The sequence below is a fragment of the Actinomadura decatromicini genome (assembly GCF_008121305.1).
In the GTDB taxonomy this organism is placed as follows: Bacteria; Actinomycetota; Actinomycetes; order Streptosporangiales; family Streptosporangiaceae; genus Spirillospora; species Spirillospora syzygii.
In genome coordinates this window covers 1-57,671 of sequence record NZ_VSRQ01000006.1, presented here as the reverse complement: position 1 = coordinate 57,671, position 57,671 = coordinate 1, and the positions used below count along the sequence as shown (strand labels likewise).

Here is a 57,671-nt window from a genome sequence, read left to right as displayed (position 1 = left end):
CCGAGGTCCTCGGCCTGGAACGAATCGGCGTCGACGACGGATTCTTCGACCTCGGCGGCGACTCCATCATCGCGATCCAACTCGTCTCCCGCGCCCGCCAATCCGGCTTGGTCATCACCCCACGCGACGTCTTCCAACACCAAACCGTCGAAGAACTCGCCGCAACAGCCAAACCCATCGGCGAAGCGAACACGGTCGAACCGGAACCGCCAGGCGCGGGCATAGGCAGGATCCCGGCCACGCCCATCATGCGCTGGTTCCAGAACCTGCACGGCCCGACGACGGGTTACAGCCAGCGGATACTCCTCCAAGTCCCGCCCGACCTCGGCGTGGAGAAACTGACGGCGGCGCTCCAGACCGTCCTTGACCACCACGACATGCTCCGCCTCCGCGCCACCGACGACGCCGAATTCGAGGTACTGGAACCCGGCGCGATCGACGCCTCCGCACTCGTCCGCCGCGTCGACGTGGCCGCGCTCGACACCACGGCACTCCGCGCCGTCCTCGCCGACGAGGCGGAGCGGGCCCGCCGCCGACTCGCCCCGGCCGCCGGAACAATGGCGCAGCTCGTCTGGTTCGACGCGGGCCCGCACAGCTCGGGACGCCTGCTCCTCACCGTCCACCACCTCGCCGTGGACGCCGTGACCTGGCGCGTCATCGTCCCGGACCTCGTCACGGCTTGGGCCAGGGGAGGGCTCGACCCCGTCTCGACCTCCTACCGGCGGTGGGCGCAGCGCCTCGCCGCCGCAGCCTCGGACCCGGCCAGGACGGCGGAGCTGCCGTTCTGGGAGGACGTCCTCGCCACCCCGGACCCGCTCCTCGGCGCGCGCTCTCTGAACCCGGCCGCCGACACGTTCGGAACGGCCCGCCACCTCACCCTCGATCTGCCCGCCGACATCACGGAACCGCTCCTCACCGACGTCCCGGCCGCGTTCCACGGGCGCGTCAACGACGTGCTCCTCACCGGCCTCGCCCTCGCCGTCGCCGAATGGCGCCGCGACCGCGGGATCACCGACGACACGGCCGTCCTCATCGACCTGGAAGGGCACGGCAGGGAGGAGATCGTCCCGGGCGTCGACCTGTCCCGCACGGCGGGCTGGTTCACGTCGATCTTCCCGGTGCGGCTGGACGCCGGACGGGTCGATCCCGCCGACGTCCGCGACGGCGGGCAGGCCGTCGGCACCGCGCTCAAACGGGTCAAGGAACAGCTCCGCGAGATCCCGGACAACGGCATCGGCCACGGCGTCCTCCGCCACCTCGCCCACGCCGCGTCCCTCGCCGCCGAGCACCCGCAGATCGCGTTCAACTACCTCGGCCGCGCCGCCGCGCCCGAGGCCGCCGACTGGGCGCCCGCCGACCGGGCCGACGCCGACGCGCTCGGCCCCGGCCAGGACGGAGCGCTCGCCCTCGTCCACGCGATCGAGGTCAACGCGCACACCCGCGACCTCCCGGACGGCCCCGAACTGTCCGCGACCTGGACGTGGGCGGGCGCCCTCTTCGACGACGCGGCGGTCGGCGACCTCGCCGGACGCTGGTTCGCCGCCCTCCGCGGCCTCGTCGCGCACGTCGTCGACGGCGGCGCCTCCGGCGGCCCGGTCGGCGGGTTCACGCCGTCCGACCTGCCCCTCGTGGACGTCGGCCAGGACGAGATCGACGAGCTCGCCGCCGAGCTCGACGGCGAAGGGGAGCCGGAGTGAGCGCGTCGCAGCTTGAGGACATCCTGCCGCTGTCCCCGTTGCAGCAGGGCCTGTTCTTCCACGCGCTGTACGACTCGGGCCGCGACGTCTACACCGCGCAGATCGTGTTCGACCTGCGCGGCCCCCTCGACGCGGAAGCGCTGCGCGCCGCCGCCGCGACGCTCCTGCGCCGCCACGCCAACCTGCGCGCCGGGTTCCGGCAGCGGAAGGAGGGCTCGCCGGTCCAGGTCGTCCACCGGAGGGTCGGGCTGCCGTGGCTGGACGCCGACCTCTCAGACCTCCCGCCGGACGAGCGCGAGGCCAAGGCCCGCGAAATGGCAGACGCCGAACGCGCCCGCCCGTTCGACATGGCGAAGCCGCCGCTCCTCCGCTTCCTGCTCCTCAAGCTGGCGGACGACCTGCACCGCATGGTCTTCACCAACCACCACATCCTCCTGGACGGCTGGTCCACGCCCGTCCTCCAGACCGAACTGTTCGCCTTGTACCTGGCCAAGGGCGACGACACCGGGATGCCGCGCGTTACCCCGTACAAGACCTACCTGGCGTGGCTCGCCCAACAGGACCGTGCCGCCGCCGAGGACGCCTGGCGACGCGCCCTCGACGGCGTCCACGAACCCACCCTCATCGCACCGGCCGCACCCGAGCCCGGCACTGAACCTCCCGGACGGGTCAGGACCCGCCTCACCGAAGAACTCACCTCCGCGCTCAGCGCGCGCGCCCGCTCCCATGGCGTCACCCTCAACACGGTGTTGCAGCTCGCCTGGGGCGTCCTGGTCGGCGGCCTCACCGGTTCAGCGGACGTGGTGTTCGGCGCGGCCGTGTCCGGGCGCCCACCGGAACTGCCCGGCGTGGAGCAGATGATCGGGCTGTTCATCAACACGCTGCCGGTCCGGGTGCGGATCCGTCCGGCCGACACCGTCGCCGCCGCGCTGGCCCGGCTCCAGGACGAGCAGGCCGCGCTGCTGCCGCACCACCACCTCGGCCTGTCCGACATCCAGCGCCTCACCGGCGGCGGAACGCTGTTCGACACCATGACCGTCCTGGAGAACTACCCGTTCGACCAAGAATCGGCGGGTACCGACCTCGGCGGTCTCACCCTCCATGCCGTGGACGGTTACGACGCCTCGCACTACCCGCTGACGCTCGCCGCCGTCCCCGGCCCCCGGCTCGCCCTCCGCATCGACCACCGCGCCGACCTCCACACCGAGGACGACGCGCGCCGACTGATGCGCCGCCTCGTCCGCGTCCTGGAGGCGATCGCCCACCACCCCGCCCTGCCGCTCGGCCGCATCGACACCCTGGACGACGACGAGCGCGCCCTCGTCCTCGACGCCTGGCAGGGACCGGCCGACCACCGCCGTCCCGGCACCCTCACCGGAGGCTTCGCCGAGCAGGCCGCGAAGACCCCGCACGCCACCGCCGTCCGCGCCGCCGGGGAGTCGACCACCTACGCCGAACTGGACGCGCGGGCCAACCGCATCGCGCACCGCCTCATCGGGCTCGGCGTCGGACGCGAGACCCCGGTCGCCGTCCTCCTCGAAAGATCTACCGACACGGTGGCGGTATCGCTGGCAATTCTCAAGGCGGGCGGTGCCTACGCGCCAATTCATCACGGCCACCCGCCCGACCGGATGGCATCGGCGGTCGCGGAGATCGGCGCGCCCGTCCTCGTCACCGACACGGCGATGCGCGACCGCCTGCCCGGCCTGGACACCCACATCCTGGTCGTGGACGACGATCCGGAGACCGCCGCCCAGCCAGACACGGTCCCAGACGTCCCGTGCCATCCCGAGCAGCTCGCCTGCGTGCTGTTCACGTCAGGGTCGACGGGCATGCCGAAGGGCGTCATGCTCCGGCACCGCGACACCGTCGACCTCGCCACCGACGGACGGCTCGCTGGCGGCGCGCACGACCGCGTGCTCGTCCACTCCCCGCACGCCTTCGACGCCTCCCTCTACGAGCTGTGGACGCCCCTCCTGCGCGGCGGCACCGCCGTCGTCGCGCCGCCCGGCCCCCTCGACGGCGCGGCCCTCGAAAAGATCATCGCGGCCGAGGAGCTCACCGGCCTGTTCCTCACGACCACCCTGTTCAACCTCGTCGCGGACGAGCGCCCGCACGCCTTCGCGCGGCTCCGCGAGGTGCTGACCGGCGGGGAGGCGGGCTCGCCCGCCGCGATCCGCAAGGTCCTCGCCGCGTGCCCGGACACCGAGGTCGGCAACGCCTACGGCCCCACCGAGGCCACCACGTACACGACCATCGCCGCGCAGCGGTCGAGGCTCGCCGACCCTGACGAGACGTCAGCCGTCCTCGGCCGCCCCCTCGACGGCATGCGCGTCTACGTGCTGGACGGCGCGCTCCGGCCCGTCCCGCCGGGCACGGTCGGCGAGGCGTACCTCGCGGGCGCCGGAGTCGGGCGCGGCTACCTGCGCCGCCCCGGCACGACCGGGGAGCGCTACGTCGCCGACCCGTTCGGCGCGCCCGGAACCCGCATGTACCGGACGGGCGACCTCGTCCGGTGGCGCCCGGACGGCGCCCTCGACTACGTCGACCGAGCCGACTCCCAGGTCAAGGTCCGCGGGTTCCGGATCGAACCGGACGAGGTCGAGGCCGCCGTCGCCGCGCATCCCGCCGTGGCGAACGCCGCCGTCGTCGCCCGCGACGACGCCCCCGGCGGCAAGGCCCTCGTCGCCTACGTCATCGCCCCGTCGCTGGACGGCGTCCGCGACTTCGTCAGGGAACGGCTCCCCGAGTACATGGTCCCCGCCGCGTTCGTCAGGCTCGACACGTTCCCGGTCGGCCCGAACGGGAAGCTCGACCGCCGCGCCCTGCCCGCGCCCGACTACGGCGCCGCCGCCGGACGCGACCCCCGCACCCCCGACGAGGAGCGGCTCTGCGCGATCGTCGCGGACGTCCTCGGGCTCGACCGCGTCGGCGCCGACGCCGGCTTCTTCGACATCGGCGGCGACAGCATCACCGTGCTGAGGCTCGCCGCCCGCGCGCGGCGGGAGGGCTTCGACCTCACCCCCCGGGACGTGTTCACCCGCCAGACCGTCGAGGCGCTGGCCAGGGCCGGCGAGCAGCCCGGCGGCGACCGGCCCGGGTTCGAGGTGCTGCTCCCGATCCGCACGTCCGGGACGCGGCCGCCCGTGTTCTTCGTCCACCCGGCGGGCGGGCTGGCGTGGAGCTACCTCCAGTTCCAGCGCCACCTCGGACCGGACCAGCCGGTCTACGGGCTCCAGGCCCGCGCGTTCACCCGGCCCGAGCTGCCGGGATCGGTGGAGGAGATGGCCGCCGACTACCTGGAGCAGATCCGGAGCGTCCGGCCGTCCGGCCCCTACCACCTCGCCGGATGGTCGCTCGGGGGGCTCATCGCCTACGAGATGGCCGTCCGGCTCCAGGACGCGGGCGAGCGCGTCGGCCTGCTCGCCCTCATCGACGCCTACCACGGCCAGGACCTCGGCTCCGAGCGCCGCGACGTCCTCCCCGAACTGCTGGAGTCGATCGGCATCGACGCGACCATGCTCGACCCGGACGGCCACCCCGACCTGCCGCGGATCATGGCGGTCCTCGCCGACCGCGACGACGCCCTCGCCACCCTGGGCGAGGACGACCTCGTCAACGTCTACCGCAACTACGAGAACGGCGTCCGCCACGCCGAGCGGTACCGGCCGGGACGGTACCGCGGCGACGTCGACTTCTTCACCGCGCTGCGGGGACGCGCCCCCGGCGCCCCGAGCGGGCCGTCCAACTGGGGGCCGCTCGTCGACGGCGCGGTCTCCGACCATCCGGTCGACGCCGACCACCACCTGCTCATGGAGCCCGGCCCGGCCGCCGTGCTCGGCGCCGTCCTCGCCTCCCGCCTCGACGCACTGCACCGCGACCACCCCGGCAACCGCGACCACGGAAAGGGACGCTGATGACCAACCCCTTCGAGGACCCGGACGGCACGTACCTCGTCCTCGTCAACGCCGAGGGCCAGTACTCGCTGTGGCCGTCGTTCGCCGACGTCCCCGCCGGATGGACGGTCGCCAAGGACGCCGCCCCGCGCCAGGACTGCCTCGACCACATCGAGGAGAACTGGACGGACATGCGGCCGAACAGCCTCATCGAGGCGATGGGCGGCTGAAGGTGGCCGACCTCGCCGGGGCGGCCGACCTCGTCGTCCCGGCGGTCACCGAGTGGACGTTGGAGATGACGGACGCGGCCGACCTGCGTCCCGCGCCGCTGCCCGGCGTCGAGATGACGTTCACGCTCGCCCGGCGCCCCTCGGCGGACGTGAACCGCGCCCTGTACGCGGCGGTCGGCGCCCGCGTCTGCTGGACGGACCGCTTCCCCTGGACGCACGCCGACTGGCGCGCCTGGGTCGAGCGTCCCGAGCTGAGCACGTGGCTCGCGCTGGCCGAGGGGACGATCGCCGGGTTCTTCGAGATCGAGGCGCAGCCCGGCGGGGACACCGAGGTCCGCCTCGTCGGCCTCACGCCCCCGTTCGTCGGCCGGGGCTGCGGCGGGTACCTCGTCGAGCAGTGCGCCCGGCGGGCCTGGCGGCGCGGGACGCTGTGGGCGGCGGGGACCGGGCCCGCGTCGCGGGTGTGGCTGCGCACGAGCAGCCTCGACCACCCGAACGCGCTCGCCAACTACCGGCGCCGGGGCTTTAGGGTGGCGGCGGAGACCACCGCGCCGAAGCCCGTCCCGGACCCGCGGATCGCGCCGTGGCCGCTGCCGCGCGACCCGCGCGGCCCGGCCGCCCGGCGCGCGGAGGAGGAGTTGATCCCGTGACCTGGTTCCGCTGCCCAGAGAGCCGTCCGTGGGCCCCGCTGCGGCTGTTCTGCCTGCCGCACGCGGGCGGCTCCGCCGTGTTCTACCGGCCGTGGGCGGAGGCGGTCGGCCCGGCCGTCGAGGTGCAGGCCGTCCAGTATCCGGGGCGCGCCGACCGGCTGGGGGACGCGCTCGTCTCCGACGCGCACCAGCTGGCCCGCATGGTCGCCGGTGCGATGGCCCCGCTGACGGACCGTCCGGTCGCGCTGTTCGGGCACAGCATGGGCGCGATCCTGGCGTACGAGGTGGCGCGGCTGCTCCAGGAGAGAGGCGTCCCGCCGGTGCACCTGTTCGTGTCGGGCGCCCGTCCACCGGACGACCGCCCCGACGACCGCGTCGCGGCGCGGGACGACGACGGCGTGGTCGCTGAGATGGTGCGGCTCGGCGGCACCGACGCCGAGGCGCTGCGGGATCCGGAGTTGCGGGAGATCGTCCTGCCGTATGTCCGTAACGACTTCGGGCTCATCGAGGGCTACGCCGAGCGGCCGGGGCCGCGGCTCGGCGTCCCGGTCACCGCGATCATCGGGGACGCCGACCCGCACGTGACCGGGCCGCAGGCCGCCGGATGGGCGCGGGCCACGGACGGCCCGTTCGCGCTCCACGTCCTGCCCGGCGGCCACTTCTACCTGACGGACCGGCGGCCGGAGGTCGTCGCCGAGGTGCTCCGCACGCTCGAGGTCCCCACCGCCCCCTGACCGGGCGCGGACGAACCCAGGCGCGGACGAACACGGGCGCGGACGAACACGGGCGCGGACGAACACGGGCCGGGGACGGAACGCGGCGGGCCGCCCCGAGGGAGTCCACGAAAAGAGGCGGCCCGCCCTGTCCCGGTGTCACCAGGTCAGTAGATCGACACTCCGTACACCTGCATGGCCTCGGTGACGGGCTGGAAGTACGTCGTCCCGCCCGAGCTGCAGTTGCCGCTGCCGCCCGAGGTCATGCCGAGCGCGGTCGACCCGGCGAACAGCGAGCCGCCGCTGTCGCCCGGCTCGGCGCACACGTTGGTGCGGATCAGGCCGGTGACGCTGCCCTCCTGGTAGTTCACGGTCGCGTTCAGCTGGTTAACCGAACCGCCGTGGACCTGGGTGGTGCTGCCGCTGCGCTGCACCTGCTGGCCGACCGTGGCGTTGCCGGCGGCGGTGATGTCACGGGTGCCCTGGCCGTACAGGCTGACGGCGCCCTGCGTGTCGGCGGGCGTCGAGGTGTACTTGACGAGCCCGTAGTCGTTGCCGGGGAAGCTGCTCCCGGCGGTGGTGCCGAGCGTCCGGCCCGAAGAGTCGGTCCAGGTCGAGCCGATGTTCGTGCAGTGCCCGGCGGTGATGAAGTAGTACTCGTTTCCCTTCTTGGCGTTGAAGCCCAGCGAGCAGCGCGACCCGCCGGTCTTGATGGCCTCGCCGCCGAGCGTGAACTTGCGGAACGCTCCCGCCACGTGCTCGATGCGGAGCGCGGAGCCCTGCTTGGCCGCCGCGGCCTTGACCTTCGCGAGCTTGGCGCCGGTGACCGTGTCGTCCACGGACAGGACGACCTGGTTGCTCGCCGGGTCCACGGCCCACGCCGTGCCCGGGACGCTCGCGTCGCGCTTCAGCCCGTCCATGACCTTGGTCAGGTAGGAGCCGCTGCGGCCGACGACGGCGGGGACGGCGCCCGCCGCGCGGACGGTCCGCGCGGCCTCGGCGTCGGTGACCGTGACGACCAGCTTGCCGCCCTTCAGGTAGGAGCCCGCGGTGCGGGCGCCGAGCTGGTGGGCGAGCGCCGTCGAGACCTCGCCGGGAGCTGGCGGGGCGGCGACGGACGCGGTGCGGGTCGCGGACGCGCTGGGAGCGGTGGCGAGGGTCGCGGCCACCAGCCCGGCGGACGCCGTGGTGACGGCGGCGACGAGCACGCGCCTTTGACGTTTCTTCACTTGTGCCTCCACGGGGGGTTGGGCGCACCCGTCTGGTGCACCGGAGGTGCTCGACATGGTGTGTGAGCGGTCAAGGAACACGTAAGACGCAGAAAGTGACCAATTCAGGACGGAGGGCTTGTCACCCTGGTATTGGATCCGTGGTCAGCGTGCGGACACGCGCCGTCACCGGCCCAATGGAACGCGCCTCGCGCCCGGTGCGGACCGCCCGGGTCCAGGCCTCGGATTGGGACTCTCCAGCCCTGTCGTGGCGGGCGCTTCCGGTGGACCAATCGCCTCACCAGGCGCGATCACATCACCGGTTTCGGTCACGGGATGGTGACGGCGGCGCTCCGATGACGTGAGAATGGTCCGGTGACGCTCCTTTTGACCCGTTCTGACCTAGAGACGCTCCTCGATCCGCCCGAGTGTCTCGACGCCCTCCGCCGCGGCTTCGGCGCGGCGGAGGGCGCGCCCACCGCCCGCCGGGTGATCGGCCGGCTGCCCGGCCAGGGCACCGCGACCGCGCTCCTGCCCGGCCTGGTGGCGGGCCTCCCCGCCTACACGGTGAAGGTGAACGCCAAGTTCCCGGGCAGCCGCCCGGCGCTGCGCGGCGTCGTCTGCCTGCACGACCTCGGCACCGGCGAGCTGCTCGCCCAGCTCGACTCGGCCACGGTGACCGCGTGGCGCACCGGCCTCGCCGCCGCGCTCGGCACGCACGCGCTGGCCCGCCGGGACGCCCGCTCCGTCGCGGTGATCGGCGCGGGCGCGCAGGCCGAGCTCGTCATGCTCGGCCTCTCCGAACTGCGCGAGGTGGCCGCCCTCACCGTCTGCGACCTGGACGCGGGCCGCGCCGCCGCGTTCGCCGACCGGCACGGCGCCCGGCTCGGCATCGCCGCCGAGGTCGCGGCCGACCCGCGGGACGCCGTCCGGGACGCGGGGATCGTCGTCATGGCGACGTGGGCGCGCCGCCCGATCCTGCACGCCGCGGACGTGCCCCGCGGCACGCACCTCACCTCGCTCGGCGCCGACGAGCCCGGCAAGGCCGAACTCGGCGCCGACCTGCTGGAGGGCGCTCGGGTGGTGGTCGACGACGTGCCGCTCGCGGTCGAGATGGGCGTCCTCGCCGAGGCCGGGCTGGACGTGAAGCACGCCGCCGGAACGCTCCGCGACGTGCTCTGCGGCCAGGTGCCCGGCCGGGTCAGGGGCGACGAGATCACCGTGTACGCGCCGGTCGGCCTGCCCTGGCAGGACCTCGCGGTGAGCTGGGCCGCCTACCGGGCGGCGCGCGCCGCGGGAACCGGAACCGAGTTCGATTTCCTTGCCTGACCTTGTCGAACACGCCATTTCCGGAATATGTATGGGACCGGATACCGGGTTTCGTCCGGCCTTTGCAATGACGCCATGAATAGTGTTGACTCCACGCGGTAGGGAATCCCCCTGACTCGACGTCAAGGTGGTTCTATGAGTGATCATTTTCGTTCGGTGCGCAGTTCGGGGCGGCCGCCTCGGTACACCGCCTTACTTTCATCTTCAGAATGGCGTTCGGTAATTACTCCGCCCGGTCACGCCGCCGTGCCGGAGCCGCCGAGTCCCATTGCCAAGGAGACGAAGATGATTCGTATTCTCCTCGCGGAGCGGGCGCCCCTGCTCCGCAGCGGACTCGTGGCCTTGTTCGAGAGGGTGACCGACCTCGACGTCGTCGGCGCGGTCGGATCGGGGGAGCACGTCCTGCGGGCCGCGCGCCGGCACCGGCCCGACGTCGCGCTGATCGACGTGAGCCTGCCCGGCCTGGACGGCTTCGCCGCGACGTGCGCGCTGGGCGAGGCCGTGCCCGAATGCCGGACCGTGCTGATGGCGAGCCGCTGCCGGGCCGGCGACCTGCGCCGCGCCGTGGCCGCCCGCGCGGCCGGACTCGTGCTGAAGGACACCTCGCCGGGCGACCTCTTCGAGGCGATCCGGCGCGCCGCGGACGGCGCGCGCGTCATCGACCCCGACATGGCGTTCACCGAGCTCGGCTCCACCGAGAGCCCGCTGACCGAACGTGAGATGGAGGTGCTGGCCCTCGCGTCACGAGGAGCGACCGCGGCGCAGATCGCCGAGGACCTCGTCCTCACGATCGGCACCGTCCGCAACCACCTCTCCCGCATCAACCGGAAGATCGGCGCGCAGAACCGGGTCCAGGCCATCCGGATGGCCGAGGACGCCGGCTGGCTCTGAGCCGCCGGAGCGGCCCGAGCCGCTCGCCGGCTCCGCGCCGGAGCCGTCGGACCAGCGCCCGCTGAGGTCGCGGTAGAGGGGCGACACGGCGGGCAGGTCCGCGTGCCGTCCGAGGTGCGCGGACGTCCCGTCCAGCACGAGCACGCGGCGGGCCCGCGCGGCGGAGCTGATCCGGTGCGCGATGACGATCAGCGTGCCGGGACGGCGCGCGAACGCCTCCTCGGCCCGCGCCTCGGCGGCGGCGTCGAGCCGGTGCGCCGCCTCGTCCAGGATGACGACGGGCTGCGGCGCGAGGTAGGCGCGGCAGAGCGCGACGCGCTGCCGGTCCGCCTCGGTGAGCTCCGCCGGGTCGAGGTCCGCGTCGAGCCCGCCGAGGCCGCGGACGAACCCCGCCATACCGAGCTCGGCCACCGCCCGCGACACCCGCTCGGGCGGCGCGTCCGGCGCGTAGTAGGTCAGGTTGTCGAGCAGCGTGCCGCCGAAGACGTACGCCTCCTGCGGGATGAGGACGCGCCGCGCCGGGTCGCCCGCCGGGCGCCCCTCCACCCGCACCTCGCCCGCGTCCGGCTCGGCGAGCCCCGCGATCAGCGCGGCGAGCGTCGACTTCCCGATCCCGCTCGGACCGACGACGGCGAGGTGGTCGCCGCGCGGGACGACGAGGTCCAGGTCCTCGATCACCGGCCGCGCGCCCGCGCCGTAGGCGAACGACACCCCGCGCAGCTCGACCGCCGGGGCGTCCGCGACGTCCCCGTCCGGCTCCGCGCGGACGGGCCCGTCCGGCGCGCTCGTCTCCAGGATGCGGCCGAGCGTCACCGCCAGCCGCAGCCCGCTGCCGCCCATGCCGTGCAGGAGCGTCCGCAGCGCCGGCTGCAGCCCGTGCAGGACGTAGGCGAGCGCGCCGATCAGCGTTCCCGGCGTCGCGCCGCGCCCCATCAGCCACGGCGCCGCCGCGAGGACGAGCAGCAGCGGCGTCCAGCCGCCGACCGCGAGCGCCAGCGCGCGGACCGCGGCGAACCGGGCGACCGCCCGGCCCGCCGCCGCCTGCGCCTCCACCGCCGCGCCCAGCTCGGCGCGCAGCGCGTCCTCGCCCCCGCAGGCGACCGCGTCGCGCAGGCCGGACGCGAGCGCCGTCGTGCGCGCCGCGACGTCCTCCTCGCCGACGACGAGGTCCCGCTGCCGGACGGCCGCCGCCCCGAACACCGCGCCGAACAGCAGCAGCCCGAGCACGAGCGGCGGGACCACCAGCAGCGCGACCTCCGGCATCAGCGTCAGGAGCCCGAGCAGCGCGGCCCCGGCGGTGAACAGGAACCCGCGGGCGATGACGAGCAGCCCGCCGAACGTGTCCCGGACGATCTCCACCTGGTGCGTGAGCCGGGCGACCGCGCCGGTGTCGGGGCGTCCGCGCGCCGACCGGTACAGCGCGCCCCGCACCACCCGCCGTACGAGGTCGTCGCGGAACGGCTCCACGATCGCCGCGAGCGCCGGGTACAGGCGGCGGCTCCCGAACGCGCCCGCGAACGCCGCGACCGTCAGGACGCCGAGCCAGCCGACGGCCGTCGACGTCCGGCCGGTGCGGAACGCGTCGGTCGCCTCGGCGACGGCCCGTCCGAACAGGGCGGTGGGCACGGCCTCGACGACCGACCACGCGGCGGCCCTCGCCACGGCGCGCGGCCGGGCGCGGATCGCGTCGGCCGCCGTGCGGCGCAGCAGCCGCGCGGCGTCCCGCCTGCTCCTCATCCCATACCTCTCATCGCGCACCTCTTCATCCCGCGCCTCTCATCCCGTGCCTCCGAAGAGCGCGCGGTAGTCCGGGTCCGCCCAGAGCGCGCGGTGCGGGGCGAGGGCGCGCAGCCGTCCGTCCTCCAGCCAGGCGACGAGGTCGGCGCGGGCGGCGGTGGACGCCCGGTTCGTGACGATCAGCCGCGTGCGGTCGGCGAACCGCTCCAGCAGCGCGTCGGTGATCTGCATCTCGGTGACGGTGTCGAGGCTGGACGTCGCGTCGTCCAGCACGAGCACCCGCCCGACGTGCGCGAACGCCCGCGCGAGGCCGAGCCGCTGGAGTTCGCCGCCGGACATCGGCGCGTCCGCGAGCGGCGTGTCGTACCCGCGCGGCAGCCGCCGGACGAAGTCGTCGGCGCGCGCGGCCCGCGCCGCCTCCCGCAGCCAGCCCTCGGGCGGGCGGGTCGGGCCGAACGCGAGCGCGTCCAGCACGGTGCCGCCGAACAGCGCGGGCCGGGCGAAGGCGTAGCCGACCTCGCGGCGCAGCGCCTCCCGCGTGAGGCGGGGGAGGGGGACGCCGTCGAGGACGACCTCCCCCCGGTCCGGGTCGGCGAGCCGGCCGGCGAGCGCAGCGAGCTCCGACGCGCCGGAGCGCCCGGCGACCGCCACGGCCGCGCCGCCGGGGACCGTCAGGGTCAGCCCGGCGAGCGCCGCGCCGGCCGCGACGTCGCGGAACTCCAGCTCGCCGGGGCCGGGCGGGAGCGCGTCCGGGCCGTGCGCCGGGACGGGCAGGCCGAGGATCTCCTCGGCGCGGGCCGCCCCCGCGCGGGCCCGGCCGAGCCGCAGCAGCTCCGTCAGCACCGGCCCGAACCCGGCGGCGAGCCCCGCGTACTGGACGGCCGCGACAAGCTCGCCGGGCGTGACGCGGCCCGCCGCGAGCTCGACCCCGGCGACCGCGACGGCCGCGATCTGGAGCAGCAGTAGAGCGAGCAGGCCGCGCGCCGCGACGCCGCCCTGCACCCGCCACATCGTCTCGCCCTCGGCGCGCAGCCCGGGCAGCGGTTCCAAGACGCGCCCGCACTCGCGGTCGGCGGTGCCCGCGGCGGCGATCGTCCGGGACCCGGCGAGCGCCTCGGCGAGGCGGCCCGCGATCGTCCCCTGGACGGTGAGGTAGCGGTGCGCGGTCTGGCCGATGTCCCGGACGAACGCGCGCAGCAGCAGCGCGACCGCCGGGAACGCGACCGCGATCGCCGCCGCGATCCGCCAGTCGAGCAGGCAGAGCGCGACGAGCGCCCCGGCCGCGGGCAGCAGCCCGGCCGCGGCCTGCGGCGCGGCGGCGGGCGCGACCCCGGCCTCGGCGGCGCCGCCGACGACGCGCCCGGCCACGTCGCCCGGCGGGACGCGCAGTGCCGGGCCGACCGCGAGCAGGTGCCGCACGAGCGCGTGCCGCAGCCAGGCCGTCGCGCGCGCGGCGGCGCAGCCGGTCGCGAGCTCCGTCAGCACCTCCGCGGTCGCGGACAGGACGACGAGCGCGACGCACGGCCACACCGCGGCGGCGGCCGGGGTCCCGCCCGGCGGGGCCGCGTCGATCGCGCGGGCCACCGCGTACGGGAGCAGGACGGTCGCGGCCGCGTCCGCGAGGGCGGCCGCGCCGACGAGCGAGGTCCAGCCGCGGGCGCGGGCCGTGGCGCGCAGCAGGAGGCGGTCGGCGCCGGAGACGGCGGGGACGATGTTCATGCGGAAACCGTGTTCATGCGGGAACGGCGGTCATGGACGGGTCTCAAAAGGGGGCGGCCGTGGCCCCACGTGGGGACCACGGCCGCTAGCACGATCGTCACAGGCAGATCGTGACACTGTGGGAGCTGTGGCAGAGCAGGGACAGGCTGCTGTTGCCGCCGCCGCCGCCGTTCTCGCTCACCATCCCCTGAAGGTCGAGAAGCGCCATGTTCGTCACCTCCTTTCGGGCTGGATAGAGGTGGCCGCCGTGGGGGTTCCCACGGGGAGCTCGGTGTCCGCGCCGGGCTCGGCCCGCGCGGGGGCCTCGGACGCCGTCCGGAAGAACGGCAGGCCGGGGGGAGGCTCGTGCGGCGCCGTGCCGCGCAGGGCCGTGCCGAGCGCGAGCAGCACCCCGGCCGTGCCCGTCGCGAGGTCCATGGAGAGCCGGTACATGTGCTCGCCCGGCATCCCGAGGCCGCCGCCGTACGGGAGCGCGTGCCACGCCAGGTCGCGGACGTGGCCCGCCACCCTGGGGTCGTCGCGGTCGTGCCGGGCGAGGTAGAGGAGCATCCCGGCGCGCCCGCCGAACAGGCTCGGCTGCGCGTAGTACCGGGACATCGCCGCGGTCCGGACCTTCTCGCGGGCCAGCTCGAACTCCTCGTCCGCGCGGTGCCAGAGGTACTCGTCCAGGACGAGGCCGATCCCGACGCTGCCGCGGGCCAGGTAGGGCAGCACCCGGCTGCCCTGGTCGACGTGCAGCGCGCCGTTGTGGTCGGTGACGCAGCTCGCGAGGTCGCGGCGCAGCGCGGCGGCGGCGAGGTCGAGCAGGACGGCGTTGCCGGTCCGCTCGTACAGCCGGACGAACATCAGCGCCGCTCCGGCGCCGCCGTGCATCAGGCCGGGACGCGGGGTCGGTCCGTCCACCGCGCGGTTCGCCACGATCGTGGCGGCGCGGCCCGCGGCCTCGCGCAGCTCCGCCTTGCCGGTCACGGCGGCGAGGTCGTCCAGGGCGAGGGCGATGCCGGGCAGCCCGCCGTACAGGTCGTCGCCGAGGCGTTCCCACCGCTCGTTCAGGACGTGCGCGGCGGCGGCGAGCGCGTCGTCGCCGCGGCCGAGCCTGGCGAGCACGTAGGCCGCGCCCATGAGCCCGTCGTACAGGCCGATCCCGGTGCCGCGCCGGGGGTCGGCGGCGCGGGCGGCGAGCCAGTCCTCATGCGCGGGGAAGCGTCCAGCGCCGGTCACGTCGAGGGCGTACAGGACGCCCGCGGCGCCGTGCGCGAGCCCGAGGGACGCGCCGTTGAACTGCTCGACGTCGCCGGGGAACAGCCGGTCGGCGCGCTCCGGGGTGGCGCTCGCGAGGATCGCGCGGGACAGCTCGTCCCTGGCGCGGGTCCAGCCGGGCGGGTCGGGGTCGAACGCGGGCGCGGGCATCGCCGGCGCGCCTCGCGCGATCACCTCGACGGCCTCGTCCAGGAACTCGCGGGGGACGGGGAAGTTCGCGGCGACGAGGTCGGCGAGCTGCCGCGCCTTGCCGCGGTCGATGACGAACAGCGTGGTCAGCGGGACGAACAGGGCGATCCGCAGACAGGCGAGGCTGTACTCGTCGACCTCGGCGCCGCGCCGGTCGGGCGGGGCGAGGAACGCCGGGTTCGCGAGCGTCTGCCGGCCCCCGGCGGACGCCGGCGCCGCCGTCTCGAAGTCGATCAGCGCGGCGGTGTCGTCCGGGCGGACCATGATGTTGAACATGTGCAGGTCGTTGAACACGACGCCGCGCTCGTGGATGGCGGCGACGACCCGCTCGACGCCCGCGTGAACCCGCAGCGCCCATTCGGTGTATTCCGCCGCTTTCTGGGGATCAGGGTCCGGATCGAGCATCGGATGGCGCTCGGCGAAGAACGTGTTGAGCGTGCGCCCCTCGATGAACTCCTGGACGAGGAAACTGTGCTCGCCGAGCGTGAACCAGTCGAGCGCGGCCGGGACTCCGTCGATTCCGTCGAGCTTTCGCAGAACGTCGCGTTCGCGCTCGATGCGCTTTACCGCGTCCGCTCCGTCCGCGGCGAGGCCGGCGAAGGGGCGGCCCTCTTTAAGGACGACCTTCCGGCCCGTCCTCGTGTCGGTCGCCTGGTAAACGCCGCCGCCGTTGGAGAAATGGAGCGCCTTCTCGATACGGTACGGAAGGTCCGTCGTGGTCGTCGCCCCGCGCGCTTTGAAATGCGGTTCGAGGCAGTCCGGAAGAGTCACCCATTCGGGGACGGTGAAGACCGGCTCGCGGCGGTCCGGGACCAGTTCGCCGTCGCCGTTCGCCAGCGCGGCGACGAGCTTGCCCTGCTCGTCCAGACATCGCCGCTCCGCGAACCCGCCGTACCGCACGTGCAGCGGGCCGTCGCCGATCCGCAGGTCACTGAGGATGTAGGGGCCGGGAAGGCCGTCCAGGCGGGCGCCGAGCTCGGCCAGCACGCGCTCCAGCTCGGCCTCGTCCGCGGGGTAGATCGTGACGAGCTTCCCGCTCGCCCCGCGCGGGGCGTACTTGGCGTTCCGCATGCGGAGCGTGCCGGGGCCGCGCAGGTGCTTGAACTCGATGCCGTTGGCGACGCAGTAGTCGAAGCTCGCGTCCAGCGCCTTCTCGGCGTTCTCGGGACAGCCGGCGATGTGCACTTTCCAGCCCTGCAAAGGGGTACGGCTCTGCGGCGGGTTGTAGACCACCCACTCGTCCCCGAAAATCCGCTCCCAGCCTTCCGGCAGATCACGTTGCGTGATTTCGAAGTCGGTTTGACGGGTGCGGGGAGGTGTGTCGTAGAACACCTTATCCGCGAGGCAGTAAAGCTCGTACCCCTTGTCCACGGTCCTTTTCCCTTCCGTGTGCGCCGTTGTCGGCGCCGCACGAGGAAAAGATTCGCAGGAAAGGACGAAATGGGCTAGTCCCGGAAATAACGAATGGCTCGTGAAGATCTAATGGCTCCTGCCGTGCACTGATCACACACCGGGTACGCTCCGTGACCCTGGCGGCCTCCGCCCCAGCTAGAGGCCCATCTCGTCGAGCAGTGGAACGAGCCGCTCCTCCTCACGGTCCAGGTGTCCGAGCAGCGCGGCGGTCAGCCGGTCGACCTCGTCGAGCAGTGCGGCGGGGTCGCCGCCGTCGAGGACGCGGCGCAGCTCGTCCAGGAGTTCCGCGATGGCGGCGTGGTCGTCCCGCAGCCCGTCCAGTGCCGGGCCCAGACCGGGACGGCGGCCCTCCAGGGACGGGAACATGAGCTGGTCCTCGCCCGCGTGGTGGTGGCCGAGGCCCTGGCACAGGGTGAGGCAGTTGACCCGGAGCTGCGCGCCCACGCCTGCGCCGGCGCCCGTGGCGCCCGCGCCCGTCGCGGCCACCTCGCGGCGGATCAGCTCCAGCTCCCGCCGGAACGCGTCGTGCACCGCGACGAGCATCGCGCTCGGCGACGCGGGCCCGCCGGGCGGGCCCGCGGCGGCCTGGACCAGCGCGACGACGGGGAGCCGCCGTCCCGCCGCGGCCTCGTGGCGGGCCCACCCCGGGTCGGCCCCGGCGGCGCGGGCGAAGGCGCGGTCGCGTTCGGCGCCGGTCAGCACGACGGCGTCCGCCTCGTACGTGAACGCGTCGCTCTCGACCGTGACGCGCGGGTTGGCGACCAGATTGCGGAACCAGTCCGGGTGCTTCGGCGAGCCCCCGGCGGACGCGATGACGAGGACGCGCCCGACGCCGTCCGGCAGGTAGCCGAGCGGAGTGGTGTGCGGGGCGCCCGACCGCGCGCCGACGGTGGTCAGCAGGAGCAGCCGCCCGCCCTCGAACGGGCCGCCGACCCGCCCGCCGCCGGCGCGGAACTCCTCGATGATCTTCGCGTTGAAATCCATGTTTCTCCAATGGCTGTTTTCGGGCATGGCGAAACGACCGCGAAAAGGGCATGCGGCGACCGCCTGAGAAAGGTGGTGTGAAGGCGCGCGAAAGGCGGCGGTCATGCCGATGACGTCGCACGACGCGCGTAAAGGAGGTGCGGGAGAAAGAAGAGGGGACGGAGCGGAGAAGGGCGGGGCTCGCGCCCGCCTCGGGCTCACGTAGCGGCCGGGTGCCTCACTCGCTCTTGGCCCATGGCCGACCCGGCAGTCACGAAATAAAGGATATATGCGCCGCTGATTCGCCGCAAGATCGTCAGAGGCCGGCGCGGTGCGCGACGGCCGCCGCCTGGGTGCGGCTCGTCACGTCCAACTTCGCGAGGATGTTGGAGACGTGGACGCTCGCCGTCTTCGGGGAGATGAACAGCTTCGCCGCGATCTCCCGGTTGCCGAGGCCCTCCGCGACCAGCTTCAGCACCTCGCGCTCGCGCCCGGTCAGGGCCGCCAGCGGCCCGGACCCGGCGGGCTCGCGCGCGCGTTCCGGGCCGAGCCGCGCCCGCGTCCCGAGGTCGCGTAGCGCGCCGAGCAGCGGCTCCGCGCCGAGCCGCGTCGCGCTCCGCAGGGCGCGCCGCCACTCGACGGCGGCCGCGTCGCGGTCGCCCCGCTCGGCGAGCGCCTCGGCGAGCCGCCACCGCGACCGCGCCACCTCGTACACGAAGCCGCCGTCCGGGTCGCCGTAGGTGAACCGCTCGGTGGCCTCGCGCCACAGGTCGACGTCGTGGACGCCGTCGACCCGGCGCCGCTCCGCCTCGGCCCGCGCCAGCCACGCCTGCCCCTCCAGCCCGACCCAGGCGCGCGGCAGTCCCGCCTCGGTGAACGCGACCGCGCGCCGCGCCAGCCGGAGCAGCTCGTCCCCGGCCGCGGCGGCCCGCCGCGCCGCCGCGTCGTCGCCCGCGGCGCGGGCGCGGGCGGCGAGCTCGGCGTGCGCCCACAGCCCGGTCGCGGCGATCCGGATGACGCCGACGTCCGGGCCGGTCATCGCCCCGACGACATGCCCGACGTGCTCGATCGCCGTCTCCGGGTCGCCGCGCCACAGGGCCTGCTCGGCGGCGAGGCCCCGCGCGATGTAGGTGACGAGGAGGTCCTCGTGCCACAGCGGGGTGATCCAGCGCAGCCGCTCGTCCGCGCCGGGCTCGCCCTTCGCGACCTCGACGAACAGCGCGTACGCCGACACCTGCGCCTCGTAGGGCCGGACGACCTGCACCGCGAACTCGTCGGCGAGCCGGTCCGCCTCCGCCCAGTCGCCGGTCGTGTAGTGGATCAGGTAGCGCAGGCACCGCATGACGATGCCGTACGCGCTCCAGCCGAGCCCGTTGTCCAGCGCGAACCGCACGCCCTCGTCGGCGGCGCGGGCCGCGCCCGCGAGGTCGCCGCGGTCGAACTTCGTCCGGGCGTGGTGGAACCGGGCGCGCATCGCCGCGTCCGGGCTGTCCCCGGCCGCGTCGGCGAGGTCGCGGGCCCGCGCGAACACCTCCGCCACGTCCGAGTCGGCCTCCCGCGACTCCCGGTACAGCCCGAGCGTGACGAGCAGCCCCGCCTCCGCGCCCGGCGCCCGCGCCGCGCGGGCCTCGGCGGCGGCCCGCTCGGCGAACTCCGGCAGCTCCCCGCCCGGGTCGAGGTAGAGCAGCGACCGGGCGTAGGTGGCGAGGGCCCAGGCGCGCTCGCGGGTGGGCGGGTCGGGGTCGAGCATCGTCACCGCCTCCCGCGCGGTGTCCCGGGCCACCTTCAGCTCGTCGATCTCGCCGAGGTACGTCGCGAGGTGCTCGCGGATCGCCGAGCGGAGCGCCCGGTCCTCCGGGACGGCGGCGTCGGCCACCTCCATCAGCCGGCGCAGCCGGTGCACGGCGCGGCGCGGCCGCCCCGCACGTGCTGATTCCTGCGCGGCGGTCAGCGACAGCCGGAACCGGTCGGTGCCCGCGGCCTCCGCCGCGTCCGGGACGGCGTCCCACAGCTCCAGCGCCCGCTCGTAGTGCTCGAGGGCCTCCGCGGGCGCGCCGAGCCGCGCCGCCTCCCGGCCCGCCCGGACGGACGCGGCGAACGCCGCCGGCAGGTCGTGCGCGGCGAGGCTGTGGTGCGCGAGCTCGGCGGCGGAGCCGCGCGTCCCGGCGGGCAGCTCGGCGAGCCGGCGGGCGAAGTCGGCGTGCAGCCGGGTCCGCTCGCCGGGCAGCAGGTCGGCGTAGACGGCCTCGCGCAGCAGCGCGTGCCGGAAGGTGTAGCCCGTCCCGGACGGGACGAGCAGCTGGTGCGACACGACCTCGCGCAGCGCCTCGCCGACCGCGGCCTCGTCCAGCCCGGACACGCGGCGGACCAGCTCGTCGTCGACGCGGCGCCCGGCGACCGCCGCGACCCGCACCACCCGCTGCCCGGCGTCCGACAGCCGCTCGACGCGGGACAGCAGCAGGTCGGCGAGCCCGGACGGCAGCTCCGTCGGCCCGTCCTCGGCGGGGGACTCGAGCCCGGCCGAGTACAGCTCGCCCGCGTAGAACGGGTTGCCCTCCGAGCGGACGTGGACGCGCTCGACGATGTCCGCCGTCACGGGCGCGGACCCGCGCGACAGCTCCGCCAGGTACTCGGCGGTCTCGCCGGGCCCGAACGGGCTGACCTCGACCCCGGTCACGTTCGGCAGCCGCAGCAGCTCCGCCACGACCGGCCGCAGCGGATGCCGCCGGTGCAGGTCGTCCGACCGGTAGGTGCCGACCACGCAGACCCGCTCGCGCTGCAGGACGCGGCACAGGAACGTCAGCAGGTGCCGGGTCGAACGGTCGGCCCAGTGAAGATCCTCAAGGATGAGCAGGACGGGCCGCTCCCGCCCCAGCTCCCCGAGGAGCCCGAGCACGGCCCCGAACAGCTGCTGCTGGCCGAGCTCGGCCACCGAGCCGGGGTCGCCGCCGCTGTCCGGCAGCAGGCGGCCGAGGATCGGGCGGGCGTCGAGCGCGGTCCGGACGGCGTCGGCCCCCGCCCCGCCCGCGTGCGCGGCCGTCCAGAGCGCGTCCGCGAGCGGCAGGTACGGCATGCTCTCGCCCAGCTCGGCGCACTGCCCGACGAGGACGGCGCCGCCCCGGGCGCGGGCCTCGCGGCACAGCGCGGACACGAGGTGGGTCTTGCCGACGCCGGCGTCCCCGCTGACCAGCACGGCCCCGGCGCCGCCCGCGGCGGCCCGGTCCAGCGCGGCGGTCAGCTCCGCGAGCTCGGCCGTCCTGCCGATCAGCACCAGGGGTCCCTTCCGGTCATCTCCGAAAGTATCCCACCTGGGCGGACATGCCCGGCACGTGGAACGTGCGCGGGCCCCGGATCCGGGGATGGGGGAGGGATCCGGGGCCCGCGGGCTGGGGTCGACTGTGCTCAGATCGGTCGTGCTCGGGTCGGTCGTGCTCGGGTCGGTCGTGCTCAGCCGACGAGCGCCGGGGTGCGGTCGGTCTCGGTCTCGGCCTCGTCCTCGACGACCGGCTCCGGCTCGGGCTCCTCGTACGGCAGGACGCGCTCGTACGCGCGGAGCGTCTCGGCGGCGACCCGCTCCAGCGAGTACCGGGAGCGGGCGCGGTCGGCGGCGGCGATCGAGTAGCCGTGCAGCGTCGTCTCCTCGGCGAGCAGCTGCCGGATCGCGCGGCCGATCACGACCGGCCGCCCGGCCGGGACGTGCAGGCCGGTGATGTGGTCGAGCACCTCGTCGGTGTTGCCGCCCGCGGCGGCCGCGACGACGGGCACGCCGCACGCCATGGCCTCCAGCGGGGTCGCCGGGCACGGCTGGTGCGGGGTGAGGCAGAGCGCGAGGCTCGCCGTCCGCAGCAGCTTCGGCAGCGACTTGCGCGGCAGCCGGCCGAGGAAGATCACCCGGTCGTTGACGTGCAGTTCCTTCGCGAGCAGGATCAGCCGGTGCACGACCGGGTCGGCTTCGAGGTCCTCGCGGGCCGGGCCGCCGGCGACGGCCAGCTCGGCGTTCGGGACGTGCACGAGCGCGCGCAGCGCCGTGTCGACGCCGCCGGTCGCGAGGTCGTCGCAGACCAGCACGAGCCGCCGCCGGTCGCCGCGCGGCATCGCCGGTCCGGCCTGGGCGAACTGGTCGCCGTCCACGCCGTAGGGGACGACGGCCACGCTCGGCCGCGGCACGCCCATCCGGACGAGCGCCCCGGCCTCCTCGGCGTGCCCGGCGATGACGAGGTCGGCGTCCCGCCCGATGGCCTTCTCCAGGCGGTCGCGGTGCGGGTGGACGCGGCGTCCGGCGCGCCGCTCGGCGACGGCGACGCCGTGGTAGCTCTGCGCGAACGGGATGCCCAGCTCGCGGGCGACGGCGCAGGCGGCGAGCCCGCCGATCCAGCCGTGCGCGTGGACGATGTCGGGGCGCCCCGACCCGGACCAGCGGCGCCGCAGCCCGTCCGCGAAGTCGCGGACGTGCTCCAGCAGCTCGTCGTCGGTGAGGGGGCGGGCGGGGCCGGCGTCGAGGTTGACCAGCGCCGCGCCGGGCGCGAGCCGGACTCGGCCGCGGGCGTCGGCGGACTGGCGCCGGGAGTACACGGTCACCTGGTTCGGCTTTCCGTCGGCGGTGAGCGGACGGGTGAGCGAACGGGCCAGATCCCGGACGTGGAATGCCTGCAGGTGTTCGCCGTCGAGGTCGGAGGCGGACACAAGGGCGATGTTAAGCGAGCGGCGCATGACGGATCCTCCGGGACAACACAGGGGAAGCACGGAGGTATCTGCGTCGTAGACACCTGCTCGGCCAGTTTCATATCCGGTGGCGCCTTCCGTCAAACCTCGCGAATCGGATCTCCGTCCCCCGCGTCCCACCGGACCGGCGTCCCAGCAGGGGTGATACTGGTTCTGATGGACGCCGAAAGAGTCTGGTACGTCGCGTACGGATCGAACCTCTACCGAAGGAGGTTCCGCTGCTACCTGTCCGGGGGACGGCCGGAGGGCGGGGCCCGGCACTACACCGGCTGCCGCGATCCGCGCCCCGCCCTGGACGAGCGGCCGGTGACGGTTCCCGGCGGGATCTACTTCGGGTACACGTCCCTGGTCTGGGGCGGCGGGATGGCGTTCTACGACCCGGCCCTGCCCGGACGCGCCGCCGCCCGCGCCTACCTGCTGACCCGCCGCCAGTTCTGCGACGTCCTGTCCCAGGAGATGCGCCGCGACGTCGGGACCGACCACGACCTGTCGGAGGCGGTCGAGCAGGGGCGGCAGCGGCTCGGGCCGGGACGGTACGAGACCGTCCTGCGGGTGGGGGAGCGCGGCGGGCACCCGATGCTGACGTTCACCGCGCCCGCCCCGATCGCGCCGAACGCGCCGACCGCCCCGTACCTGACGATGCTCGGCAACGGGCTGCGGGAGGCGCACGGCTGGTCCGCCGGGCGCGCCGCCGCCTACCTGGCCGGACGCCCCGGCGCCGCGGGCGCTTGGACGGCCCCGGACGTCGCCGCCCTGCTCAGCCCGCCGGACCGGGGACGACCGGGAGGTTGACCGTCGACGGGTGCGCCGGGTCGTGCAGGATCTCCTGGTCCGCGGTCACCATCTCGGTGGCGGTGCCGATCGGCGCGCCGGTGCCCGGGTTGCGCGCCACCCGCGGGTAGGCGCCGCTCGCGACCTGGACGCGGACCCGGTGCCCCCGCCGGAACCGGTGCCCGGCGGGCCACAGCTCGATCGCGACGTGCCGGACGCCGTCCTCGCCCGGCTCCGGGGTGCCGGGGACGAGCCGCCGCATCCCCTCGCACAGGTTCAGCGACTCGCCCTCCGGCGTGACGTCGCACAGCCGGACGACGAAGTCGGTGTGCTCCCGGTTCGACCGGACGTACAGGTCGGCGGTGACCGGGCCGATGATCTCCAGGTCGTCGTCGAGGACGTCGGAGGTGTAGGTCAGCACGTCCCGCCGCCGCTCCAGCCGCCGCTGGTCCGTGGACGGGTGCGTCTCGCCGAGCAGCGTCGGCCCGCCGAGGAACGGGGTCGGATGCTCCGGGTCGTAGCGGTAGGCGTCCGGCTCGGACTCGGGCGGCGCGGCGGGGGAGAGGGCCCCGCCGGGCTGGAGATGCCAGCGCTCCTCCCGCATCCCGGGGACGGGCCAGTCGGGGAACTCGCGCCACTCGTCCGCGCCGGTGATGAACAGCCGCACGGCGAGCTCGCGCAGGTCGGACGGGTCGTCCTGCAGGTGCGCGCGGAACCACTTGACCGACTCGCCGACCGACCCGCGCATCATCCGCTGGTCGGCGTGGAACCACGGCCCGATCGTCAGGTACGGCCGCCGCCCGGCGGCGCGCAGGGCCGCGTAGTCCTTGATCTGCCAGGGCAGGAAGATGTCGTACCAGCCGCCGGTCATGTTCACCGGGGCCGTGACCTGCGAGACGGTCGGGCTGAAGTCGCGCTTGTCCCAGAACGGGGTGTCGGGGCCGTTGACGAGCAGTTCCTGGAAGAAGCGCTGCTGCTCGCCGGTCGCGAGCCGGTCCAGCTCGGCGAGCGGGCGGCCGGACAGCGTGGCCCGGCGGGCCCGGCGCGGCGACATCACCGCCGTCGTGATCCCGGACAGGGAGTTCTTCATCCGCGCGGTCAGGTCGACCCAGATGAGCGCCGACTCCAGCGCGAACGTCCCGCCGACGTGGACGGCGTCGCGGAACGTCGAGGCCGTGACCTGCATCGACAGGGCCCGCAGCTCGGGCCCGGCCTCCGCAGCGACCGCCCACTGGACGTAGCCGAGGTAGCTCGGGCCGTGCATCGCGAACGTTCCGCCGAACCACGGCTGTGATTTCAGCCACGCGACGGTGGCGAGGCCGTCCTCGCGCTCGTCCAGCGCCTCGAACACGCCGCCCGACCCGAAGCCGCCGCGGACGCTCTGCACGACCACCTGGAACCCGTACGACGCGAACCCCTGCCCGCACATCAGCCCGAACGGCCCGCGCCGCCCGTAGGGCGACCGCACGAGGACCGTCGGCGCCCGTTCGACGTCGGCCGGGGCGTAATGGTCGGCGAGGAGCGTGACGCCGTCGCCGGCGGGCACCTCCAGGTCTCGCTCGACCATGACCCGGTGGGGGCCGTTCCGCAGTCCCAGCGCCGTGGCCCCGAGCCGGCGCATCATTCCCACGCCTACCACTTGATCGATCGTAACCGCCCCGCCCGTCGACCCACGTCACCGGTGTCCGCGATGTGTCTCGCGGGGGCGGCGGCTTCACTACGATCGGGACGCGCAACACCGCAAACCAGGATTTCACGGACAGGCCGCGGGCCGTCCGGCGGAAGGGGAGACGCACGCGTCATGGACCACGTCCATCTGAGCTGGGAGCGCGTCGCCGTCGCGGCGATCGTGCTCGCGGCCGCCCTGCTGATCGCGATCGTGCTGCGCTGGCTGACCGCACGGCTGTTCCGCCGGGCCGGCGACACCCGCTGGACCTGGGACGACCTCCTCGCCCGGCTGATCCGCGACCTCGCGGTTCCCGTCTCGCTCATCCTCGGGGTGTGGATCGCGGCCTGGGTGCTGGAACTGCCGTCCCGCACGCTGGACGTGACCGCGAAGGTGCTCACCGCCGTGGCGATCCTCGCGGTGTCGCTGGCGTCGGCGCGGCTGCTCGCGGGCGGCGTCACCGCGTACGCGAAGGCCCGGCAGGGCGTCGCCGCCAACGTGACGATCTTCGCCAACATCTCGCGGGTGATCGTCCTCGGCATCGGCGTGCTCGTGATGCTGCAGAGCCTCGGGATCTCGATCTCGCCGCTGCTCGGCGCCCTCGGCGTCGGCGGCCTCGCCGTCGCGCTCGCCCTCCAGGACACCCTCGCCAACCTGTTCGCGGGGGTGCACGTCCTCGCGTCCAAGACGATCGAGCCGGGCGACTACATCAGGCTGTCGACGGGCCAGGAGGGCTACGTCGTCGACATCAACTGGCGCAACACCTCCATCCGGACGCTGTCGGACAACATCGAGGTCATCCCGAACCAGCGGTTCTCGGACACGATCCTGACCAACTTCCACCGTCCCGCCCAGGACATGTCGATCATGGTCTACGCGAAGGTCGCGTACGAGGTCGACCTGGACCGGGTGGAGGAACTGCTCACCGCGGTCGGGCACCAGGTCATGAAGGACGTGCAGGGCGGCGTGGAGGACGCGAGCGTCCTCGTCCGGTTCGACGACTTCAACGACGCGACGGTCGGCTTCCACGTGATCCTGCGGTCCACGGAGTTCGGCGACCAGTTCCTGATCAAGCACGAGTTCCTGAAGCGACTGCACCGGACGCTGCGCGAGGAGGGCATCGCGCCGCCCTACTGGCACCACCGCGTCGTCGTCGACGAAGTGGCCCGCAGGGACGAGGCAGCCCGCAGGGACGAGGCCGCCCGAAGGGACGAGACGGCCCGCAAGGACGGGCTCGCCCTCTGACCCTGGCCGTCCGTTAGGGGCGCAGGATCGGCAGCAGCACCTCGTCGACGACCGACTCCAGGAAGGCGTCGTCGATCGGGCCGCCCTCGGTGAGGCTGTGGTACACGACCACGGCGGGCCCGACGGCCGCGATCCGCCGGGTCGCGGCCTCCGGCCGGATCTCGCCGCGCTCGGCGGCCTGCCGCAGCGCCTCGAACGCCCGCTCCCGGACGGGCTGGGACAGCCGCTGGTGCACGACGTCGTGCATCAGCCCCTTCCCCTCCTCGGTCTCCTCCTTCAGGACCTTGAACGCGGCGTTGCGGCAGGTGACCAGCGTGTCGCGCAGCACGAGGAGGGTGGCGAGCAGGTCCTCGCGGACCTGCCCGGTGGACGGCGGGCCGGGCGGCTCCGGCAGCGCGTGCTTCAGCGCGTCGGCGATGAGCGCCTCCTTGGACGGCCACCGCCGGTAGAGCGCGGCCTTGCCGGTGCGGGCGGCGGCCGCGACGCCCTCCATGGTCAGCCGCCGGTAGCCGACCGCCTCCAGCTGCGCGAACACGGCGTCGAAGATCGCCGCCTCCAGGGCGCCGCCGCGCCGCCGGGTCGCGGGGGTCACGATGTGCTCCTCAAAATAGTGAACGCTAGCGTTCTCTTTTGCGCCGATCGGTGATACGTTCCGCACATAGTGTACTTCGCCGTTCCTTAAATGCCGTTCCGCTGATCCCGAAAGGTTCGCCGTGCCCGCACCCCACGGGCGGACGGCCCTGGCCAAGGACTCCCCTCCCGCGGCCGCGCCGTCCTCCCATCATCGTCCAGGCGTCGTCCTCGCCGTCCTCGTCGGCTGCCAGCTCATGATCGGGCTGGACACCTCCGTCGTCACCATCGCGCTGCCCCAGGTCCGGGACGGGCTCGGGATGACGACCGGGGGCCTCGCCTGGGTCCAGAACTCCTACATGCTCGCATTCGGCGGGCTCCTGCTCCTCGGCGGACGTGCCGGGGACGTCTTCGGCCGCCGCCGCGCGTTCACCGCCGGGGTCGCGGTGTTCACCGCCGCGTCGCTGCTCGGCGGGTTCGCGACGGCCGGCTGGTGGCTGCTCGCCGCGCGCACCGCGCAGGGCGTCGCCGCCGCCGTCGCCGCGCCGAGCGCGCTGGCCCTGATCGCCACCAGCTTCCAGGGCGCGGAGCGCGTCCGGGCGCTGAGCGTCTTCTCCGCCGTGACCGGCGCGGGCGCCGCGATCGGCATGCTCGCCGGGGGAGCGCTCACCGAGGCCGGGTCGTGGCGGTGGGTGTTCTTCGTGAACGTCCCGGCGGGCGTCGCGCTGTGGCTGGCCGCGCGCCGCGTCCTCGCCGAGACCGGGCGCCGTCCCGGCCGGTTCGACGCGGGCGGCGCCGTCACGTCCACGGCCGGGATGAGCGCGCTCGTCTACGCGCTGATCCGGGCCGGGTCGGACGGCTGGGGCGACGCCCGCGCCCTCGCCGCGTTCGGCGCGGCGGGCGTCCTGCTCGCCGCGTTCGTCGCGATCGAGTGGCGGGCGCGCGAGCCGGTCATGCCGCTCTGGCTGCTCACCGGGCGCGACCGCGCCGCGTCCTACCTGATCCAGTTGCTGGTGGTCGCGTCGATGTTCGGCGCGTTCTTCTTCCTCACCCAGTACCTCCAGCAGGCGCTCGGCTACGGGCCGCTGCGCGCGGGCGTGGCGTTCCTGCCGGTGGTCGGCCTGCAGTTCGCGACGGTCCGGCTCGTCCCGCGGATCCTGCCGCGGGTCGGCGCGCGGTGGCTCGTCGTCGCCGGGGCGCTCGCCCTCGGGCTCGCGCTGCTGTGGCTGTCCCGGCTGTCGGCCGGGGACGGGTACGCGGCCGGGCTGCTCGGCCCGTTCCTGCTGCTGGGCTTCGGCGGCGGGCTGACGATCATGCCGCTGAACGTGACGATCCTCGGCAGCGTCGGGCCGGAGCACTCGGGCGCCGCGTCCGGCGTCGCGCAGGCGATGCTCTGGACCGGCGGGTCGCTCGGGTCGGCCGCCATGGTCACCGTGTACGGGTCGGCGCACTCCGGGCACGACGTCGTGAGCGGCATGGACGCCGCCTACGCGACCGGCGCGGTCTTCGCGGCGGCGGCGGTGCTGGTCGCGCTGCTCGTGCTGCGCGTCCGGCGCTGACATCCGCGCCGGTCAGGCGGGTGGGCCGGACGGGCGGGGCGCGTAGTCGTCCACGTACTCCTGGCCGGACAGCCGCTGGATCGCCTCCATGATCTCGTCGGTGACGTCCCGCGCGGCCCGGCCGCGCGGGACGCCCGCGTCCCGGCCGCGGAAGGTCAGCGGCGCGCCGATGCGCAGCCCGATCCGGCCCGGCCGCGGGACGACCCGGCCGAGCGGCTGCACCCGGTCGGTGCCCTCGATCGCCACCGGGACGACGGGCGCCCCGGTCCGCAGCGCGAGCCGCGCGACGCCCGTCCGGCCCCGGTAGAGCCGCCCGTCCGGGGAGCGGGTGCCCTCCGGGTGGATCGCGAACACGCCGCCGCGCTCCAGCACCGCCGCCGACGTGTCGAGCGCGTCGAGCGCGGCGCGCCCGCCCGACCGGTCCACCGCGATCGCGCCGACGCCGCGGAACAGCGCCGCGATCGCCCGGCCCCGCACGCCCGGCCCGGTGAAGTACTCGTGCTTGCCGAGGAAGTGCACCCGGCGCGGCACGATCAGCGGCAGGACGAACGAGTCGAGGAACGCGAGGTGGTTCGCCGCGAGGATCACCGGTCCGACCCGCGGGACGTGCGCGAGCCCGCTCACCCGGGGCAGGAACGCGACCCGCATCGCGGGCCCCATCAGGACGTGCTTCAGCAGAGGGTAGACCAGGCGCTCGGGTTCCATGTCCGAAAGCTATGTTCCGGCGTTCCGCCGCCGCCTTTCGCGCCCGATACAAGATCGCACCCGTGGACCTTGTAGGGGGCCGCACTTGCCGCCCGGCCGGGGGCCGGGATACTAGGCCGCGGAGGCGTTCCGCTGCCGGATCACCTTGCGCACCGCCGGGGCCGCGGGCCCCGACCGCGCCGTCAGCTCCGCGATCCGCCGCCGGTGCCGCCGCCGGTCCGCGCCCGGCAGGACGGTCTTCAGCTCGCCCGCCGCCGCGAGCGCCACCGCCGCCGCGTCGTAGCTGTTCACGTGCGCCACCGGGCGCCCGCGCAGCGCCGACGACGCCCCGCCCCACAGCGACTTCACGACCCGGTGGTCGCGTACGGTGACCTCGTGCCGGGGGAACAGCCCGAGCACCCGGCGGCTGCGGACCCGGACGAACCCGTCGCGGGCCAGCTCGTCGCGGACGGCGCCGACCATGGCCCGCGCGTCCTTGCGCACCCAGTGCTGCCACGACCGGGGCCGGGACGCCGCGATCTGCGCCAGCACCCCGTACGGGTCGTCGCCCGGCGTCCCCGGGACGGGCCGCCGCCGCTCCTCGCCGAGCCTGCCGTCCAGGTACAGCTCGGTCAGCGCGGCGGCGCGCAGCACGTAGCCGAGCCGCGCGCCGCCCCTGCTCATCCGCTGCCTGCGCACGTCGTAGGCCAGCAGGAACATCCGCGCCGGCAGCGTCTCCGGAACCTTGACCATCGTCAGTCCTCGCCCCCGCCGCGCGGCGGGTCATGCTCGTCGTGCTCGTCCTCGATCTGGGGTTCGGTGTCGGCCTTGCGGGGGCGGCCGCGGCCGCGCATCCGGCCCGCCGTCCCGGGCATGCGGCCCGCGTCGGCGAGCGCCCGCCGCAGCAGGAACTCGATCTGCGCGTTGGTGCTGCGCAGCTCGTCCCCGGCCCACCGGACCAGCGCGTCGTGCACCGCCGGGTCGAGCCGCAGCAGGATCTTCTTCCGCTCAGCCACGGGTCACTGGTAGAGGCTGCCGGCGTTGACCACCGGCTGGGCGTCCCGGTCGGCGCACAGCACGACCAGCAGGTTGCTCACCATCGCCGCCTTGCGCTCCTCGTCCAGCTCGACCACGTTCTCCTCGTCCAGCCGGTCGAGGGCGAGCTGCACCATGCCGACCGCGCCCTCCACGATCCGCTGCCGCGCCGCGACCACCGCGCCCGCCTGCTGGCGGCGCAGCATCGCCTGCGCGATCTCCGGCGCGTAGGCCAGCCGGGTGATCCGCGACTCGATGATGTCGACCCCGGCGGACGCGACCCGCTGCGCCAGCTCCTCGGAGAGCTGCGCGGTGATCTCGTCGGCGTTGTCGCGCAGGGACGTGCGGTCGTGCGCGTCGTAGGGGAAGCTGCCCGCGATGTGCCGGACGGCCGCCTCCGTCTGGAACGCGACGAACTCGACGAAGTCGTCCACCTCGAACACGGCGCGGGCGGTGTCGGCGACCTGCCACACGACCACGGCCGAGATCTCGATCGGGTTGCCGTCCAGGTCGTTGACCTTGGCGAGGCCCGTCTCGTGGTTGCGGATCCGCGTGGACACCTTGCTCCGCTCGGTCAGCGGGTTCACCCAGCGCAGCCCGTCGTTGCGGACCGTCCCCTTGTACCGGCCGAGCAGTTGCAGCACCCGCGCCTCGTTCGGCGCGACCGGCGTGAGCCCGGCGAGCAGCACGAGCCCGGCGAGGCCGAGCACCACCCCGACCGCGATGCCCGCCGCGACCGCGGCGGTCCCGCCGGCCGCGAGGCCCGCGAGCACCGCGGCGGCGGCCAGCGCGAGCAGCACCAGCGCGAGCGTGAGCATCGTCCAGCCGCCGCGGTCCCCGGCGGGCCGCTCCCCGATCTTGGGCCGGGGCATGTCCACCTTCGTCGTCACGTCCATCCTGTCCCCCTCCTGTTGAGTTATCGTGAATCTAGCAAAGTGATATCACTTTTTTCAAACGAGGGGGTTCGCCCGTCCCGGCCTGGAGCGCGCCGGGACGGGCCGGGACGGTCACGGCGCCGTGACGAGGCCGGGCTCCTCCGGCTCCTGCGCCTCCGGGATGACCTTCGGCACGTTCCGCAGCGTGACCAGCGCGAACACGGCCACCAGGGCGGCGAGCCCGGCGCTGCACACGAGGGCGGCGTGCATCCCGTCCACGAAGGCGTTCCGGGCCGCGTCCGCGAGTTGTCCGCCGAGCGTCCCGGGCAGCCGCGCCGCCGTCTGGAGCGCCGCGCCGAGCGAGTCGCGGGCGGCGGACGCGGCGGGCGCGGGCGTCCCGGCGGGGACGTCGAGCACGTTCCGGTACACCGCGTTCAGGACGCTGCCGAGCACCGCCATCCCGAGCGCGCCGCCGAGCTCGGTCGCGGTCTCGGAGATCGCCGACGCGGCGCCGGAGCGGGCCTTCGGCACGGACGCGAGCACGGTGTCCGCGGTGACGGTCATCGCGAGGCCCATCCCGATCCCGGCCAGGACCATCGAGGGGAGCATCACCGTCCAGTAGGAGGGGTGGAGCCCGATGGTCAGGTAGATCGAGAACCCGGTCGCGGAGATCAGCATCCCGGCCGCGACGACCCGGGCCCGGCCCAGCGCGGAGATCAGCGGCGGGGCCAGCACCGCGCCGCCGACCATCGCCCCGGCCGCGCCGGGCAGCCCCGCGAGCCCCGCTTTCAGCGGCGACCAGCCGAGCGCGAGCTGGAAGTACAGCGAGAAGATCAGCGACTGCGCGACCAGCGTGAACATCGCGAACATGTTGGTGCCGATCGAGCCGCTGAACGCCGCGTTGCGGAACAGCCGGACGTCGATCAGCGGCTCCTCCAGCCGGGTCTGCCGGACGAAGAACGCCGCCAGCGCGACGGCGCCCGCCACGGCGGAGACGTAGATCTGCGCGTGGCCCGGCCCGTGCGCCGCGGCCTCCTTGATCGCGTACACCAGGCCGAGGACGCCCACCGCCGACAGCGGCACGCTCGCGAGGTCCAGCCGTCCCGGCACCGGGTTGCGCGACTCGACCAGCACGAACGCGCCCGCGACCAGCGCCACCGCCATGATCGGCACGTTGATCAGGAAGACCGAGCCCCACCAGAAGTGGTCCAGCAGCGCGCCGCCGATGACCGGCCCGAGCCCGACCGCGAGCCCGGCGACGCCGGAGAACGCGCCGACCGCCATCGTCCGCTCCTTGCCGTCGGTGAACGCCCGGCGGATCAGCGACAGGCACGACGGCATCAGTGTCGCGCCCGCGACGCCGAGCACCGCGCGGGCCGCGATCAGCAGTTCCGCGCTCGGCGCGTACGCGGTCACGGCGGACGCGGCGGCGAACAGCGCCGTCCCCATCAGCAGCAGCCGCTTGTGCCCGATGCGGTCGCCGATGCCGCCCATGGTGATCAGCAGCCCGGCGAGCGCGAAGCCGTAGGCGTCCGCGATCCACAGGATCTGGGTGGACGACGGGTGCAGGTCGGCGCTCAGGTGCGGCACGGCCTGGTTGAGCGCGGTGAGGTCGATGTTCGGCACCAGGGCGACCAGGAGGCAGATCGCGAAGGTGCCCCACTTGCGGGCTGAGGTGTTCATGCGGCAAATGTCGCGGGCGGCGCTGACCGTCCACGCACCGTCCGCTGACGACCCGCCCGCACGACCGTCAGCGCCCCGCCGACCCGCACCGCCAGGCGGCCAGGCGGTCAGGCGGTCAGGCGGGGAGCGGTCAGGCGGGGGAGCGGTCGGGCGGTTCAGGCGGTCGGGCAGTTCAGGTGGGGAGGCCGTCGGCGCGGGCCAGGGTGAGCGCTTCGCCGAGCGGGAGGGCGGCGCCGCGGCCGAACTCCGCGTCCCAGACGTCGTCCGGGAGAGCGTCCCTGACCTGCGATGACACGGGCGCGACCGCGGGGTCGGCGGGGAGCCGCCCGCCGTTCGCGGCGGCCGCGGTGCCGAGCAGCAGCGCGGCCCGGGGCGCGTCGCCCTCGGCGAGCGCCACGGCCGCCAGCCCGGCCGCCGCGAACGCGCGGTGCCGGAAGACCGGATGGTCGAACGCCGTGTCCAGCGACTCGTGCAGCAGCTCGCGCGCCCGCCCCGCGTCGCCCTCGGCGAGCGCGACCCAGCCGAGCCCGGTCAGCGCCGTCCCGCGGACCGCGACGGCGATGAACCGCTCGGACGCGTACCCGGTCAGCGCCGTCTCGTACAGCCGCCGCGCGCCGGGCAGGTCGCCGCCGAGCCGCGCGACGTCGCCGAGCCCCTGGTACCCGCCCGCGACCTTGTCCGGCGTCCCGGCCCGCCGGGCCAGCTCGACGCCCCGCTCGAACGCGGCCCGCGCCTCGTCCAGCTCACCGCCGTGCAGGTGGACGTAGCCGCGCTGGTAGAGCAGGTCGGCGGTGTCCTCCAGCGCGCCGAGCAGCTCCATCTGCCCCAGCGCCTCGTCCAGCAGGGCGAGCGCCCGCTCCCGGTCGCCGCGCCAGTCGGCGATCTGCGCGAGCGTGTCGAGCGAGTTGGCCGCGCCCCACCGGTCGCCGCACGCGCGGAAGCCGCGCGCCGCCTCCGCGCAGGCGCGCTCCGCCCCGGCCATGTCCCCGGCGAACTGGGCGACGAAGCCGTCGCTCATCTTCACGAGGGCCCGCGACCACGGGTCGTCCCCGATCTGCTGGGCGAACACCGCGTTGTCGGTGCGCTCGGGCCCGGCCGCGAGCGCCCACATGACGATCGCCACCGGGTACCGGAGATGCCGCCGGATGCCGTGCACGACCGTCTCCGCCCGGTCCAGCCACGCCACCGCCTGCTCGCCGGACACGCCGCCCGACACGGCGTTCGTGACGCAGAGGACGTACTCCTCCTCCAGCCCCTCGGGGGGATCGGCGCCGACCTCGTCCAGCAGCGCGGCCGCCAGCGGCGCCCCCTCCACCCGGCCGCGCAGCCACCAGTACCACGACAGCGCCGCGTTCAGCTGGAGCGCGAGCACCGGGTCCCGCCGGATCGAGCGGCGCAGCGCCGCGTGCAGGTTCCCGTGGTCGGCCGCGAGCAGCGTCAGCCACTCCAGCTGCTCGCCGCTCCGCAGCAGCGGGTCGGCGCGCCCGGCCAGCGCGAGGAAGTACTCCGCGTGCGCCCGCTCGAACCGCTCCGTCTCCCCGGCCTCGGCGAGCCGCTCCGCGCAGAACGCCCGGACCGTGTCCAGCATCCGGTACCGCACGCCGTCGCTCTGCAGCAGCGACTTGTCGGCGAGGCTCGCGACCGCGTCGGCCGCGTCGTCGTCCCGGCACACCCCGGCCGCCGCCTCCAGCGTGAACCCGCCGGAGAACACGGTCAGGCGGCGGGCGAGGGTCTGCTCGGCCGCGTCCAGCAGGTCCCAGCTCCACTCGACGACGGCGCGCAGCGTCTGGTGCCGGGGCGCGGCCGTCCGGTCGCCGCGCGACAACAGCCGGAACCGGTCGTCCAGCCTGGTCGCGACGTCCCGCACCGGCAGCGACCGCAGCCGCGCCGCGGCCAGCTCGATCGCGAGCGGCAGGCCGTCCAGGGCCCGGCAGATCCGCAGCACGTCGCGGACGTTGCCCTCGTCCACCGCGAAGCCGGGGCGCACCGCCTCCGCCCGGTCGAGGAACAGCCGCACCGCCGGGTACGCCGCGACCTCCCGCGCGGGCGCGCCCTCCGGCGGCAGCTCCAGCGGCGGCAGCGGGCGCAGCGCCTCGCCGGTGATCCCGAGCGCCTCCCGGCTGGTCGCGAGGACCCGCAGGTCCGGGCAGGCGCTCAGCAGCCGGTGCGCGAGGCCCGCGACGGACGCGACGACGTGCTCGCAGTTGTCCAGGACGAGCAGCACGCGCCGCCCGTCCAGCGCCGTCCGGACCCGCTCCACGGCGTCCGGCGCCCGCCCGCCCGGCGCCGGGCGCATCCCGCCCTCGCGCAGGCCGAGCGCCCCGAGCAGCGCCTTCGGCACCTCGTCCGGCGCGACGGGCGCGAGGTCGACGAAGCACACGTCGCCGCGCTCCCGCCCGGCCGCCTCGACCGCCAGCCGCGTCTTGCCCGCGCCGCCCGGGCCGAGGAGCGTGACCAGCCGCCCGTCTGCGAGCATCTTGCCGACCCGGCGGAGCTCCTCGTCCCGCCCGACGAAGCTGGTGAGCTGCGCCGGGAGGTTGGCCCGCGGCTCCCCGTCCTCGCTTCGGTCGCCCCGGAGGATCGCGAGGTGCACGTCCGCGAGCTCCTTGGACGGGTCGGCGCCCAGCTCCTCCGCGAGGATCCGCCGCCCGTCCTCGAACACCGCGAGCGCCTCCGCCTGCCGCCCGCACCCGTGCAGCGCCCGCATCAGCAGCGCCCGCGCCCGCTCCCGCAGCGGCCGCGCGTCCACGAGGTCGCGCAGCGGCGCGACCACCGCCTCGGCGTCCCCGGTCGCGAGCCGCGCCGCGCCGTACTCCTCGACGACCGACGCCCGCTCCTCCTCCAGCCGCGCCGCCTGCGCCTCCGCGAACGGCGCGCTCACGTCCGCCAGCGCGGGCCCCCGCCACAGCCCGAGCGCCTCCGCGAGCAGCTCGGCCGCCGCGTCATGCCGCCCGGCGGCCAGCTCCCGCCGCCCGTCCCGCGCCAGCCGCTCGAACCGGAGGGCGTCGACGTCGTCCTCCCCGGCCACGATCCGGTACCCGGCCGGACGCCCCTCGACCAGCGCCGCGTCCCCGAGCCCCCGCCGCAGCCGCGACACCTGCGACTGCAGCGCGTTCGCCGCTCCGCTCGGCGGCTCCGCCCCGTACAGCCCGTCGATCAGCCGCTCGGCCGGCACGACGCGCCCCGCGTCCAGCAGCAGCATCGCGAGCAGCGCCCGCACCGTCGGCCCGCCCACACCGGCGACCGCGCCGCCGACCCGAGCCTCAACCGGCCCCAAAACCCCGAACCGCATCCCCCAATCCTCCCGCACGATCGGTCCGGCCGAGCTCGCGGGAGGCGCGCGCACGTGACCGGGATCCAGGCCGTCACCGCCTCCAGCAGGGGCCTGGCAACCGCTCACCTCTCGCCTTTCGTCAGGCTTCAAGCGGCGGTATCAGGGTTCCGAGGAATTCCTGGGTCTCAGGGTCCGTTGCGTAAAGCACCGTGCCGTGTAGCCCTCGGGTCAGAAGAACCTTATAGACGTTACGCACCAGGCGGTCGAACTCTTCGGCGGGAACGATTCGCGGTGACGTGAGACCCAGTTTCGGATCGAGGTTGCCTGCGCGTTGGGGTGAAAGCCGGCCGCGTCGAGCTACGAGATCTGGTCCGATGATGACGCCGGCCCAGTCGAACTCGAGCCCCTGAGTGGTATAGATACAGCCGATCTGGTCGAAGCCCCCGTCCTTCGTGGCCCACAGTTTACTTGGCGGAGCCTCGCCAACGCGTGAATCCGATCTCACGTTCCAGGGACGCATCCAGTTGCCGATCTCAACATCGGGAACCAGCGACTTGTCCTCGCGGGGCGCGCTCCATTTCCAGCAGAAACCGGCCGTGATCCTGGCAGACCAGCCCTCCGAGAGTCTCGTCCGCAAGTAGTTCTCCATCTGCGCCGGAGACTGTGCCAGGTAGAGCCCGAAGGACGGGTCACCTGTCCAGCGGACAGGCTGCTCTTGGGCGTCCCAGGCGCCCTCCTCGTCTCCCAACGCCAACAGCCGCCGGACCCAAAGGTCGTAGGCGGCACTTCCGCCGCAGCGCCATTGCCCGGTGAGGTTGACGTGCTGGAAGGGGATCGACAGGCTCTGTGCGTATGTCTTGATCGCATGGACGGAGCCGAGTTCTCCCGGCGTGACCGCCTGGTTCTCGTCGAGAAAGAAGACCGGAACACGGGCGGCGTTGATCATCGATTCGATCTGAGGTCTATCGCTGTTCTTGGCCGGGTCCCATCGAACTCTGGTCTTGCTCCGTGATCGGTGGGCCTCGTCCACGATCAGGACATCGAGATCGTTCTGAGGTTTCGGTGCGTAGTCCGACGTAAAGGTAAAGAGTTTTGCCTGGTCCTTTCCCTTTGCGACATATGACCGAAGAGTATGGGTGAAGGCGCTGGAGCCCGTCGCGTGGCACACCCGGCGTCCGGTGCTGAGCAGTTTCGCCATGAGTTCCAAGGCAATGGCGCTCTTGCCGCTTCCGGGCCCACCGGAGATGATGACGATGCTTTTCGAGTTCGCGCGGAAGGCGGTGTCCACAGCATGGAAGACCGCTCGATATGCCTCGATCTGCCGGTCGAGTAGAATGAAGCCGTCACGGCCCTTCAACGTCAACCGCGCCTGTTCGAGAAGGTCAGGGCGAGGTGCTATCCGGCTGTTGAGGAGCCGGTCCGCCGCCTGCGCCCCCGATGAGGGCGCGAACCGCCCCTGCAGGTAGCGCAGGAACTCGCTGCGGTCTGATTGTGTGAACAGACCGATCTTCTTTTCCTCGGCCAGCCCGACCAGCTTGTCCGCCTGATGTTTCGGCATATAGTGCAGATAGACAAGCGCCTTCACCGCGTCCGGGTGATCCTCGACGGTTTGGCAATAGGCGGCTATCTGCTTGCGGTAGCTTTCCGCCTGCAGAGCGGGATGCGCCGACGGCTTCCGATTCGGAGCCCAGACCACCTGGGTCTCATCGTCTTCGTAGAAGTCTACGTTACTCCACTGCTTTAGTTCTACAATGACGAACGCGTCGCCTCCGGTGTATGGATCGACACCCGCGATAACCACGTCAGCCTGGCTTTTGGGCTAGTGCGGCATCGGGTATTCGACCAACACTTCGACTTGGTGAAGGCCGGCGTCCATGAGATCGCCGGCGAGTGCGGTCAGGCTGTTGCGCCAGGCCCGTTTCTCCGCGGCGGTCGCCGTGCGCTTGGTCTGGGCGCGCAAAGCTGTCGCGATCCGGTCGACGAACGCCTCATTCGCCGCGGAAGGGGCGCTGGCGAGTGCCTTGAACAGCGATTCGGCGGATGACCGGTAGGCGGGCTGTGGCGGCGCCGTCATGAATGACCCCAGGTGACGAGAGGAGATGCGGGGCGACAAATGTCGTAATGTGCCGATATTATCGGACAACCTTAATGGGGGCAAATGGGACTGTGTGTGCGAAGGTGCAGGTCAGCCCTTTGAGGACGCGGCGTTGATCGGCCGGCCCTGGCCACCGGCGATCGTTGGTTGGGATGGCGTCCTGGGGCGGTCGGACCTCATGGGCTGTCGTTCGTCAGCGATCGCCGTCTTGCTTTAGACGTGGATCCGCGGGGCAGGGCAGGCGCGAGTAGGGAGGATCAAATCCGCTCATCGCGGCGCGGAAGGTTCAATGAGGAGCCTTCTTGGCCGTCCCCTTGAAGGTGCTGGTGTCGTAGCGGCGCTCGTTCTCGTCTATTTTTTGGTGAGCCGCCTGAAGTAGATCGATTTCGAGAAGGTCGGCTAGTCGGACGGTATATAGGAAAACATCCGCCAACTCTGCGCGGACTCGATGGGCAAGCTCTTGATCCTCCATGACCGTCGCCGACTCTTCAGGAGTAAGCCACTGAAACTCCGATATGAGCTCACCTGCCTCGCCGACAAGGGCCATTGCGAGGTTTTTTGGCGTATGGAACTGTTCCCAGTCTCGTTCGGCGGCGAACGTCCGAAGCCGCTCTGCGAGATGATCGATGTTCGTCATCGGTGCAGGGTACAACCGCATTCGGTCGTACTTCTTGGCAGAGAGGCCGGCGGGGCAGCCGAGTGGCCGGCTCAGTTGACCTGTGACAGCCGCGTCGTCAGGCCTTGCGTGCTCGTCAACCTCACCGGATGCAGATACGCCGAGGTGCGTGGATGTGAATTCGGTCGACCCGCAGAAGCTGTCGGGTGTCATGATTTCGGGTGGTGGCATGGCCGATTGTGTGAATCGGATCAACCGGAGGTGGGCGCTAGGGTGAGATCGTTCGCGTCGGCGGAGGGAGTGCTGTGTCGAGCGATGCGACGGTGACCGCGGCCGATATCGCCCGGCTGGCCGCGGTGGGGCGGGCCGCGGTGAGCAATTGGCGTCGCCGCCATGACGACTTTCCCCAGCCCGTCGGCGGGACGGCGGCCAGTCCGACGTTCTCGCTCGCCGAGGTCGAGGAGTGGCTCCGCGGTCAGGGCAAGCTGTCTGACTCGCCCGTCCGTGAGCGCGTCTGGCAGACGCTCCGGCAGGCGGCCGCCGGGGACGTCGAGCTTGCCGACGTGCTGACTTTCGCGGGCGCGTTCCTGCTCCATCTCCGCGCGCACCCCGAATTCGAGGTGGCGGACGTCCCAGACGGGCAGCTTGAGCGCTCTCTGCGCGAACATCTTGATGAGGTGCCGCCGTCCGCGGTGCCCATCGCGCGCGCTCTCTCGCCGCTCGTGGACGAGCTAGGTGTCGCCGACACGTTCGACTTCCTCCGCACCCGTTATCTGGAGCACCACAGCCGTCGCGTCTACCTCACCCCTGAGCCAGTGATACGGCTGATGCTCGAACTCGGGGGACCGGCCAGGACCGTCCTGGATCCCGCGTGCGGCACCGGTGCGTACCTCAACCTGGCGAACGATCTGTTCAAGGACGTGGAGCTGCTTCTCGGTCAGGAGATCGACGAGACGACCGCGCGTATGTCCGCCATCCAGTTGGCGTTGCGCGGTGCCCCGGCCGAGGTCCGCCCAGGCGACTCGCTCCTGGACGACGCGTTCCCTGGGCAGACGGTCGATCTGGTGGCGACCAACCCGCCCTTCAACGACCGGGGTTGGGGCTACGAGCAGTTGACCGGCGACCCGCGCTGGGAGTACGGGCTGCCTCCGCGCATGGAGTCGGAATTGGCGTGGCTTCAACATGGGCTCGCCCACACACGCCCTGGCGGGACGGTCGTCATCCTCATGCCTCCGGCCGTTGCGAACCGCCGTTCCGGACGTCGTGTCCGTGCAGAACTTCTTCGCCGTGGCGCCTTGCGTGCCGTCATAGGACTGCCGCCCGGTGCGGTGCCGAACATGGCCGTCGCGCTGACCGTGTGGGTTCTTCGGCGTCCGTCCTCTGGAGACCAGCCCGCGGACGACGTGCTGATGGTCGACACGTCGTCCGACCCGGAGAACTTCGGGAAAATCGCGCTCGACGCGTACCGCCGCTACCTCAAGGGAAAGGACGACCGGACGGATTCCAGCGTCGTCGTCCGCATCATCGACCTATTGGACGACGAGGTTGACCTCACACCCGCCCGCTACCTTCCCCAACGGACAATGCCCGCGACGGAGGGCTCGTTCGACGCCGCCCGCGAACTCCTGCAGAAGAAGGCCACGGAACTGCCCCAGACCATCGCGGAACTGTCCTCGCTCAAGCGCGCCCCTATGCGCACTGACCTTCCCATGACGACTTTCGGTGAACTCGCCAAGGCTGGTGTGCTGCAGATACTGCGTCCCCCTCCCCGGATACGGATGGGCGGGGCGGGCACGGTTCCCATGCTGACCATCGACGACCTCGCGCAGCGTAGGGACGCCACCGGGAGGGCCGCGCCAGACGACGGCCACGTCTGGATCGAGCAGGGGGACATCGTCGTCTCCCTGGCCGCCCGCCGTCCGGCCGTGCGCGTCATGAGCGTGGACGGGCCGATCCTCGGCCCCGGACTGGCGCTCGTCCGGGTCGACCCCTCCCGGACGGATCCCGACTTCGTCGCGGGCTGGCTGCTCCTCGGCGCACAGGGCGCGCGGCTCCGCAGCTCCACCTCGTCCGCCCGGTTCGACCTCCGCCGCGCCCGCCTGCCCCGCCTCACCCTCGTCGAGCAGACCGTGCTGGGATCGGCGTTCCGCGCGCTCACCGAACTGGAGGCCGCCCTCCGCGAGACCCACGAACTGGGCGCGGACGTGCTGCGCCTCGGTCTCGAAGGGCTGGGCGCCGGAGCCCTTCGCCCGCCCGGCTGACGCGAGTACGCTGCGTCCACGGGCCGGAGGAGGTGGGAGTTGCGGCGGGGCGATCTCCTCGGGGAGCGCGAGCGGTACGAGCTCGACCAGGCGATCGGACGCGGCGGCATGGGCGAGGTCTGGCGCGCATACGACCGGTTCCTCGACCGGCGCCTCGCGGTGAAGTTCACCCGCGTCATGGACGACGCCCTTGTCGGACGTTTCGAGCAAGAGGCCCGCAGCACCGCCTGGTTCGAGCATCCCGGCGTCCCCACCGTGTACGACTTCGGAAGTCACGACGGCTGCTTCTACCTCGTGATGCAGTACGTCGAGGGCATGACGGTCGACCATGTCCTGGACGCGCAGGAACGGCTCTCCGTTTCGTGGGCCGCGCTCATAGCCGCCCAGGTGTGCGCGGTGCTGAACGTGGCGCATCGCCGTCCGCTCGTGCACCGCGACCTCAAACCGAGCAATCTGATGCTCTGCCCTGACGGCTCGGTGAAGGTGCTCGATTTCGGTGCCGCTGTGGGGCTCGGGCCAGGCGACGTGCGGCGAACGACCACCGGATTGGGCGCGCCCTACACGCCGGGCTACAGGGCGATAGAGCAGGTGTACGGAAGCCCAGGCCCGCAGAGCGATCTGTACTCCCTCGGCTGCGTCTTGTACGAGATGCTCACGGGTCGCAAGGTCTTCCTAGGCACGACGCCCTACGAGGTGATGCGCCGCCACGAGGACGAGGACCCGACCCCAGTTCGCGATCTGCGTCCCGACGTTCCCCCTGGGCTGGACGCACTCGTCCTGCACCTCCTGGCCAAGCAACCGGGCGACCGGCCAAGGAACGCCGACGAGGTATACAACCGACTCCTGGAATTCGTCTCGTTACTGGAACCCCTTCCGGGAATCATCGACACGATTGCTCCGCAACACCATTACGCCCATGCGATCAGCCGGATCAAGGTAACCGGTACGGCCCCCTTGGCTCGCCCCAAAGAACCTGCCGGACTGCCCACCATCGACGAGGTCGTCCAAGCGCGCACTGAAGCGGCCCACCTGGCCAGTGAGGGCCGTTACACGCAGGCCGCGGAGCTCCTCTCCGACCTGACCGGACCGGCTGGCCTGGCATTGGGCGACGAAGACCCCGAATACATGGGGATGCGCCTTGACCTGGCCGAGGTCCTGTTCCAGGGCGGCGACTACCGCCGGGCCGTCCACGCCTACCGTGCCGCCGCCGTGACCTTGGCCGAGTGGTACGGCCCGGACGACCCGCATGTCCTGATCTGCCGCGAGCAAGAGGCCGTCTGCCAAGCCCATCTGGGAGCCACGGCCGTCGCCCTCACCCATTTGCAGGAACTCCTGGACGACCTTTCAGGCGGCAGCCCCCACGAAGCCCTGACCCTTCGCGTCCGCGAACGGGTAGGACGTCTCAAACTCGCCGCGGGCCGGGTGGGCGAGGCACGCAAGGAACTCACCGAACTCCTGGCCGACCTGACCGCCCGCTTCGGCACTGGCCACGCCCAGATCCCCGGTCTCCGCGCGCTGCTCGACGACCTGGCCCAGGATTAGGCCACCCCGGGCAAGAACGGGCTCGGCGAGCCCGCGAACGACACGTACAAATTGTCGCGAGCCCGTGTCGAGGCCACGAAGAGCAGGCAACGCTCCTTTTGGACGTCCTGCGCGTGCGCCTTGGCGTCCTCGTCCTCCGGCGTGATCGCGTGGGACGACGGCATCGCGTTCTCGTCGGCCCCGATCACCGCGATGCACCGGAACTCCAGGCCTTTCATCTTGTGCATCGTTCCGACCTGTACACCCGGTGACTTGCTGGGCACCTGATAGGCGGTGACACCGTTTTCCTTCAACCGCTTGGCGGCTTTCCGCACCATCCACATGTACCGGGTGGCGACGCCGATCGAACCGGCCTCCACGCCGTCCTCGACCCAGGCGCGCACCTGTTCGACGAGACCGTCCAATTCGGCGTCCAGGTCCGGATACGCCTTCACCACAGGACGCCGCCCGTGCATCGGCGACCGATAGCCGTCCAATGTGTCCGCTGAATCGTCGAGCCCCTGCGCGGGAGAGCGCCCCAGCAAAGGCACCGACCAGGCCAGGATCTCTTGCGTGGTCCGATAATTGAGTCTCAGTTTGGTGCTGCGCCCGCGCACGTTGATGCCGAGGCTGGTCAGCGAGACGTGACTGTCGTAGATACGCTGATGCGGGTCCCCGACGATGAAGAGATCATCGGGCCTCTCAGGGACGAGACGCCTCAGCAACCGCCATTGCGTCGTGTGGATGTCCTGCGCCTCATCGATGATCACATGGTCGTATTCGGGTCCCGACACCAGATCGGCGGCCTCGTTGGCGAGCTGGTGGAACGTCGACCTGCCTGCGGCGGCCAGCCCGTCCACCACCTGGTGGACGGCCCGCCACACCACCGCGCGCTGCGCCTTTCCGAGCGGGACACCGCGTCCGGCGCGGGTGCACGCCAGATAGTCGCCCTCGGTCTCCAGGCCCTGCGCGAGGATGATCTGCTCCCATTCCCGCTCCAGGAACGTTCGCGAGAAGGGCGTGCCCTCCGCCGCCTCGTCCCAGAGCGGATCGAGAACGTCCGACCCGGCGATTCCGGGCTTGTGATGACGTCCGACGATCCCGTAGGACACGGCATCGACGTTCTTCACCTGAATGCGCGCCCTGATCTCGGCATCCTCCACGAGCAGGGCGAGTTGCCTCTCCAGCGCCTCCGCAAGGTTCCGCGTGAACGTCGTCAGCAGGACGCGCCCGCCTTTCGACGCGAGGAACTTCGCCCGATGAAGCGCGGTGACCGTCTTCCCCGTCCCGGCCCCGCCCGTCACCTGCGCGGGCCCCGAATAGGACGGCCGGAGCGCGACCCGCCGCTGCACCGGATGCAGGAATACCCGCCACATGTCGAACGGGTGGGCGAGGATGTCCCGCAGTTCCTCCGGGCCGTTGACGAAGACGACCTTCCCCGGCGTCCGCCGCATCGCCGTCACCAGGTCGTCGGGGTCGACCGCGGCCGGCTTCTCCTCGACCGTGAGGTATTTCGCGACCTCTTCCCATGCCTGCTGGACATTCATGCCCTGTGCCAGTGCCAGCAGCGCCATGTACTGCGGCTCCGGCAGGAATTTCTCCAAGGCCAGCAGATGCGAATCCTCGGTGAGCAGCCGGACGATCGGGATCAGCTCCCGGTCGATTCCCAGCCGCAGCAGATCCTTCTCGAAGACGTGCCCGAGCAGCCGGAAGACCGTCCCTTCCGCTGCCGTCGCCAACGCCGGGGACATCTCCTCCAGCGCCTGCTGGTCCCGGACCTCCAGCACGCCGATCGCCCGGTTCACCGAGAACTTCCTGCTCCTGGCCCACGCGATCGCGTCGTCATGCGGCATCACCGCGAGCAGGCAGTAAACGTCCCCTTTATCCGGGGCCAGCACAACACCGCGCCAGAACTGGTCGATCCTTATCGTGTGGATCCGCGGGTCCTTGGCATTGTTGAGTTTCTCCAGATGCAGCCCAGCGTGGGTATGCTCGGCGAACTTGGCGATGGCGGCGTCCACGCCCTTCCGCACCTTCGGCTCCAACTTCGCGTACTGCGGCATGAACGAATCCGCAATAGCAAGCTGAGCCACCCCGCACCACCCCTTGAATCACCGCCAGGCCCGAACATCCTAGGAGCGCCTCGTCCTGCCGATGCCGGAACACCGCCCGACAACCCCGGCCACCTCCGGACACAGCCTCTCCGCTAAGGCGCAGCGCTGCGCGCCAGGTCGCCGCGCCTGCGCCTCAGATCTCCGCGACGGATGCGGCGGACGCCTCCTGCCGCCGCGCGGCGAGCCACTTCTCGGTGTAGGCCGTGACGTCCTCGATGAACTGTTCCAGCCCCGCCCGATCGAACCCAGCTTCCGCAACGAGATACATAAGGACGAAGACCTCGGCATAAAGCACGGCCTGCACATCCTCCGGCCCCTCCGGGCTGATCGGGGGTGCGTCGATCGCGTGACGGATCAGGTTCTCCGCGACGATCGTGTCGATCAGGTACGCCGCCTCCCCGGCCTTGATCCGCAGATCGGCGACGAAACGGACGACCTCGCCCACGGTGTAGGTCGGGGAGAACCTGCGGCGCACCGCGACTGAGAAGGCGCCGTAGAGCAGCGTCATATAGCCGGCCGCAGTCTCGTCGTCCACCTGGATGACGTCTTGCAGAGGCAGCCACGCCTCGGGACCCTCCAGCAAGAAGGACCGCAACGCGAGGATGTTCTCTTCGCGAATTTCGACCACCGAATAATCCATTATTCCAGGAGTTCGTCGGCGAGCGCGCGGGCATCGAGCAGGAAGTCGTCGAGTTCGGCGTCGGTGAACTGCCGTTCGCCGACCAGTGCTGCCAGCAGGACAATCTGATGGCCGAACTTCGTGTCCGGATCGGCGTCGACCATGGACCCCTTGCCGAGCAGGTCGAGTATCATGCTTTCGGCGAGCCGCGGGTCAATGATCCCTGGCGTCTCGTCGCCCCTTTCCCTTACCCGGGCGACGAAGTCGATGACCTCTGAATCGGCTGCGACGTCACCGTCCTTGATGAAGCGTTGCTCGGCTGCCTCGATGAAGCCGGCCGCGACCAGTGCCGTGTAGCACACATTGGCTTCATCCGGATCGAGTTGGTCCATCAGCCTGAGGTGCTCTGTGCGATCACCCGCCAGTTGAGCGCGCAGTGCAGCCACCTGCTCATCAGTTATCTTCATTTCTGTTCCTCAGATATCCGCGTGCAAAACTTACGCTGTGACGCACGATTTCGGTCAAAACTATTGCGGTACCGACTGCCCCAAGCGTGGTGTCACCCATCTTGGCTGCTTGGTCGGGTGACGCTATGTGATCGTCATTGGTGCGGACGCCGCACAGTTGACCCGTCGGCTGAACGCGCTCCAGGTTCTTCTCGGCCGGTTCTGAGAACTTGTCCGCCGCTTCCTTCGCATCTTCCGCCGTGTTGAGAAATCTGCGAAGCCCCTCGCGTCCACGTGATGGCTTCTCGGGGTCGCGTTCTCGGAGGTCCCGGCCAGCGGGGTCGTCCTCGGGGTTGCGGAGGTCGGCGTGGCCGGGTTCGGGGCGGGCTCCGGCCGGGTCGAGGTCTTCGCGGGTAGGGAGGCCCGGTTGAGCTGTGTTCTCCTGTTCGCGAGGCGTGGGCTCGCCTGGCTGTTCCCGGCCGTACCGGGGTTCGACGCGCACATTGCCGCTGGTGTCGGTGTACACATTGGTGAGTACGGGATTGGCGGGGGCCTCCGGGTTCGTTTCGCTGTCCTCGTCCGGAATCTGCTCGGCGTCGTCGTCTTCGGCCTTCTTACCACGGTCATTGTCCGGGGCGTCGTTGTCGGCGGGAGCTTCTCCCGTCCCGGATGGTCGGTCGCTTGGCTCGTCGGCAGGTGATGCTTCCTGATCGAGCGTGCCTTCTTCTGGTGACTCGCCGGTGGTGGCGTCGTCTTTCTGTGGGTCGTCCTTCTCCTGGTCGGAGGATTCGAACTTGCCGGACGTTTCGCCGCCGCCGTCGGGCTGCGAGGAAGGGGGTTCGCCTTCGCCTTCGACGCCTTGCGCCGCGCCTTCCCGAGGTTGTTCGCGGGCGCGGGCGCGGCTCTCCAGACGGGACGGCTGGCCGGGCGAGCCGGGATTGTCGGGAGGAGGCGTATACGGACGCTCGGGCGAGGCGGCCTTTTCAGCGGTTTCAGTGCGGGTGTCGGTCTCGCTGGTGCGTTCCACGCCCACGCTCGAAGCCCTTTCCATCAGGGGGACGCGAACCCGCCCGCCGGGGCGCCGGCGGACCGCTCGCCGGGTGCGTTCCTGACGCGCGGGCCCGGCGTCGGGAAGCGCACCGGCCCCTATGAAATCGCCCAAGTCCGAACTATGCACGTGCGGAATCGGTTGCGTCGGGAGTCGTCCGTCCGGCTCATTCGTGAGGGTGGGCGGACGCGATGACTTCGGGTGGAGGGGAGGCTTCGACTGGCGAACGTAAGCGTGGCCGGGCGCTATTCAAGCGATGCGGCAATGTGCCGTTTGTCCGAGTTGAAGTCGCGGAGCCCTCGGTGGGCTCGCGGTGAGTGGGTGGCGGTGGGTCAGGCCCAGGTGGATGATTCGGCGTGGCGGGCGGCTAGCCATTCTTTCGCGCAGATGGCGGCGTCCTGGATGAAGTCGTCCAGGTCCGCGTCGTCGAAGTTCGCTTCGCCCACCAGGTAGAGCAGGATGAAGACCTCGGCGTACAGGACGGATTCCACGTCGTCCAGGGCCGGGTCTTCGAGCGGCGGGGTGCCTACGACGCGGCGGATCATGTCTTCGGCCGCGAGAGTGTTGATCAGTCGTGCGTCCGGCCCGGCGGTGATGCGCAGGTCGGCCACGAAACGGATGATCTCTCCGTCTGTGTAGAACGGCGTGAAACGCCGGCGGACCGCGACGCAGAACGCGCCGTAAAGCAGCGACATGTAGCCGGCGGCCGCTTCGTCCGTGTGCATCTCGCTTCGCAGCGGTTCCCAGGCGGGCGGCCCTTCCAGCAGGAATGACCGCAGCGCCGAGATGTTCTCCGCGCCGATCTCAACGGCCGAGTAGTCCATTGCTCAAGAGTTCCCTCTGCGTCGACTGGACGATCTGATGGCGGAGGGCGGCACCGTCGTCGATCCCCGCGTTCGAGCCCTCTTCCGGGGCGTGGAGGACGATTCGTTGGGCGGTTTTGGAGTTCACGGCGTCTCGGGCATCGTTCTGGTCCGCTGCGCGCCTGGGAGGGGTTGGGCGTCCCAGGGGACGGCCGTCTGTTCCTCTGCTGGTGGCATGTTCTCTTTCCGGGATTCGTCTCGACGGTTCGATCGACTGCCGAACCAGTTCCGAGGCCGCGTCGAATGCTGGGAGCCTCGCCCTGGTCGACTGATGCGCCGGGGGCCGGGATGCCGTCATGCGTGGCTTGCGGCATGCGCGGTTCCGTTGGGCGTGGTGAATGCTGAGGCGATCCGTTTCGCGCCTGGACGGTCTCGCGGGATTCGCGTGCTCCGGAGCGAGTCGAGGTTCGTGTGGCGCGTGCATGCCGAGCGTCTCGGGGGCGGTTTCCGTCCCGCTGGTGTGCTGCACGCCCACGCTCGAGCCCTTTCGCCGGGAACGCGGACCCGTCCCGCCAAGGGCGCTGCGCGGACGGACCCGCCGGACGCGGACCCGTGCCATCGGCGCCGAGTCACGTCGGGCCCTATGTAATCGCGCAAGTGAAGGATTCGCACGTTCGGATTCTGGATGCCAGAGCCCCCTGCGTACGGATCGACGGCCGGTTCATGATCCATCCGTTATATCGGGTGTCGTGGGCGAGGCCATGGGACGATCACGAGCTGAACCGGACGGTAATCAATCGATACGCCGTCCCTCTATTCGAGTGAATTGAGTGGCGGCTGTGTGACGCAGGTGGCTGGACGGGTGCTTCCGGCGGCGAGGCGGGTGCATGAATCCCGCGAAAAACTTCGTCCGGACGGGGCGGCGGCGTGAGCATTTCCCCTGGAACGGTCGCGGTCGCTCGGACTTGTCGTCGCGGCGCCGACTTGGATCGTTCTCCGGCCGCAATGCGGCGCCGATCCCCGCGCGTCGACCGCCCTTCGTGAATGCTCGGGTCACCTGACTGATCTGTATCGCGGGCTAGCGGACGGTCCGCTTGGTCATCCCGTCGGCGGCCGGGTCGATGCCCCAACTGAAGATTGTGCGCGGGTGAATGCGGATGAGGTCGGCGCCGAAGTGGGAGCCTTCCGGGGCGTCCTCGACGAGGGTCTCCGCCTGGCCGCGCACCTCGATGCCGCGCACTCGCCACGGCTGCACCGAGGCGAGGTCGTCGATGACGAGCGCGACCTGGCCGTTCCGCTGGACGTTCCGGTATTTCCGCGATTGGGCGAGGTTGAAGCCGTGGATGTCGAAAGTCCCGGTGTCGGGGTCGTAGCGGAATCCGACGGGGTTGTTCTGCGGGTCACCGTTCGGGCCGACCGTGGCCAGACGGCCCAGGCGCTGCGTGGCGATGTATTCGCGTTCGATGTCGGTGAGGCTCATCGTTCCAGCATGGGACCTCGACTTGGCTTGAGGTCAAGCACCTTGATCATTTGCGGTCGCCGCCGGGGAGGAGTGTTTACGGACGGGATTAGGGCGGAGGCAGTTAGTTCGGCGAAGTGGTGCGCGGCCAGGCCGTCGGCGTCGCCGAGCTCGACGGTGCCGGGCGGCTCAGCCTGTCGCGGGGACGAGGTCGCGGATAAAGGCTCTGAGGCGCGGGGACATCTCGTCCGGCAATGCGTCCAGCGCGTACCAGCCCGCCTCCAGGATCTCCGCCGCGTCGATTTCGAGGCGCCCGCCCACCATCAGGGCCTCGTAATACGCCTCGATCCGGTGCTGGAAACCGCTGTCGAGTCTGAGCGGAGGCCCCGTGACCGCGACTTCGAGGGACGTCTCCTCCCGCACTTCACGCACGACCCCGTCCTCGAGGTGCTCCCCGGCGTTCACGTATCCGCCGGGGAGGCCCCAGGCGCGATATGCGGGCCACATGCGGTGCCGGAGCAGCAGAATGCGTCCCTTCTCGTCCCGGACGATTCCACCCGCGTAAACCAGGAAGGTCTGGTGCCGGAGCCGGGCGAGGCGCCATTGCGCCCGCCCGCCGAGCCGCCGCCAGATCCGCGCGGCCAGCGATCCGTAGCGCCCGCGCGCGTTCCGCGGCACGCCGAACGGGATCTTCATATTGGAATGCTAGTCCGTTGCGAGGCGGCGGCCGTCCGGCGGCGCGGTGTACCTGTGGCACTGACCACATCGGCGGCGGATCGGGATCTTCGCGTGCGCTTTGGTTCGTCCCTACCTGCAAGGGGAGCCGACGGGGAGGCGACGTGACTTTGATGGACCGATCCGAGACGCAGGCCGGGACGGCGCTGGAGAAGCGGCGCAGGGCGCCCGTCCGGCTGCTGCGCAAGGTCGCCGTCGCGTTCGCCGGTTCCGCGCTGATCGTGGCGGGTGTCGCGATGCTCGTGCTGCCCGGGCCCGGAGTCGTCGCGATCCTCGCCGGTCTCGGGCTCCTCGGCACCGAGTTCCCCACGGCCCGCCGCATCAGCCACGGCGCGAACGGCTACATCCGGGCCGCTTGGCAGGCGGTCAGGAGGAGGCTCGGGCGCGCCGACTGACTCGCGCGCGGGACGGACGGCACCGGGTTGCCGCCCGGATCGTCCGCTGAACCCCGGTGAGGGGCGTCGCCGTACCGGTCAGCGGCGGCCCGTCCGTCGATGAGGTGCGTGTCGCTGCCGCATGCCATGATGGTGTGAACTCGATCAACATCAACTTTGCCGTTTGATGGATCGGACGATGACTCTGCGTTATGCTCGCGTCACGGGCGTCCCCGCGACGGGGCGCGGGCGGCGCGGCGGCGGACGTGGAGGGCGGGGTCGGAGACGGATGAGTCAGGGTTCTCGGTGTGAAGGGTGTCATGACGGACGCGCGCCTTTCGGGTCTCTGCGCGAATGGGTCGGTGAGTCGACAGATGCGGCGGAGCTGGAGGAAAGGGCGCTGGCGGGAGTGTCCGCCGCGGACGTGCGGGAATTCCTGCGGCTGAGCCCGCCCGAGATGCTGCGCGCCGTGCTGGAGACCGTCCGGCTGCGCGACGCGAAGCGGCTCCCGCCCGGCGCGGACAAGCTCATCCTGCGCACGATGCGGCAGGGGGAGTCGAAGCGGCGGGCCCCGCTGCGGTTTCTGATGGGCGGCCTCTGGCTCCACGGCCTCCGCAACTCCGACGAACTCGACGCGGCCGACTGCGCCGCGCTGCTGGACGCGGGCACGGCCGCGGAGGTGCTCGCGCGGGCGCCCGGCGTCCGGATGCTGGTGGAGTTCGAGGCGCCCGAGGCGCTCATGCGCTGGGGGCTCGTCCGGGCGGTGCTGGAGGACCGTCCGCTCGCCGTGGTCGCGCTCGGGCTGCTCGCCGCCGAGCCCGACGACCGGGCGCTGCCCGCGGTGCGCGACATGTGGACGGCCTGCCGGGACGCGCACCCGGAGCTGCCGGCCCGTCCGGCGGGGCTCGCGGAGCTGCGGGAGGCGATCCGGCGGGGGTCGTCACCGCGTCCCGAGGACCTGGTCACCGAGCTGGACGGCCTGCGCGACCGGTTCGCCGCGGCGGCGGACGCGGCCGACCGCGCCGCTGGAAGCCTGCGCGAGGGCCGCCGCCCGGACGACGCCGACCTGAAGTTGATCAAGGGTGCGGTCGCGGACTACGACGGCGTCCGCAGGAGGATCGGGGCCGTCCTGCCGGGGGAGCACCCGGCCGACCTGCCCGCCCTCGCGTCCTCCGTGCGGGACGCGGTGAGCGCCCTCCTTGCCGGGGACCGGTTACGCGCGCTCCGCGGGCTCCAAGGCCCGGAGTTCGTGGCGGAGCTGCTGGACGAGGTTCGCCAGGCCGCCGACGGCGACGCGGACGGGGACGACGGCGCGGGGCTGGCCGTCCTCGCCGAGCTGATCGAGGCGATGGGCGTCAAGGAGGATCGGTCCGAAGTCCCCGCTTTGGCCGGACGGGCCCGCACCGAACTGCCGGACCGCTGGCACCCCCTCGTCGACGTGGCGCTGATGGGCGGGCTCACGGTCGAGGACGTCCCCGACGGCGCCACGCCGCCATCCGCTGAGCAGCCGCCTGCCGCACCGCCGTCTGCCGACCCGCCAACTGGCGAGCAGCCGTCCACCGGGCAAACGTCCGATGAGCCGCCGCCCGCTGAGCCGTCCACCTCCGAGCAGTCGTCTGCCGTGCCGTCCGAGGAGGCAGTGGACGTTCCCGCGCCCCGGAAGGCACCCGACGACGAACCACCTGGCGAGGACGCGGCCGAGATGTCCGCGCTGGACGCATTCTTAGAAGAGACGATCCCCGCCGCCCGGGCGCGGCCCGAACGGTCGAACCCAACCCGTCCCAAGTCCCAGGCTGCTCCGGACGAGCTACCTGAGCGGCAACCCTCCGAGTCCGTTGACGTTGATTCGCGGGGGCTGGGAAAGCCAGACCTGGTCGAAGGCGCCGAAGACGTATCGTCGCGTCACCAATCCGCCGTCCCCGGAGAGGACGACGCCTCGCAACAGGCAGCAGACCTGCTAGCGGCGGAGGGAGCCGCGCTGGGAGCAGGGCGTTTCGGGCTCGCCGGGTGGATCCGCAAGACTGCCGGGCGTCCCGATGCCGAGGTGCACGCCCGCTGGTGCGCGGCGCTGGCGTCCGGGATGGCGGTGTTCGCCGGGCCGCTGACCGCCGAGTTCGCCGCGTTGGCCGCCGGGCTGGACGCTAAGGCGCTCGCCGAGGACCCGGCGGGCGGAGTGCTGGCGTGGGCTGCCGCGATCCGGGCAGGGTTGGTGTATCCGGACGCGACGCGGTTGGTGGAGGGTCTGAACGTGGTCGTGTCGGCGCATCCCGTTCTGAAGGAGTGCGGGGAGGCGTTCGCGCTGGCGGCGCGGGCCGGGGTGTACCTGAGTCCGGGCATGGACGGCTGGATCCGCGGCGCGGCGGGTCTGGCGGAGGCCCGCCGCACCGCGTCCCAGGACGCGGCCCGGCTGTTGGAGGAGGCCCCGCACCGCACCGTCAAGCTCGCCCGCGCCACCGAGGTGTGGAAGGCGTTGGTCCTCAAGGACGGGGAGATCGGACGGCTCCTGACGCTCGCGGCGGGCGACGACCCGGCGGGCGCGGACGCGGCGGCGGCCGAGGTGGTCCGGCTGCGCGCCGGGACGGGCGTCGACCGGCTGATCGACGAGACCGACGCCCGGGTGAACGGCCGCAAGAAAGGGAAGCCGATCATCGCGGGCGCGCGGGCCACGCTGCACAAGTGGATCGACGGAGCGCTCGGCGCGGTCGGGGCGTGGGCCGCTGCAGTTAAGGAGCATGGCGACGGCGGTCCGGACAGCCGTGACTGGCGGACCGTCCCGCTGCGGCAACTCCGCGAGACGATCGAGGGCCACCGCGCCGCCGCCGACGAGGCCCTCGTCGCCATGGCGGACAAACACCGTCTACCAACCGACGTGCACCGTTTCCCGTCCGACGCGCATCGTCTACCAGCCGACGCGCACCGCCCGCCAACTGACGCGCATCGTCTCTCGTCCGACGCCCAGCGCCTACTAATCGACGCGAACCGTCCAGCGTCCGAGGCGCACCGTCTGGCAGTCGACCCGCCTGCGACGTGGCAGCCCGCCGCGGCCGCGTTGGAAGGCGCGCGCGGGCTTCTCGCCGAGTCGTTCGCGTTGCTGGACGGTCGGCCGCTGCCGACCACCGAACCGCCCGCCGCTCGGCTGCTGAACCTCGACCTGCTGGCCGCCGTCGATGTCCCCCTCGACCCGCGCACCCTGCACCCACTAGGCGAGGTGTCCGCCGAGAGACTGGCGGAGGTCGCGCTTGCCGGGCCGCCCGACTGGGCGGCCGTGTTCGAGGCGCGGGCCGCGCGGCTTGACCATGAGGGCACCGAGGCCGTTGTCGCGGCCCTGGAGTCCGTCGATCCGGAGGCGGCGGCGCGGCTGCGGGCGCGGCAGGAGGAGCTGGTTCGGGAGGCGCGAACCGCCCGGGACGGGCGCGTCGAACGGGTCCGCGCCCGGATCGCGACGTCCCGACGGGACGGCCTCCTCACCGAGGGCGAGGAACGCGCGGGCGAGGAGACGCTGAACCGGCTCACCGCCGCCAGCCACGACTTCGACCGCGTCCAAGACGCCCCAAACGACCTCCTCGCCCAGCTGTTCGAGAAGCCCGACCACTACGACGCCCATTCCTACCGGATGGCGTACCGGGACGGCCCCGACCGCGCCCCTCTCAGCATCGGGCAGATCACCGGACTGCTGCGCGCCGAGCGGCTCGTCCACGTGGTGACCGGGTCGGCCGCCATGCACGCCGAACGGGTGGTCAGGTCGCTCGAGGACATGCCCGCTGAGCTGCCGGGGCTGGCGCTGCGGTCCGTCCGACCGGGGGACGGGACGCTGGAGGCCGCGCTGCGCCGCGCCCGCGGGCACGGCGGCCACGACGTGATCCTCGTCGACCTGCACGCCCCGCACTACGCCGACCAGTTCGAGCGGCGGCTCGCGGAGGCGCGGGCCGCGGTCGCCGACGAGTCCGGGGAGGGGACGCTGTCGGTGGTGCTTGTCGCCGGGCCCGCGTCCGCCCCCGCCTGGCTGCGCTGCGCGTCCGCCGACGACGTGGAGCTGGTGCCGCTGCGGCGGTTCGACCCGCCCGCCGTCCGGCAGTGGATGCTGGAGGACTCCCTCGGCTTCCCCGACGACGCCGGGCAGCGCGAGCTGGTCCGCCGCACCGGCGGCTGGCCCGCGCTGGTCGGACGCGTCGTCACCGGCATCGCCGGACGCGGCGGCGACCGCGACCAGGCGCTCGACGTCGTCCTACGGCAGGTGCGCGCCAGACCCACCGCCCTGCTGGACGACACCGGCGTCCGCGCCGACGAATGCCTCGCCGCCGCCTGGCGGGAACTCGTCAACTGGGACGGCCGCGAAACACCCGAGGACTTCGCCGCCCTCCTTGCCGCCTCCGGCGAACAGGGCACGGCCGCGCTGACCTCCGACACGCTGCGCGCCCGCGCCTACACCGGCACCCGCGACCTCGTGGACGCGCTCCGGACGCTCGGCGCGCTCGAAAGCGCGGGCGGCCTCCTCGCCTGCGAACCGGTCCTGGCCGAGGCGACCCGATGGGCGGACCAGGGATGACGTCCACCCCAGGGCCCGCCGCCCGGGTCGCCCCGGACGGCGCGGCGCTCGCCGCCGTGCTGCGCGCGGTGGCGGTCGCGGTGCTGGAGCGGCCGGCGGCGTCCCGGCTGCCGCCCGACCCGGACGCGCTGGTCGCGGAGCGGACGCCGATGCTGCTGGCGGCGCTCGTCCGCTTCCCGGTCCTGCGCCGTCGCGCCGCCGTCCTGCTGGCGGAGGCCACCCCCGCCGCCGACGTCCGCGCGCTGGCCGCCGCCCTCCTGCACCCCGACGACGCCGTGGCGCGCGCCGCGCAAGCCTGGCTCGCGCCCGCCCCCGCCCCGGCCGCCGAGCGTGCCGCGGAGCGGGCGGAGCGACGCGCCGACCGGGCCGCCCGACGGGCCGACGAACTGCAAAAACGGCTACGAGAGGCCCGCGGACGCCTGGAGTACGCGAAACGCGACGCGGCCACCGCCACCCGCCGCCTCGCCGAAACCCGCGACGCCCTCGCCGAAGCCGATGCCGCGCTCGCCGAACAGAAAGAGCGCGCGGACGGCCTGAACCGACGCCTCGCCGCCGAACGCCACCTCTGGACGTCCCCGCGCGCCCTGGCCGCCGCCCTCCTAACCGCCCTCGAACACCCCACACCCGAAAACGCCCCCGCCGTTACGCCCACCGCGCCGAAGATCGCACCCGTGCCCTCGAACGACGTGCCCCCGACGAAGGTCACTCCCACCGCGTCGGAGAACGCGCCCTCGGAGTTGAAGGACGTGCCCGCCGCATTGAAAGGCGCGCCCGCCAAATCGGGGGAGATGCTCGCCGCGTCGAAGGGCGTGCCCTCGGAGCTGAAGGACGTGCCCGCCGTGGTGAAGGAGGCGCCCGCCAAATCGGGGGAGGCGGTCGCCGCGTTGAAGGACGTGCCCGCCGTGGTGAAGGACGTGCCCGCGAGATCGGGAGACGCGCTCGCCGCGTCGAAAGGCTTGCCCGCGGCGTCGGAGGACGTCCCCACGGTGTTGAAGGGCGGGTCCGCGGTGTCGAAGGTCGTGCCCGCCGGGGCGCGGGACGCGCCTGCCGGATCGGGGGAGGTGCTTGCAGCGTCGGCTGGCGTGTCCGCTGGGGCGATGGAGGTGCCCGCTATATCGCGGAAGGCATCCGTCGCGTCGGATGGTGCGTCCGCTAGGGCGGGGGAAGCGGTCGTCGACGTGGATGGTGCGCTCGGCGCGTCCGGGGAGGTGCCCGTCGTATCGGATGGTGCGTCCGTCGGGATGGTCGGTGCGTCCGCTGAGACGGTTGGTGTGTCTGCTGAGGTGAGGGAGGTGGCCGCCGGGGCGGATGACGCGCGCGCCGGGTCGGGGGAGGTGCCCGTCCGGGTGGATGACTTGCGCGGCGGGTCGGGGGAGGCATCCGCCCAGGTGGGGGGCTGGCGTGCCGGGTCGGTTGGTGTGGGGGACGGGGATGGCGCGCTTGTTACTTCGGAGTGGGCGGCGGCTGGGGTGGAGGGCGGGGCGCTGGGGGTTGCGGCACGGGCTGTGGGGGTGAGGCCCGACGAAGTGCTTGGTGTTCTTCGGGCGCTTGCCGAGCCGCTGCCCCGGCCGGTTGTGGTCACCGCCGAGCTTGGGCTGCGGGTCGTGCCGCTTGGCGGGGACGACCACATCGGCGGGTCGTGCGTGCTCGTCGAGGCGGGCGGCACCCGGATCCTGATCGACGCGGGGCTGCGGCCGGGCGACCGCGCCGCGCCGCCCCGCGACATCGCCCGCGCCCTCGACGGTCCGCTGGAAGCGGTCGTCGTTACGCACGCTCACAACGATCACTGTGGGTACGTCCCGGCGCTGATCGCGCGGCGGTCGGGGCTGCGTGTCGTCGCTACCCCGGAGACCGTGGCGCTGATGCCGGTGATGTGGGCCGACACCGCGAAGGTGATGGCGGCACGCGAGCGCGGCCGGGCCCGGTGGGGCGCGGACGCGGCCGTCCTCTACGGCCCGCGCGAGGTCGATGCCGCGACCCGGCGGCGTGAGGCACTGCCGCTCGGCGAGCAGCGCCGGATCGGGGCGCTGACCGTCGAGTTGTTCCCGGCTGGGCATGTCCTCGGCGCGGCCGGGGTCGTGGTCCGCGCCGGGAACCGCCGCGTCGTCGTCACGGGTGACATCTCCGGCTTCCGGCAGGAGACCGTCGGCGGGTACGCGGTCCCGGAGTCGGCGCGCGGCGCGGACCTGCTGGTCATGGAGTCCACCTGCTGCGCCGAGGAGCACGACGCCCGCGACCTGCGGGTGGACGAGCTGGTCCGCGCCGTCGCCGAGGTGTACGGGCGCGGCGGCCGGGTGCTGATCCCCGCGTTCGCGCTCGGTCGCGCGCAGGAGATCGCGCTGATCCTGCGGCGGCGGTTGCCGGACGTGCCCGTTCGGGTGGACGGCATGGCCGCCGACCTTGCGGCCGTGTTCGAGTCCCTCGACCCGGAGATCCGGATCTTTGCGGGCGAAACGGCGGCGGCCGACCGTCCCGCCGAGCTGGACGGCTTCCGGACGGGCGTCGTCATCTCCACGTCCGGCATGCTGACCGGCGGTCCCGTGGTGGAGTGGGCGCGGCGGGTGCTGCCAGAGCCGGGCAGCGCGCTGTTCATCTCCGGCTACCAGGACGAGGAGTCGCCCGGCCGGGCGCTGCTGGAACTCGCCTCGTCCGGTGGCGCGGTCACGCTCCCGGACCGGGACGGAGAGGTCACCATCCCGGTCCGGGCACGGGTGGAGACGATGCGGCTGTCCGCGCACGCCGACCGCCGGGGCCTGCTCGACATCGCGAGCGAGATCGCGGCGGACGAAACGATGCTCGTGCACGGCGTCCCGAAGCGGCAGCGCACGTTCGCCGCGACCCTCGGCGTCCGCGGCCACCGCGTGGCAGAGACCGCTGCCTGGCGACCCGCAGGAAGGACATGATCCGTCGAGCCACTGCCCTCGTGATCCACTGCCCTCGTGATCCACTGCCCTCGTGATCCACTGCCCTCGTGATCCACTGCCCTCGTGATCCACTGCCCTCGTGATCCACTGCCCTCGTGATCCACTGCCCTCGTGATCCACTGCCCTCGTGA

Annotated in this window: 40 protein-coding genes and 1 pseudogene (1 of these 41 running past the window's edge); 15 read left to right on the top strand and 26 right to left on the bottom strand. The window is 72.7% G+C overall.

What is annotated here, in order from left to right; translation table 11 throughout:
* The 5 genes in view from FXF68_RS26630 to FXF68_RS26610 are tightly spaced (at most 2 nt apart) and all read left to right on the top strand, a layout consistent with a single transcriptional unit that may run on beyond the window.
* Positions 1–1,697 carry the 3' end of a non-ribosomal peptide synthetase gene (locus tag FXF68_RS26630; protein ID WP_148763847.1) on the top strand. Its footprint begins 6,013 nt before the window's first position, so 1,697 of the gene's 7,710 nt are visible here — the last part of the coding sequence; the start codon falls outside the window, past its left edge; its stop codon occupies positions 1,695–1,697.
* On the top strand, positions 1,694–5,614 hold the full coding sequence (locus tag FXF68_RS26625) for an amino acid adenylation domain-containing protein (RefSeq protein WP_148763845.1): 3,921 nt from the start codon (positions 1,694–1,696) through the stop codon (positions 5,612–5,614). Before FXF68_RS26630 ends, FXF68_RS26625 begins: the two co-directional genes overlap by 4 nt.
* Positions 5,614–5,823 carry an MbtH family protein gene (locus tag FXF68_RS26620; RefSeq protein ID WP_148352185.1) on the top strand — a complete coding sequence of 70 codons (210 nt, stop codon included), beginning with the start codon at positions 5,614–5,616 and terminating at the stop codon, positions 5,821–5,823. The genes FXF68_RS26625 and FXF68_RS26620 overlap by 1 nt, the downstream gene beginning before the upstream one ends.
* Before the next feature lie 2 nt (positions 5,824–5,825).
* Complete coding sequence (locus FXF68_RS26615) at positions 5,826–6,473, top strand: GNAT family N-acetyltransferase (protein ID WP_187438166.1); 648 nt, start codon at positions 5,826–5,828, stop codon at positions 6,471–6,473.
* A complete protein-coding gene (locus FXF68_RS26610) occupies positions 6,470–7,207 on the top strand; it encodes a thioesterase II family protein (protein ID WP_148763841.1) in 738 nt (245 codons plus the stop codon). The genes FXF68_RS26615 and FXF68_RS26610 overlap by 4 nt, the downstream gene beginning before the upstream one ends.
* Before the next feature lie 146 nt (positions 7,208–7,353).
* Here FXF68_RS26610 and FXF68_RS26605 read toward each other — a convergent pair whose 3' ends face one another.
* Positions 7,354–8,415: a S1 family peptidase gene (locus tag FXF68_RS26605; RefSeq protein ID WP_246178956.1), complete on the bottom strand. Its 1,062-nt coding sequence runs from the start codon at positions 8,413–8,415 to the stop codon at positions 7,354–7,356.
* Positions 8,416–8,769: 354 nt separating this feature from the next.
* Between FXF68_RS26605 and FXF68_RS26600 the strand changes: the two genes are divergently transcribed.
* The gene (locus tag FXF68_RS26600) at positions 8,770–9,723 is read left to right on the top strand and encodes an ornithine cyclodeaminase family protein (RefSeq protein WP_148763837.1); all 954 of its coding nucleotides are present in this window, start codon (positions 8,770–8,772) and stop codon (positions 9,721–9,723) included.
* 135 nt (positions 9,724–9,858) lie between these two features.
* Positions 9,859–10,533, top strand: a pseudogene (locus tag FXF68_RS26595) (response regulator); the annotation flags it as partial.
* Here the strand turns inward: FXF68_RS26595 and FXF68_RS26590 are convergent.
* The 7 genes from FXF68_RS26590 to FXF68_RS26560 form a co-directional block, all read right to left on the bottom strand.
* A complete protein-coding gene (locus FXF68_RS26590) occupies positions 10,465–12,351 on the bottom strand; it encodes an ATP-binding cassette domain-containing protein (protein WP_148763833.1) in 1,887 nt (628 codons plus the stop codon). The pseudogene FXF68_RS26595 and the gene FXF68_RS26590 sit on opposite strands and share 69 nt — an antisense overlap.
* Positions 12,352–12,390: 39 nt before the next feature.
* Positions 12,391–14,070, bottom strand: a complete 1,680-nt coding sequence (locus tag FXF68_RS26585) for an ATP-binding cassette domain-containing protein (protein WP_148763831.1) — start codon at positions 14,068–14,070, stop codon at positions 12,391–12,393.
* A gap of 97 nt (positions 14,071–14,167) precedes the next feature.
* Positions 14,168–14,278 (bottom strand): SapB/AmfS family lanthipeptide, encoded by a 111-nt coding sequence (locus tag FXF68_RS26580; protein ID WP_131732834.1) that lies wholly within the window; start codon positions 14,276–14,278, stop codon positions 14,168–14,170.
* A gap of 5 nt (positions 14,279–14,283) precedes the next feature.
* The gene (lanKC, locus tag FXF68_RS26575) at positions 14,284–16,890 is read right to left on the bottom strand and encodes a class III lanthionine synthetase LanKC (RefSeq protein ID WP_148763829.1); all 2,607 of its coding nucleotides are present in this window, start codon (positions 16,888–16,890) and stop codon (positions 14,284–14,286) included.
* 177 nt (positions 16,891–17,067) lie between these two features.
* A complete protein-coding gene (locus FXF68_RS26570) occupies positions 17,068–17,916 on the bottom strand; it encodes a nitroreductase family deazaflavin-dependent oxidoreductase (RefSeq protein ID WP_148763827.1) in 849 nt (282 codons plus the stop codon).
* A gap of 295 nt (positions 17,917–18,211) precedes the next feature.
* Positions 18,212–21,166 carry a helix-turn-helix transcriptional regulator gene (locus tag FXF68_RS26565; RefSeq protein ID WP_246178955.1) on the bottom strand — a complete coding sequence of 985 codons (2,955 nt, stop codon included), beginning with the start codon at positions 21,164–21,166 and terminating at the stop codon, positions 18,212–18,214.
* A 176-nt stretch (positions 21,167–21,342) separates the two neighbouring features.
* A complete protein-coding gene (locus tag FXF68_RS26560; RefSeq protein ID WP_246178954.1) occupies positions 21,343–22,578 on the bottom strand; it encodes a glycosyltransferase in 1,236 nt (411 codons plus the stop codon).
* A gap of 195 nt (positions 22,579–22,773) precedes the next feature.
* On the opposite strand from FXF68_RS26560, the gene FXF68_RS26555 reads away from it, so the two are divergent.
* Entirely contained in the window at positions 22,774–23,409 is a 636-nt protein-coding gene (locus FXF68_RS26555) for a histone deacetylase (RefSeq protein ID WP_148763823.1), read from the top strand.
* Here the strand turns inward: FXF68_RS26555 and FXF68_RS26550 are convergent.
* The gene (locus FXF68_RS26550) at positions 23,375–25,027 is read right to left on the bottom strand and encodes a CocE/NonD family hydrolase (protein ID WP_342787182.1); all 1,653 of its coding nucleotides are present in this window, start codon (positions 25,025–25,027) and stop codon (positions 23,375–23,377) included. The genes FXF68_RS26555 and FXF68_RS26550 overlap by 35 nt on opposite strands.
* 162 nt (positions 25,028–25,189) lie before the next feature.
* Here FXF68_RS26550 and FXF68_RS26545 point away from each other — a divergent pair, with 162 nt between their 5' ends.
* Positions 25,190–26,299: a mechanosensitive ion channel family protein gene (locus tag FXF68_RS26545; RefSeq protein ID WP_148763821.1), complete on the top strand. Its 1,110-nt coding sequence runs from the start codon at positions 25,190–25,192 to the stop codon at positions 26,297–26,299.
* Positions 26,300–26,312: 13 nt separating this feature from the next.
* Here the strand turns inward: FXF68_RS26545 and FXF68_RS26540 are convergent, their stop codons facing one another.
* Entirely contained in the window at positions 26,313–26,891 is a 579-nt protein-coding gene (locus FXF68_RS26540) for a TetR-like C-terminal domain-containing protein (protein ID WP_222870102.1), read from the bottom strand.
* Positions 26,892–27,012: 121 nt separating this feature from the next.
* On the opposite strand from FXF68_RS26540, the gene FXF68_RS26535 reads away from it, so the two are divergent.
* Positions 27,013–28,428 (top strand): MFS transporter, encoded by a 1,416-nt coding sequence (locus FXF68_RS26535; RefSeq protein ID WP_246178953.1) that lies wholly within the window; start codon positions 27,013–27,015, stop codon positions 28,426–28,428.
* Between the two features lie 12 nt (positions 28,429–28,440).
* On the opposite strand, the gene FXF68_RS26530 is transcribed toward FXF68_RS26535, so the two are convergent.
* From FXF68_RS26530 to FXF68_RS44815, 9 genes are all read right to left on the bottom strand, one after another.
* Entirely contained in the window at positions 28,441–29,133 is a 693-nt protein-coding gene (locus tag FXF68_RS26530; RefSeq protein WP_148763819.1) for a lysophospholipid acyltransferase family protein, read from the bottom strand.
* Between the two features lie 111 nt (positions 29,134–29,244).
* Positions 29,245–29,865 (bottom strand): GOLPH3/VPS74 family protein, encoded by a 621-nt coding sequence (locus FXF68_RS26525; RefSeq protein ID WP_148763817.1) that lies wholly within the window; start codon positions 29,863–29,865, stop codon positions 29,245–29,247.
* Between the two features lie 2 nt (positions 29,866–29,867).
* Positions 29,868–30,128, bottom strand: coding sequence for a type II toxin-antitoxin system antitoxin (locus FXF68_RS26520; RefSeq protein WP_148763815.1), 261 nt, complete (start codon positions 30,126–30,128; stop codon positions 29,868–29,870).
* Between the two features lie 3 nt (positions 30,129–30,131).
* Positions 30,132–31,043 (bottom strand): SPFH domain-containing protein, encoded by a 912-nt coding sequence (locus tag FXF68_RS26515; RefSeq protein ID WP_148763813.1) that lies wholly within the window; start codon positions 31,041–31,043, stop codon positions 30,132–30,134.
* Positions 31,044–31,154: 111 nt separating this feature from the next.
* Positions 31,155–32,705: an MFS transporter gene (locus FXF68_RS26510; protein WP_148763811.1), complete on the bottom strand. Its 1,551-nt coding sequence runs from the start codon at positions 32,703–32,705 to the stop codon at positions 31,155–31,157.
* Positions 32,706–32,877: 172 nt separating this feature from the next.
* Positions 32,878–35,997 (bottom strand): AfsR/SARP family transcriptional regulator, encoded by a 3,120-nt coding sequence (locus FXF68_RS26505; RefSeq protein ID WP_187438127.1) that lies wholly within the window; start codon positions 35,995–35,997, stop codon positions 32,878–32,880.
* Between the two features lie 121 nt (positions 35,998–36,118).
* Positions 36,119–37,780: a DNA/RNA helicase domain-containing protein gene (locus tag FXF68_RS26500; RefSeq protein WP_148763807.1), complete on the bottom strand. Its 1,662-nt coding sequence runs from the start codon at positions 37,778–37,780 to the stop codon at positions 36,119–36,121.
* An 18-nt stretch (positions 37,781–37,798) separates the two neighbouring features.
* Entirely contained in the window at positions 37,799–38,053 is a 255-nt protein-coding gene (locus FXF68_RS26495) for a hypothetical protein (protein ID WP_148763805.1), read from the bottom strand.
* Between the two features lie 307 nt (positions 38,054–38,360).
* The gene (locus FXF68_RS44815; protein ID WP_425458617.1) at positions 38,361–38,903 is read right to left on the bottom strand and encodes a nucleotide pyrophosphohydrolase; all 543 of its coding nucleotides are present in this window, start codon (positions 38,901–38,903) and stop codon (positions 38,361–38,363) included.
* A 92-nt stretch (positions 38,904–38,995) separates the two neighbouring features.
* Between FXF68_RS44815 and FXF68_RS26485 the strand changes: the two genes are divergently transcribed.
* Positions 38,996–40,951, top strand: coding sequence for an N-6 DNA methylase (locus tag FXF68_RS26485; RefSeq protein ID WP_148763803.1), 1,956 nt, complete (start codon positions 38,996–38,998; stop codon positions 40,949–40,951).
* 39 nt (positions 40,952–40,990) lie between these two features.
* Positions 40,991–42,493 carry a serine/threonine-protein kinase gene (locus FXF68_RS26480; protein ID WP_222870101.1) on the top strand — a complete coding sequence of 501 codons (1,503 nt, stop codon included), beginning with the start codon at positions 40,991–40,993 and terminating at the stop codon, positions 42,491–42,493.
* On the opposite strand, the gene FXF68_RS26475 is transcribed toward FXF68_RS26480, so the two are convergent.
* The 7 genes from FXF68_RS26475 to FXF68_RS26445 form a co-directional block, all read right to left on the bottom strand.
* Entirely contained in the window at positions 42,490–44,493 is a 2,004-nt protein-coding gene (locus FXF68_RS26475; RefSeq protein ID WP_246178952.1) for a UvrD-helicase domain-containing protein, read from the bottom strand. The genes FXF68_RS26480 and FXF68_RS26475 overlap by 4 nt on opposite strands.
* 226 nt (positions 44,494–44,719) lie before the next feature.
* Positions 44,720–45,214: a hypothetical protein gene (locus FXF68_RS26470; RefSeq protein ID WP_148763799.1), complete on the bottom strand. Its 495-nt coding sequence runs from the start codon at positions 45,212–45,214 to the stop codon at positions 44,720–44,722.
* An 11-nt stretch (positions 45,215–45,225) separates the two neighbouring features.
* On the bottom strand, positions 45,226–45,672 hold the full coding sequence (locus tag FXF68_RS26465; RefSeq protein ID WP_148763797.1) for a hypothetical protein: 447 nt from the start codon (positions 45,670–45,672) through the stop codon (positions 45,226–45,228).
* Positions 45,659–46,678, bottom strand: a complete 1,020-nt coding sequence (locus tag FXF68_RS26460; RefSeq protein ID WP_187438126.1) for a prolipoprotein diacylglyceryl transferase — start codon at positions 46,676–46,678, stop codon at positions 45,659–45,661. Before FXF68_RS26460 ends, FXF68_RS26465 begins: the two co-directional genes overlap by 14 nt.
* Before the next feature lie 353 nt (positions 46,679–47,031).
* Entirely contained in the window at positions 47,032–47,523 is a 492-nt protein-coding gene (locus FXF68_RS26455) for a hypothetical protein (RefSeq protein ID WP_148763793.1), read from the bottom strand.
* A gap of 1,057 nt (positions 47,524–48,580) precedes the next feature.
* The gene (locus FXF68_RS26450) at positions 48,581–48,982 is read right to left on the bottom strand and encodes a PPOX class F420-dependent oxidoreductase (protein WP_148763791.1); all 402 of its coding nucleotides are present in this window, start codon (positions 48,980–48,982) and stop codon (positions 48,581–48,583) included.
* 168 nt (positions 48,983–49,150) lie between these two features.
* Positions 49,151–49,657, bottom strand: a complete 507-nt coding sequence (locus tag FXF68_RS26445; protein WP_148763789.1) for an NUDIX hydrolase — start codon at positions 49,655–49,657, stop codon at positions 49,151–49,153.
* A 152-nt stretch (positions 49,658–49,809) separates the two neighbouring features.
* On the opposite strand from FXF68_RS26445, the gene FXF68_RS26440 reads away from it, so the two are divergent.
* The 3 genes from FXF68_RS26440 (at position 49,810) to FXF68_RS26430 (ending at position 57,519) form a co-directional block, all read left to right on the top strand.
* Positions 49,810–50,091 (top strand): PGPGW domain-containing protein, encoded by a 282-nt coding sequence (locus FXF68_RS26440; RefSeq protein WP_148763787.1) that lies wholly within the window; start codon positions 49,810–49,812, stop codon positions 50,089–50,091.
* Between the two features lie 388 nt (positions 50,092–50,479).
* Positions 50,480–54,616, top strand: coding sequence for a hypothetical protein (locus tag FXF68_RS26435; RefSeq protein WP_148763785.1), 4,137 nt, complete (start codon positions 50,480–50,482; stop codon positions 54,614–54,616).
* The gene (locus FXF68_RS26430; protein ID WP_148763783.1) at positions 54,613–57,519 is read left to right on the top strand and encodes an MBL fold metallo-hydrolase; all 2,907 of its coding nucleotides are present in this window, start codon (positions 54,613–54,615) and stop codon (positions 57,517–57,519) included. Before FXF68_RS26435 ends, FXF68_RS26430 begins: the two co-directional genes overlap by 4 nt.
* Positions 57,520–57,671: the final 152 nt, after the last annotated feature.

Coding starts and splice junctions, on each gene's coding strand:
- FXF68_RS26510 (WP_148763811.1), bottom strand. CDS start 32,705: ATGAACACCTCAGCCCGCAAGTGGGGCACCTTCGCGATCTGCCTCCTG.
- FXF68_RS26445 (WP_148763789.1), bottom strand. CDS start 49,657: ATGAAGATCCCGTTCGGCGTGCCGCGGAACGCGCGCGGGCGCTACGGA.
- FXF68_RS26455 (WP_148763793.1), bottom strand. CDS start 47,523: ATGGACTACTCGGCCGTTGAGATCGGCGCGGAGAACATCTCGGCGCTG.
- FXF68_RS26530 (WP_148763819.1), bottom strand. CDS start 29,133: ATGGAACCCGAGCGCCTGGTCTACCCTCTGCTGAAGCACGTCCTGATG.
- FXF68_RS26590 (WP_148763833.1), bottom strand. CDS start 12,351: ATGAGGAGCAGGCGGGACGCCGCGCGGCTGCTGCGCCGCACGGCGGCC.
- FXF68_RS26440 (WP_148763787.1), top strand. CDS start 49,810: ATGGACCGATCCGAGACGCAGGCCGGGACGGCGCTGGAGAAGCGGCGC.
- FXF68_RS26495 (WP_148763805.1), bottom strand. CDS start 38,053: ATGACGGCGCCGCCACAGCCCGCCTACCGGTCATCCGCCGAATCGCTG.
- FXF68_RS26570 (WP_148763827.1), bottom strand. CDS start 17,916: ATGGATTTCAACGCGAAGATCATCGAGGAGTTCCGCGCCGGCGGCGGG.
- FXF68_RS26545 (WP_148763821.1), top strand. CDS start 25,190: ATGGACCACGTCCATCTGAGCTGGGAGCGCGTCGCCGTCGCGGCGATC.
- FXF68_RS26450 (WP_148763791.1), bottom strand. CDS start 48,982: ATGAGCCTCACCGACATCGAACGCGAATACATCGCCACGCAGCGCCTG.
- FXF68_RS26580 (WP_131732834.1), bottom strand. CDS start 14,278: ATGGCGCTTCTCGACCTTCAGGGGATGGTGAGCGAGAACGGCGGCGGC.
- FXF68_RS26585 (WP_148763831.1), bottom strand. CDS start 14,070: ATGAACATCGTCCCCGCCGTCTCCGGCGCCGACCGCCTCCTGCTGCGC.
- FXF68_RS44815 (WP_425458617.1), bottom strand. CDS start 38,903: ATGACACCCGACAGCTTCTGCGGGTCGACCGAATTCACATCCACGCAC.
- FXF68_RS26505 (WP_187438127.1), bottom strand. CDS start 35,997: ATGCGGTTCGGGGTTTTGGGGCCGGTTGAGGCTCGGGTCGGCGGCGCG.
- FXF68_RS26525 (WP_148763817.1), bottom strand. CDS start 29,865: ATGGTCAAGGTTCCGGAGACGCTGCCGGCGCGGATGTTCCTGCTGGCC.
- FXF68_RS26555 (WP_148763823.1), top strand. CDS start 22,774: ATGGACGCCGAAAGAGTCTGGTACGTCGCGTACGGATCGAACCTCTAC.
- FXF68_RS26620 (WP_148352185.1), top strand. CDS start 5,614: ATGACCAACCCCTTCGAGGACCCGGACGGCACGTACCTCGTCCTCGTC.
- FXF68_RS26430 (WP_148763783.1), top strand. CDS start 54,613: ATGACGTCCACCCCAGGGCCCGCCGCCCGGGTCGCCCCGGACGGCGCG.
- FXF68_RS26465 (WP_148763797.1), bottom strand. CDS start 45,672: ATGAAGATAACTGATGAGCAGGTGGCTGCACTGCGCGCTCAACTGGCG.
- FXF68_RS26515 (WP_148763813.1), bottom strand. CDS start 31,043: ATGGACGTGACGACGAAGGTGGACATGCCCCGGCCCAAGATCGGGGAG.